We start from the raw sequence: 53622 nt of genomic DNA on the forward strand, positions 1-53622 counted from the left end.
TCGAAATTCCTTCAATTTATTATTCACTTCATCACTTCCTCATTTGATAAATTCAGTATATATGTAAAGGTTGCTTAACGTCAAGCATACTTTACACAAATGGTTTACATATGAGGGATTATCGGAAGCAGAACCACCTATTAATGAAACCAAGTGATTCACTAAAGCTCCAAAAGAAAAGGGACTCCGGTCTTTTCGATACTTAATTAAAAAACATTACTTTCATGGTTTCGACAAAAAACGCCCAACCAGCTAACTGGATGGGCGTTTATATGTTGATGATAGTTGGTAAAAAGTCGCTGTCGATTATTTTTTTCAAGCTATCAATGGTTTCTTCATAAGACACGTCTTCTGCCAGGAACGTTTTTGTATTGCGGTTGTAGTCCTGCTTATAGAAATCGGTACGAATAATTTCGTTCATTGTCTTTTTTAGTTCATAGCCAGGCTGACAGGAAGCCGTATCCCGACCACCTCTTCGAATCTCAATCACTTCAGAAATTAGCATTTTCAATCCTTCTGCATCGACGAACCCACTTCTCTCAATCATATGAAGATCATATAGGTGTCTCGAATAGCGAGTGCTTTCTTTTTTTTCGTAATAATCACAGATGGCAAAGATTTTATCAAGAAACGTCCGATCAATCGTCTGTACATTAGCCGCAAATGGTCTCATCCCGTATTCATTCATAAACCGTTCTTTTTCTGCTTTGTCGCCCTCTGCCGTTATGACAAACTTCGAGATGTAATTACTTACCTCAAGCTGTTCGAATGGAAATGGCTTATAAGCGACATTCGTTTCCACAAGGATGTGTGGGGACATCTCGCTGTCACCTTCAAATACTTTTCGATAGCCAATTTCATACTCATTAAATTCTCGTCCTGATCGAATTTTTTCTGGATTAAGCAATGAAAAGCCTAGGTCCTCAATCACAGATTCGATTGCCGCCTTCAGCTTCTTTTTTTCGCTTCTCGGCAGCTTATTGCTTTCTCCAAGCGGAACGCTGAGATCTAAATCCTCTGAGAAACGCTTGATGACATCGTAGCATTTCGAGAGGGAAGTCCCACCCTTAAATACAACGCCAGGGAAGCTGGAGACCAGTTTCTTCAGAAGCAACGATACGTAATAATCTTTCTCAACCTGAAAATTCTGTAGCCCATACGCTGCAGCTGCCGATCGGATCAACTCATTAAACAACTCGTTCTCTTCGTGCAATCGCATCAAATAACCCCAATTCATATACTCTCAGTTTTGTTTTTATCGGGTACACACTGAGATATTCCTTTACTTCTCGCTCATTCATTGAAACGTCCTCTAGATATGTCAGGATTTTCTCTTTTGCCGCTTCGAGCGGTTTTTCGCTGTACTGCTCGTAATTGTTCAATAGATCGAGCACTTGAAGAAGCTTGTAGTTGGATCGATTCACGTTCACTCTCGCTTTTCGGATGATAAACCTTTTTTTGTAGACGTTCACTTCTCGCTTTGCGGCGGAAGCATTATTTGTCACGATGGTCGCAACCGCTGCTGTTTGGGAAGTGAGACCCAAAGCATTGGCGAAATTGGTGCCTGACTTGTAACCAATGATACGATTCTGGTCCTCCAAGAATTTCTTTCGAACAACCTGATCCGTATCTAGCACAGCCGATCCAAACATTGGCTTCTTTTTTGGAATGAAATAGATGCCATTCTGGACTTTCGCAAGTAGCCCTTTGTCAGAAAGGCGCTTGATATACTGCCTAAGTGTACTTGGATTCAGCTTGAGCTCCTCTTTCAGTTGCTCCGTGAGAATGGGTTCGTCGTATCCGTATTCATCTAATAGGTATTGATAGAGTTCCACTGGTGCTCACCTCTTTCTTACATTGTAACATATTTATAAAATAACTTTCAAAAAACGTTACAATCGATATTGCTGGAACTAAAAGATGAACTTCTATTTTTAAAGTGATAAGATAGCGCGGTAATAAGGTAGAGGAAGAAGGAATATGTCTGATCAGAGTTGCATCTTTTCCTGAAAAGTTCGTAAAAGTGTACTTTTACGAACGCTTTGAACCAGAAGAACCTATGAAATATAAATGACTATTGTCTCACTATGCTTAGTTAAGATGGAATCTACATTTCATATACGAATCAGGGATGCATTGATATACTAAAAACTAGAAGAGAAGGAGTGAATTAGGATGAGGATTTCTTCAAAAGCTTTAATAGGAGCAATTGCTATCCATGGTATTTACTTCACTACTACTTTTGCAGTGGGATACGTAAAAATACTGAATTATAAACCAGATTGGGAAGAAGCCTGGGCAAATGTAGAAAATCTGCCAAGCGAAGTTGCTTTCGGCTATGCACCTTCTCCTTTTCTGTACGTAAGTTCGTTTTTGACGACGGTATTAGCGTGTGGAATCATTTTAAGTATGCATGATAAATTCTATTCTAATTCATCAGAAACAGGGATATCGTAAACCTTTTAATTTTAGCGAATGTGAATGTAACTTAAGTGCAGTTAAGTTACATTCGAAAATGACTTTATAAGGGGGCAAAGGAATGAAAAAGATTTCTTTATTGATTATCCTTTTACTTGGTTTAGATGGTTGTAGTAATGGCGGAATTTATGAATTTTCAGGGTCTGCCGATAATTGGGATGTTTTTTACATGGTGGATGTTGCTAACGATGATGAACAAGAAGCTACTGGAACTCTTAAGTACGTAGGAGATGGACCAATTCCAGAAACAGTTGATTATCAAATTGGAACCATATTGACCAAAATGGGACAAACAGGAACACCTTTAACAGATGGAACAGCCAATATTAATAATGGGTGTGGAGGCTGCGGAACTTTTCAAGAAGACGATGAGCTTGAAGCAGAAATTAAGTGGGATGGAAAGACGGAAAAATTAATACTGACGGATATAAAATAGTGGGTATCAGAGTATTTTTAAAGTTTGCTATCTTTTTCTCAATGTAACTTATTGTGAATTAAGTTACATTCAAAATTATGGTTCGAATTCATTTTGAATCTCTCACACAATCTATTTATTTTTCGATCAGTTCAATTAGTTGAGCTGTCATAGCTGGTGATAATGTATAAACCGTATGAGTATCATTCGGATTCATCAGCATACTCGGTTCTTGTTCATCGTCAATCCATAAATGCAGTCTTTGGACGCTCCCATCTTCGTTAGTTAATTTCAGATGAAATTCTGGGTCTGTCACATTAGCCGCACCTGGTTCTTTGGCTGCACTTAAGAATAAATCGTAAAAAGTGGCAAGAACATCAGTTTCTTCATATACCGCTGGGGCGACTCCTTTTGTTTTAGAAACTTCCACTTTTATGATTTCACCTTTTTCTACTAACTGATCATTTCCATTGCTTGCAGACTCATTCTTCGGGTTTTCGGCTTTAACAGTTTCATGCTCATTTTGGCAACCCAAAAGAATAGCAGATACTAAAGCTATAACTAATATCAAGGTAGTGTTCTTCACTTATCCCAACTCCTTTTTGTATTACATAAATATTCCATTTAGACGCAGACTACCCCTTTTGAGTTTCATCTTAAAAATTTAAATTAAGAACAGTCTTACTAGTTTACTAATTATAAGGCTGGCATAAATTAGTCGAAAATAAAAGTAGATGGGTGGGAAATCAAGAGTTATGTGGATCTTGAAAAGCAAGACTTCCCATCGATGCTTAGTTTATAAATCAGCAATTAAAGAAAGAGGGGAAACCAACTATTTGGTTTCTTTTTTTTTTATGAAAGAACCAATCCTAAATATTTCGTGATCTTTAAAATTGCATCAGAAAAGTTAAGGATTTATCAGCAACCCTAAACGTTAATGAGTGTTACCGTTGAGGAACTAGGTTTTCTTTATAATAAAATTAATATCAAGAATTTAAAACTATTTCTGTCAATGATACGAATATATAGATGAAATGACGAAAGCGATGTGAGGACAAGTGGATTTGGAAAAGCGATGGATTCGGCGTGTGCAGCGGTCAGCACATGAAGACAGCGCGAATCGATTAGTGAAGAACTACTACAAAGAGATATTTGCTTTCGTCTATAAGCAAGTAGTCGACGAACAGACAGCGCTCGATTTAACGCAGGAAGTGTTCATTCGCATGTTGCAGTCCATCGGTAATTATGATGGACGAAAAGCTTCTTTCCGCACATGGCTATACCGTGTTGCCACCAATCATTGCATTGATTATTTCCGTTCGAAAGGCTACAAGACAACCGCACAAACCGCCTACATAGAAGAACAGGATGTAGAAAGCGAAGAAAATGTTTTGCAGAAACTCATGCAAAAAGAACAGATACAAGAGTTGCAGGGATACTTAACACTTTGTGATCATACAGCACAACATATCGTCCGCTATAAATTGTTCCTGGATCAAACCTTTGCGGAAATTGCTGTCACGCTGCAGCTGCCGGAATCAACGGTGAAAACAACCTATTACAAGTCAATCCGTTTTATACGAAAGGAAATGGAGGGGAAACGTAATGACTAAGGAAAAACGGAATCTGCCGTTTCCGGATGATTTGGAAATAGATCGACAGGCTTCCTTGATTGTGCAGAAAGCCTTTCCTGCAAAACGCTATTTCCTAAAAGAGATGCGTGACTTCAAGAACCAAATGGGGTGGTTGTATTTGCTTCCGAACCGAGGAGAGACGATTTTCACCAGTCTCTTATTGATTCTCACCATCTTTTGTTTAGGGCTGATTGCTTCAGTGGAAAACTCAAGGTCTCCTTTCCTTTACGGATCTACTTTTCTTACGGCGCCGACGTCACTATTTTTCCTGACAGCTTATGCAATTTATGAAAAATGGGAGAAACAAACGTTTGAGCTTGAGATGACCATGAAGATCACAATTTTCCAAGTAATAGCGGTACGGATATTGGTATTCAGCGGCATTTCACTCTTCATTAACATGACAGCGGCGTTCGTTATGGCTGTTAATTTCGAAGTCGAATTTTTACGTATATGGCTGATTTCTCTTACCGGTCTATTTGCATTTGCGTCAGGATTGCTGTGGTTCGTTTCACGAGGCAATATTTGGCGCAGGACAGCGATTTATACAACGGGGTGGCTGGTTATAAATAGTGGCTGGTTGTTCCTGATGAAAGATGCTTATCTGCAGTTTGTCATCCACCTCCCGCTTGTGGTTTATACCGGTATATTGGTTATCTTGATAGGGTTCTTTTTCTACACTTTCAAAAAAGCATTTACTAGGAAACAGGAGGGATTATGGACATGCTGACAATCAGTGATGTGGGCAAAGAGTATGGGGATTTTACAGCGTTACAGAACATGAACCTTCAATTGGAAAATGGCATCTATGGGTTGCTGGCGCCAAATGGAGCTGGGAAAACAACACTCATTAAAATGTTGGTCACCTTGATCAAACCGACAAGCGGCGAAATCCTTTACAACGGTAAACCGATCGAAGCACTCGGGGAATCCTACCGAGAACTGATTGGTTACCTGCCGCAGCACTTCGGATACTATAAGCATTACACACCACAAAAATACTTGCGCTATCTGGCGGCTTTAAAAGGGATGGAAAAGAACGTAGTGGAGCAACGCATCGATGAAGTATTAGAAATGGTAGCACTGAGTGATGTGAAGCATAAAAAGATGCGGAAGTTTTCTGGCGGGATGATTCAACGCGTCGGAATTGCTCAGGCGTTACTCGGGAATCCGAAGATTTTGATTTTGGATGAACCGACAGCGGGACTCGATCCCAAAGAGCGGGCCCGTTTCCGTCACCTGCTTTCCGATTTGGCACGTGAGCGCATTATCTTGATTTCCACGCACATCGTCTCGGATATTGAGTCCATCGCCAATGAAATCATCATGATTCGCAACCAAACCCTCTTATATAAAGGGGATGTCGCGACGATTTGCGAAAGTCTGCAAGGAAAGATTTATGAAGTCGCTATGCCTTATGAAACCTTTACGGATTTCCGAAAGCAGTACCTGACACTTAAAGAAAAGCAGGAACAAGGAAAAATGCTGGTGCGTTTTTTTGCATCCCAACCAAAAGAAGTTGGATGGAGACAGTCAACACCTGAACTGGAGGACGTTTTTTTAATTGAATACGCCAATGAAAGCAGCATCAGGTAACGCAATGCAGATTATTTGGTATGAGATGAAAAAAGCCGTCACTTCGCCGATCATTATCATGTTGCTGGTCATATTTATCGCATTTAACGCTTTTCAACTAATCAGCCAGTCCTATGTAAAAGACGAACTTAAAATCGTGAACAACATTATTTCTACATATGGCCATACCATTACCGAAAACAACTTGCAGCAAATGCAGGAAACTATTCAGGAAAATGTAAGTCAACTTGCAACAGACCAAGATGCCAAGACTTATTTAGAGGGAATGACGATTGAGAAATATAATTTGATGGATAGAAGTCAACAAGTGGCAACCGATCGCATCAGTTTAGAGTACAAATATTATGTGTTGGCGGAAGAGCTGGAATCACGCTATAAGGCCATCAATATGAATGAACTGAAAGAGGGGCTGTTCAAAACATCTCCGGTGCAAGGACGTCTAGCGGATTTTATGGACAGCCAATTTACAAAATGGGAAGGCCGCTATGAAGAAATTGTGAAAACAGAAGAATACAAGATATGGTTTTTTGCAGGCGAATACCGCATGCACAGCGAATTGTTCCGTTCTCTAGTGAAGAACATCGCGGTTCAATCTGTGTTGCTTGTTGTTTTAATCACGGCTCTCATCGCAAACTACGAAGTGGAGCATCGAACACAGTTTACGGTGTATACCACAAAAAAAGGGCGTTCCTTAATATGGCATAAATTCTCCGCAGCGATGGGTGTTAGTTTCCTGGCTTTCGTTCTGCTTGCTGCTTGTTCACTTGGCATCTTCTTTCTTACCTACGATTACTCGAGCGTTTGGCAAACACCTATTAGCAGTGGACTTAACTGGGAATACCAGCTTCCTTACATCACCTGGTGGCCGCTTACCGTATGGCAATACCTGCTTTTAACTCTCTTGACCGAACTGGTCGTTGTCCTGATTATGGCCATGCTGACATTCGCTATCAGTCTTTACGTAAAGAATAGTTACTTCACCTGGATTCTCAGTATCAGTCTGCTTGTGGCCGTATTTTTGCTGCCGTCCTTTTTGAATGCATTCCCAGTGCTGCAATTCATCACGAGTCTAAATATTGCATTGGTGCTGCTAAATCCTCATATGTACTTTACTGGGGGTACTACGTTCAGTATGATTCAGTACTTTGAACTGTGGACGATTCTGTTATGGTTGCTGATTGCCCTGCTTAGCAGCGGCTGGGGAATACGAAGATTTTTGATAAAGGATGTGTCATGACATGCGTTTATTTGGCATGGAAATGAAGAAGATTTTTTCATGGAAGCTATTGCTTCTCATTGGTGTGGTCAACGTTCTATTGTTTTATTCGTTCTTGGATTTTGAACTCGAGTATTTCCCAAACGGTCCGAATGCCACAAATCTCTTGGAGATTGAACAAAAGCTCATTCCGGAATACGGGGCCAGAATCGATGAAAATGAATTCGAAGAAATAAAAACCCTCTATGCAGATCGGGTAGAAGCGGCCGATAGCTTTTTTAAAAAAGAGGAACAAGCGCAGCAGCTCGGAATTACGAGCTACGAAGAGTTTCGGAGCGTAGAACTTACTGATCCTGAATCGGGAGATTACTCTGCAAATTTGATGTTTGAGAGCCGCGAAGATTTGCTTTGGGAACTGCAAGCCTGGGAATCGCTGATTGATAACTTTGGAACGGAAGCCATCTCTCTTGAAGCGAAAACAGAACAGACTACCGGTTCCCGACAGCAGCATTATGAACAACAGTTATCGGAAAAACAGTTTGCCTTTTACTCCAGCGTGGTTCTCGACAATTTTTATGCCTATAAGACGTACATGGCCATCATCATATTAATCAGTGTGGCCATGTTGATGTCCCCAGTGTTTCTACGGGATGGTCGTTCTGGAATGCTTTCGCTCCAGTATACTTCCAAACATGGAAGACGCGTGTACCGGACCAAATGGCTAGCCGGCATAAGCAGCACGGTCCTACTGACAATCGCTCTGTCAATGCTATATATGGGCTTGTATTGTACAAATGGAACAGCTTCCCACTTTGGACTGCCGTTATCATCCTTTCGCTTTTTTGACTACTGGTATGATATGACGTTCCTTCATTACATTGGTTTATCCATCGCAGCCATCTTTTTTGTCGCAGTCTTGCTCGCGGTTTTATCCATGGCCATTTCAACCGTCGTTCCGAATGCCATTATCTTGATTGGACTGCAAATTGTTGTCCTGTTCCTTATGATTGCAGGGGTTACCATGTACTTGATCCGCGATATTATCATCATCTATCTTCCGCAAATGCTCGTCCCTACCGGTTATGTTGTCTTGTTTTTGGTTATTTTTATGACTTCTTGGTGGATATGGAAACGTGAACTGCGGAGAGACTTAGTCTGACAAGCAGCAACGCCAGTTTATAACCATTAAGATTTTTTAGAACTTCATAAGTTGCTCAATCTCCGGAAGTGAAATTCAGTAAAAATGAAAAGGCAGGTGAGGCTTCAATGAGAACGAATTATTCAAAAAGAAGCAGCACGCTGTCCCAAAAGGAGACACTGCTGATAAGGGAACACAAAACCGAGCTATTAAAATTGATGAGTAAAACAGGTGTCTTGGATCGAGATATTCTTGTGAGGAAGTTTTTTCAGGATATGCCGAATGAAGAGATAGCTAAGGATATGGGATTGATAAAACAGGTTGTGGATGATCGAATTTGTACCGCCTTAAAGCAACTGATCGCAACTACAGAACCCAAAAGTAACTAACGGCTAAGAAAAAGTAGAAAATAGATAATGTCTTTAGAAGTTGCTTACATACAAAGGGAGAGAATAGGCTGATCAAAGAACAGGACTGCATCCCATTTTCTCTTTGTTTCTGCTTTCTGTAAAAGAGTACTTTTACAACGTTGTTATCTAGGATGAAAACTTTAAAATACTTAAAATGTGAATTTTACCATTCATAATATAATAAACTATAATTCATAGATTAAGGAGGAATCAAATGAAAAATTCAAATATCTTACTTCTCTCTTTTTTTGCTCTCACACTTTTACTAGGCGGATGTATGAATGCTAGTACTTCGCAAACTTTTATGATTAACAGCCCAGAAGGTTATGAAGGAGTATTGGTTTCTGGTGCGTATTCAATAGTTGAAACGAGTGGTTATGAAGAGATGTTAATTAGTGGGAAAGACAAAGCAAATGATTTAATTGCTTTACTAAATGGAAAAAAACTTGTTGAAGCTAATGAGAAGGAACTTCAAGAAAGAACGGATGAACTCGAAGTCCCTGGAAACTACCGAATGTTGCTTTACAATAAACCCAGCGTTGACAGTTCAAGCGAAGACCTTTATCTCCTTCTTTTTTATAAAGATGGTACGATTCAAGTAAATCAAGATGGGATTTCCTACTTCATCGTTGAACCTCCGAAGAATTTGCTTACTCAATTAAAGGCAGAATGGAATATCACTTTTTAAAAATAAAAAAACCTGAATTCATAAAGAGAAAATGCTGCACTTTTGTTATTAGACATTCATTTAATAATGGGTGTACAGTATTTTTTGAAGAATTTAAAAGGAGTTTGACATTAAAATTACTTCAATTGTTTACTAGCTTTGTAGAGAGAGATTCCATTTTACTATCTTAAAATGCTGAATGTCTTTCGAAATGGTAATCTGACACACAATAGACTTGGATTACAGTTTGAAAATAATGGTATTATTGGTATGATTGTTTCCATTTATCTCATTAAATTTTTAGGAGTGTAACTATGTCCTTAGAATCTTTAATTTCGCTAAGCAGTTCGTCTTTGTTCTTTTCTTTTATCATTTTACTAATTGCGATTATGCCATTTGGAATTGCAGTAAAATCCCGCAAGCAGGTCGCTGTTAAAATTGCCTTGACCTTGACAGTCATCGGCTTTTTAGCGCAATTGAATTATTTCATCCTTCGTTGGGTAACTTCTGGTCATGCACCCGTCAGCAATCTCAATGAATTCTTGACTTTCTTTGGTATTATGCTGATCGGCAGCTTTTTGGTGTTTTACTACTTGTACCGTCAGCCTGTCGTCGGTCTATTTCTGTTGCCGATAGCTATCCTGATCATCGCCTATGCCAGTATGTTTGCTACCGAAGTGTCACCGCTTATTCCAGCACTTCAAAGCCATTGGCTTACCATCCATGTCATTACGGTAGCGACTGCCAGTGCAGTGCTATCTGTGTCGTTTGTCACGGGACTGATTTATTTGTTGAAGCATGTGGACACATCTCAAAAAGGAAAACGGTCGTTCTTTTTAGAACTGATTTTGTATTTCTTGGTTGTCGTTGTCGGTTTCATTCTCGTGACGTCTGCGTTTCGGATGACCGATTACAACGCAAGCTACCAATTTGAAAACCAGCAGGGGGAAATTCAGGTTTACAACTATTCCATGCCAGCCATCGTTGTGCCGATTGATGCACAACCGGTCGCTGGAACTGCCGGAAGCTACGAGCCAGCGAATCATTATACCGGTCTTCTCGAAATTCCAAATAGCATCGAAACTGCAAAGTTAAACTCAGTTCTTTGGTCTTTCCTAATAGGTTCTGTCTTGTATTTACTGATCCGCCTGATGACACGCAAGAAAATTGCACAGCTGCTGCAGCCGTTTACGAGCAAAGTCAATTTGACGCTCATGGATGAGATTTCTTACCGCTCAGTGGTCATTGGATTTCCGTTATTTGCGCTTGGCGGTTTGTTCTTCGCGATGATCTGGGCACAAATTGCCTGGAGCCGTTTATGGGGCTGGGATCCGAAAGAAGTCTGGGCGTTGATTACATTCCTCTTCTATGCGGCTTTTCTTCATTTACGGATTGGCAAAGAATGGACGGGTGAAAAGACTGCTTGGCTGGCCATCATCGGTTTTGGAACCATCATTTTCAATCAGATTTTTGTGAACTTAGTGATTGCGGGACTTCATTCGTACGCTTAACCCGTTTAAGCTCAAAAGAGAAAGTAGAAGCTATTAAAATACGAAGGGATAGAAGATGTGATTTGATTAGCATCTTCTATCCCTTTTCGTTTGATAAAGTGTACTTTTACGAATGCTTTCATTTCCAAAATTATGTAGATATTATTATAAGTTCTGAGTATATTAAACGTAAGAGTTTCGATTCTGATAATAAGAGAGAAAAGAGAACTAAGGAGGACCTATGGAAAAAAGTAACTTACGCATTAGAAACGACGAGGATGGCATCACCGTATTAATTGGCAAATACAATGTACAAGAATCTATCCAATACATTCAAACAAACCAGATTAAAAGTGTACAGATTACCTATTACTATGAAGAATCACAAATCGATTTCTTGAGTGAATGTCCAAGTATTGAATCTTTGTCGCTGCAAGGGCTGAATGCGAAGAATTTAAGCGGTCTCTATCACTTGAAGTCGCTTAAAGATTTGTCCATCGATGATGCTGTCCCTTCTTTGACAATTGATTTTCGCCAATTGACCACGTTGGAAGGGATTTACGGCACACTGCCGCCAAAAGCCGTTGCCATCGGCAGCCTAATCAACTTGAAGAAAATGCAGATTTGGGGCTATAAATCAAAAGAGAAAAACTTGAAGGAGTTCACAAACCTGGAAGCGCTTGAAGATCTCGAGCTCATCAGCTCCAACATCACGTCCCTGGAAGGGATCCAAGGATTGAAGAAGTTGCGGCGCCTGGGCCTGTTCAGAATGAGGAGCTTGATGGACATCAGCGCGGTACAGCATCTGTCGGGAAAGTTGAAGGATCTCGAAATAGAGGCTGCGAAAAAAATAGAGGATTTTTCTCCTATAGGCAAGGTTTGGTCGCTTGAAGATTTAGCTTTGAATAACTGTGGAACGATTCCATCCATCCGTTTCATAAAACACCTCCCTCATTTAAAAAGCATGAAATTTTGGGATTCCACTGTATTAGATGGGGACGTCTCACTGTGCCTCGAGCTGGAATACGTTTATTTCACGAATAAGAAACATTATTCTCACAAGCTGCTAGAGGGGGATAGTCGCAGTGGCCGCCCTCTTTTTATAGAAAAATCATTGCCGCAAGACGCTGAATTGGTCCAGCAAAACGAAAATCAGTTGGAGCAGCCTTCATCACCTACGCAAGCTTGGAAAATTCGGATGGACGAAGGAGACGACCTGTTTACAGAAGAAAATCTAACAGCAACAGAGAAAGTGCTCCAAGAGTATAGTGAAGGTATTTCTCATCTTCAAAACCCGAGTGACGAAGAAATCCTCCGGAAGGTACAGGAAACAATCCTTCGTTTAAATGCATTAAATGAGAAATATAATTTTTTCATCGAGACACTTGAACGGGAAGAACTTTGTGATTTCATCATAGAAAAAGCACAAAACACTGGTTTAGAGACAGAAGAAGATATTACTGAGGAATGGCGGGAATGGTAGAGGAAAGTTTACTAGATGTTTATGAGCTAAGGTAGAAAACAGATGAAAGGCGCTATCTTAGCGAAATCGAATGTAACTTAAGTGCAGTTAAGTTACATTCAAAATTCAATTTCAGTAATATTTATTTTAGTTAAATAGTCGATCATATTACTACAGTACAAGAATACTGTAGAGATTCTTAGTTATCCAGACGGGGTTAAAAATTTCAGTAGGGAAGGTGGAACTTTTGGCGAGGGAAAGTCTAAAGATGTTTACTACTATTTCGTTCTATATAGCACTGTTCACGATAATTGTTTTCCCCATCTCTATATTTTTATCATTGAGTACTTCGAATGAGAATGTACAATCTCTGCTAGCTGGAGGAATATTTATTTCGTCAATAGCTTCTTTGTTTGCCCTTCCCCTAAGCATTGTTTCAATGTTTAGCAAAGAAAATTTGATCAAAAGGATTTTTACTCTAATAGCGAATTTTACACCAGCCGGTATTATTGCTTACGGAATTACGATAGAGCTTATGAACGGCTTCTTCCAAACTCCTCCTTAAATTGAAAAACGTAAAAAATATAAAGGTAGTTAAGTGGTATTTAGTCTGAACTATTCATTTGTAATAGGTCTAGAAGTTGAAGAGAAAGTTATTCGGATGAAAGGAAGCTTATAGAATCATTATATTTTCAATATCTGAATGTAACTTATTGTGAATTATGTTACATTCACTCTCAAGTATGAACCGACTTTTGAAAGCAGAGATTCAAATCCGTTTAAGAATTTGAATCTCTGCTTTTTTTATCATTTTTAGTCCTGTTTATAAGCCAGTTAAAAATACGAAATAAGATAACAAAGCTCAAAGATTGCCAGATATTTTCTACCCACATAATAGTTCCGGATCTAAGATAATCCCAAAATATAAAATTGATAAATAATACCGAAAACATCAGAATTGAATTTGAAATCGTACTCATAGATACCCCTTTCCTCTCTTATTGAAATCACCATGGTTACTATACCAATTAATTTCCAGTAAAGTTTCATTTCTTAAAAAAGAGGAATTTAGAAAAAATTTTTATGGAATATGAATGTAACTTATTATCAATTAAGTTACATTCAAAAGACCTCCATTGCTGGAGGTCTTACAACTTTTATATTAATTCTTTTTCTTGAATATTTTTCTAAATAAAAGGATTAATCCAATCAAAACGACAACAGTAATAATCATTCCTGGTACTCCAACATTAGTTAACATATAGTCCCTCCTTTTCGTATCTGCCGTTTATATTTCCAGTTAAAAATTTAAGTAGAATCCACTTCATCAAAAATTACTCAGATAAACATACCCATTTATTTCCATTAAGGTTTCGTTTTTCTTAAATTAATAAATTTTAAGAGATTTTCTATTGGTTTCGAATGTAACTTATTCCTAATTAAGTTACATTCGAAAAGGCCAGGAAAAAGGGGAATCTTTTGCCTGGTCTTTATCGCTATTTTGTATTATTTTCAAACTCCAATTTGTTCAGCCCGCACTTTTTTGCTTGGATTTTTTATTCTCCAAAGGTAAAAAATAGTTAATATAATATAAAATACTGTAGCTGAAATAATAAAGATTCTATCTTGAGGATAGGAAAAAACACCGTTAGTAAATGTTAGAAAGTAAATAATCCAAATAAGGATAATCTTAATCAACTGATTTGTGGGATTTGATTTAAACATGTCATCGTCCCTTTCACTAGACCCTTTTTAATAGTATATACCATTTTTCTCCAGTAAAGGTTTCGTTTTTTGAAATGAAATTTTACAGGTTTTGAATGTAACATAAGTCTAATTAAGTTACATTCAGAATCGTGATTCCAATAAATTTCGAAGAGCAAGAAAAGAACTTGGATTTGCTAGAAAAAATGATAAATTCAATAAGCTGCTCAGTAACTTTTAAAAGCAGAATTTCGAATGGATACCAGTTAACATATCATCAGATTATCAAAAGTTAGATAAAAAAAAGATTTCTAAAAGGCCGAACCGAAGAATAGTATTCATTTTTGCCATTTTTATCATTCACTAGAGTTGTTCAAACCCATATTTTCGGATATGAAAAATAAGGTCGCATAAAATATTGGTGTTATCCTAATACCATTCTATTGGAAGCGGTTTAACAAAAATGATTTGGCATGTGTTTGTCGAATTTTAGATTTTGTGCGTAAATGCATTTGAAAACTGGGGAAGTTCGGAAATTGGTTTAATTATTTTGAGACGATCTTTATAGGGAGGTAAGAGGTGATGGAACATGAATACTAACTGGAAACTTCATTCATGGAACTAGTGGAATATACTTAAGCCCGTTAAATGATCCACTGAAGTCTTGACAATAAATTCAGATAAATCTATACTATGGATAACTACTCGGCAATACAAGGTAGTTCGTTTTTTTGTGCCACTATCTTGTTATACCAAGTACTAGGAGAGGTGAACGCGTTGGCGCTTAGTAGCCAATTGTTAAAAGGGGTCTTGGAGGCCTGTGTCATGGCAGTTGTAGAGGAAGAAGCGATATATGGTTATGAATTATCGCAAAAGCTTCAGAATATAGGATTGCCGGACATTAGTGACGGAACAATTTATCCAGTACTTGTGCGATTGCAAAAGAATGGTTTTATTCGCGGAGAAATGAAGCCTTCAGCATCAGGTCCAAATCGGAAATATTATTTTTTGACGGACAGCGGCAAAGAGGAGCTGCAGAAAATTTCCGCCGAATGGAAAGAAATCGCAGTGCCGGTAAGCGAATTACTGAAAAGGAGTGAAGAGGCATGAGATCAGCCGAAGTACTAATTGAAGAAAACAACCAAAAGCGGGAATTTTTAAATAAGGAAAACCTTAAACTTTATGAAGAGTTTCTGCTTTATATCCGGACAGATCTCCGTGTTGATGAACAGGCAGGGGAAGAAGTGCTGATGGATTTGCTGGACCATTTGCTCGAGGCGCAGGAAGAGGATAGAGAGGCTTCCGATTTGTTCGGTGAATCTCCCCAAGCATATGCGAATGAGGTGATTGAAGCATTGCCGAAGGAGAAAAAGCGTAATGCTGCTTTATTTATCTTCTCGCAGGTGCTGTCTCTCGCAGGATGGTTCAGTATTATGTTTGGAGTTGTCACATTAATCATGTCATTCTTCCAGGAAGTGGATTCGTCAATTCCACTTGGAAACATGCTTGTGATTTTCGGATCCGTAGTAGTGTTTTCGCTTTCAGCTGTGTCAGTAGTTTTCAAAATCGTCCGCACAACTTTGTTCGGTCCAAAGAAAAAAAGGGTTTTGGGTTACGTAAAAGCCGGTTTGTTCGGCGGGGGTGCCGTTGGATTGATTATCCTTCTGTCCTGGATTGTTCCCGATTTTGGTCCGGTGATACGGCTGGAGTGGTGGGCGTATGTCCTGGGTGGTCTGGTGTTATTGGTGGTATACAAATTAATGGTTCGAATGAAACTATATTGATATGAATCTGGTCTCGGCAGGTAAGATTCTGCTGGGGTCTTTTTTTAAAAATATCCCTGATTCCCATCTATCTTTCAGAAGCCGCAGCGAAGATAAATATAATGAAACTGATTTATGAATTACATCCTAGACTGGCTGCTAATCACATTTGGGAAGATCGTTCTGTTTTCAAAAAAAAGTTTATTACCGACTTCCTGGATAACCGACGTTTCTAAAATCGTTCGCTTCGTGCTTATATCCTAAACTGGATAATGGAACACAAACACGGTCACGCGACGCCGGGCGTGGTATACATACTGGATACCTTCGACTTTGAAGGGAATCGCCTGAACTTTGACTTGGATTTCAGTGGAAGAGAAGAGCAGATCGTCTTTTCGTTGATTGAATACATGCGGACTGAATACCGGGATCTCCATAGAAGAAGAGCAGGGGGCGAATAACAAGAAAGTGAGCCCTTGACTTTTCCTTCTATATGTTCGCAAAATACTTATTTAACGAACATATAGAGTAGGCATGTGTTAAAATTAGTATAATAGTTTAATTCAACCGAATCTTTGAGGCTTAGGCTGAATTCTTAGTTCGCTCAGATGATAGGATTGGTTTTCTTTTTGAATTATTAAAGTCATTAATGAAGTATATATTCTTGAAATTACATAGAATGAAGGTGTGGTTGTATGATTACCAGAGGATTTCCCAACCATTTAAAGGATGACGTTACTAAAGTTGTTAAGTTGTTGTCTACTAAATTTTTCTTAACCTTCACTCTTAAAGTCTCTCCGGATACTATTAAATATTATCAAAACAATCATGTAATTAATTTTCCTAATCGCATCTACTGCGATGACAACTCGAACAAGTTTATAGATAGTTTAACCGAAAGACAAAAGATGATTCTGCATTGCATACTTTCTAGAAGTAGTAACGGATATATTCGCCAAAAGCATATTCGTTCGCTGCTTCAGATGGATTACGAAGATTGGACTATTCCTTACATTGTAAAAATATGCGATGAATATGTCGTAGAAATTGTAGAAATGACTTATGAGTTTTTGAAAGAACGGGATACAGTACGTATTAAAGATTTCTGTAGTGAAAATAAAGAGGAATTTTGTAAAAGCTACAGTAGAATGATTAGCTATTGGAATGAATATCACAGACATAAATACGTCGACTTTCACCAATACATTGGTAGAAAACTATTTAGAGAATGTTTTGGTTACTCTCGATCAATGGAATTTAAGAAATAAGTTAATAATTGCAGATTCAAGCTAAAGAAATGACATTAAATTATACGATTATTTCTTGGATTCCTTATATGAAGTTGAAGATAATCAATAGAAGAATCTATTCTTCGATAGTCACCAGCTCTCCTTGAATATTTAAAGCATAAATTCTTTCAATCCTTGAAAAGCAGGTGCTAGTAAATGAACGATTTTAATCGCATTAACGAATTGAAAAAGGAATTGGACCAACATAGACCGCTTCCAGTAGCTGCTGTGAAGAACCTGCGCGACGTTTATCGTGTGGAATGGACGTACAATTCGAATGCGATCGAAGGCAATACCTTATCACTGATCGAAACCAAAGTCGTCATGGAAGATGGCTTAACGATTGGCGGCAAGCGGCTGCAGGAGCATTTCGAAGTCATTAACCATGCAGAGGCCATCAGCTTTATTGAGGAGCAGGTCACTCAAACTGAGCCGCTGGATGAGCGCACGTTAAAGACAATTCATCACTTGATTTTAAAGAACATCGACGATGAAAATGCCGGCAGGTATCGTTCCATCAATGTGCGGATCTCCGGTAGCCAGCATGAACCGCCGCACTTCCTACAGGTGGCGAATGAAATGCAAGAGCTGTTCACCTGGTATGACCAAGAAAAGGATCAAATGCATCCTGTGGAGCTGGCCGCATTGCTTCATTTTAAGTTCGTTTATATTCACCCATTCGCAGATGGCAATGGCCGGACTGCAAGGTTGCTGATGAACTTAATTCTAATGGGCTATGGCTTCCCTCCTGCTATCGTCAAAGCTGAAGACGCACAGCGCTTAACGTATTATGAAACGTTGGAAACAGCAAGCATACAAGGCAATACGCAGCCTTTCATCGAGTTAATTGCACAGTGCGTGGAAGAAGGTTTAACGACATATTTAAAAGCGATTTTATAAGATTCATTTCTTTAACTATTTGATTTTCTAGAAAAAGTACCTATCACCTTATATGTTCGCTTAAATTATATTTTGCGAACAATTGAACGCAACTACCAAAAGGAGACTAACTTATATGGCCTTGACACCCGAAGAACTGCAAATTCTCCAGCGAATCGAGAAACAACTGAAGGATATGCCCTACTATGTCGTCGAATATGTCCGTTCCAAAAAGCGCGCTGGGCTTTCAGCAGACACTTTGTTGCAGTATCTCTATCGCTACCAGCACTTTTTCCAGTGGACACTCCGGGAAGGGCTGACAGATGCCCTGGATACTTCCTCTATTCCTTATTCTTTCTTAGCTGAACTGAAAAAGCAGGACGTGGAACACTACATTGAATTTCTGAAGGAAGAATCCCTCACCCATGAGAACAATACCGTGAAAAAGCGTGGCCAGGCAGTCGTTTCCCTTTCTGTCAATGCGTTAAAATCGCTCTTTAACTACTTAACAAAAGAGACCGAGAATGAGCACGGAGAATCGTACTTCTATCGAAACGTGATGAGCAAAATCGTACTGCACACAAAAAAAGAGACGGCCAGCCGTCGCGCACAGAAAATCAGTTCGGTCATTCTGAATGAACATGAAATTAATGATTTCCTGAATTTCATTGAACACGGATATGAAGGAACACTGCAGAGTGGCCTTGCCCGCCAACGTTTTAATCGGGATAAGGAGCGGGATTTGGCGATTCTTTCTCTTTTCCTCGGCAGCGGAATCCGTCTTGGCGAAACAGCACGCATTTTAGCAAAGAAAGTGAACCTTAAAAAACAATTGATCGACATCAAGCGGAAAGGTGCGAAAGAAGATACCGTCCAGGTTATGGATGAGGCGATTCAACACTTAAGAGGCTACTTGGCTGTTCGGGAAACTCGGTATTCGGGGTCGAAAGAAATCCCCTTCTTGTTTGTCACACTTTATGGTGGAACAGCCCGTCCTCTTTCCCGTCGTGCCATTGAGAACTTGGTGACTAAATACACCGCTGCATTTGCGCAAGGAGAAGGCATAAGCCCTCATAAACTTCGACACAGCTTTGCGGCTGACTTTATACGAAATGGTGGCAATATTGTCCTTCTTCGAGATCAACTGGGACATAGCAATATTGAAACCACTTCCCTTTACACGAATCTATCCAACCAGGACAATCAAAAGGTGTTGACTCGTATGGAAATTAATCGGGCAAAGAACAAATGACTTAAGAAAGTCATTTCAAAAAGGCAAAGGAGATGTTAAATTCATCTCCTGTGCCTTCTTTTATCAACTAGTTGATTGCTTTTATCTACTCCATGCATTTATTTAGAAGAGATGGGCAACATGTCGTTCAAATCGGAAATTTCCTGAACGGATAGTTTAATATCATCTTCTAAATACCAGGCACGTTTATGATCTTTTACCGTTTTGAGAAACACCCTACTTGTTGAAAGGGATCTTTTTTTAAAGGAAACCAGTAGGTGAATTTCACGTAGTTCATAGAAAGTTAGCGTGTCTGACATGGTTTTTCCTCCGTTCATTACTTATAATATATCTATAACCTATGGTATACCCTTTCTATATAAAAATACTCTTTTTGTTGTAAAATAATAAAAAAATGACTTTGAAATAACTTTTAGTCACTATAAGAATTTAAATTTTTAAGTATTCGACCTTATATTTCCTAAAGAGCTGAACGGAGCAATCTCAGAAATGTCTATTCGTGGTAGAACCTAAAAACAACATATTTTTTATCCAATGTCTTTTTTAGACTCTCTACAAATAACAGCACTATTATAAAAGTTTCTTTGTTCTCCTTTTAACTGATAAAGAGGATATCGAATATATATACTAATTGGTAGAAAGGCGCCTAGCTTGAGATTAGCTAAGAGATTTCGTTTTTCTATTTTATTTGAAATAAAAATACAATTTACCGCCTTCTTCTCTCATCTATTAGTCTTCTGCAGATTAAAAACAGAACTTTCTCTCTCACTCCTTAAAAATTTACCTACCCCACGAATAAATAATGATCTGTTAAGAGATATCAATGCTAAATCCCATGATCCTATTAAACGAATTGGCATCTTGTGTATAGCCTATTTTTCTATGAAAAGTCTTTAAAGCTCTTCTCATGTAAAAAACTGAAAATAGTATTCCATACTTCATGAACGATAGGGATGTGCGTGTAATATCTTTACTTACTCACAAAAAATTGGTATGGTCAATGTAATTGGAAAACAATAGTGTTTCCAACTTCGATGACCGAATGAGTATAACTTTAATATCAAATATAGTAATTTCAGTTGGTAATCTGTCGCAGACAAATAGTGCTGAGACAAAGCCGAAAAGCAGGGATACATGTGCTTTTCGGCTTTTTTACGTTTTTAAGAAGAGGAGGAGGATTTTAAATCACTTATTTTGAGGACCACTTAAAAAAACGAATTCATCGTCAGCAATTTGCGGGCGACTCCTGTGGGTTTTTGTCTACACCTGTAAAAAAGAGAGAATTTACATCCTCTCAAACATATATCCAGCAGTTGAAACAGAAAGAATTTTATGAGGAATGTCCTTATTGTCAATCAGTTCAAATACTAATCAAAAAGGAACGAAAATCGGATAGCCGTACCGGTTGATGACTCAATAGACTCAAATAGTATGTGTGAAGCTAGGTATGACAAACTGTTTTCAATTTGCCTAGTGAAACTACGAGTAGGTTGTACTCTTTCTCTGGTAGATTGCCATCAACTGCTCTTTTTTCTCTAGTCGCTTCCTTTACTAGATCAGCAGTTATAATGCAAACTACTAATCATACTTCGCTTCAAATCTTGTTAAATAAACATTTTGTGAAAAGATAAATCACGTGGCAAAAACCCTTTAATTGCAAACTATTTATCGATAGTGACCCTTAAAGTTATAATTTATCTATGCAGCTAACTGGCTGGCATGCGTCCGGTATTGCACCAGGCTCATGCTGGCCAATTTTTGTTTGATGCGTTGGTTGTTGTAGTAGGAGATGTAACGCTCAATCCGCTTTTTTAATTCTTCGTAGGACACCAACATTTCTCTAGAATACATTTCCTGCTTTAGGAGGCCGAAGAAGTTTGCCATGGTTGCGTTGTCGGCGCAGGTCTCTTTTGGGGGCTAGGGGCGAAATCAACGATCGACCGTTTTGCCGTATTCCTTTCAATGATTTCATCGTTATAAAGATTCATGACCGGAATCAACTACAACTTCTTTTCATCCGTAGAGTGGAATTTGGTTACATCAGTCGTCAGTTTCTGCAGGGTATACATTGTATAAAACCTTCGGTTCAACTGAGTTTTCGCGACGGTTCCGACTTTGCCCTATGATCTGTAATGGGATTTCTGGATGAACTTCACACATGTTAAGTTCAGTTCCCACCCTCCATAATACCTCTTCTCCAAATTCCTGATATGCATGTGCTCAACGTTTAAATATGATTAGGCATTCGACAGGCTATACCCAAAATCGCTTTCCGAGTATTTCTTCACCAATCGCAGTTTGAAAAACTCACTGTACTTTGTCAGATAAAAACCCCCCAAAAGTTAGATTTGAACTCTAACTTTTGGGGAGCGCTACGATCTCTGAAAAGGAATAAGCTTTTTTATTCGATTTCCATAAATTAGGAGGTGAAAGTTCCATAACTACCCATGCGGCGCTTTACTTGAATGAAAGATGCAGCTTCAGCAATCTCATGCTGATTAAGTGGCTGATCATCCAAAATTAGATTGTAATCATCTAAAAAACTAATATTTTGAATATTTAAGTTAAGTATCTGTTTATTGCGGTCTAGTAAACTATCGACTGACACCTCAAAGTAATCGGCCAATCTTTTAAGGTGCTCTACTGAGACTTGTTTCTTTCCACTTTCATAAGCCCATACCGTACTTTTAGCAAGACCCATATTCTGTGCTAATTCCTCAGAAGATATTCCCTTAGCCTCTCTTAAGTCCCTCAATCGGTTGCTGAGTTTTTTCATTTATATTCTCTCCTTTAAAATTCTAATTATTTTTAATATATTGCATTTTGTCTTCTTCCGCAAATATATTTGACTAAATAAGCAGAAAATTATTTTTTAATTCTGCAATACAGTTAAATAATACTTATTAAAGTATTTGTAGTTTTTACGAAATTTAGTTTTATAAAACTTCAATTCAACCATAGCTTATTGTGGTAATTCATTGACCTTGAAGTTTGAAGACTGACTTAATCACAGATTAATCTGACGGTCTTTCTTTTTAGATACCTCTTGACAGTTACACCAGCAAACGACTCCAACTGACTGGTTCAGAACTTTCCCTTTGTGTATCAGCACTAACTCAGGAGGATCACTTTCCATTTTTGAACTATTGAACTGTTGAAAACCTCCAATTATTAGAAGAATGATTAACCCGGTAATCAGTAATAGAATCTTTTTACTCATCACCTCTCCCTCCTTTCTCCGTCCGTAATAACATGATCGTTTTCGATGTTGGATGTACAAGTTTCTGCTTCTACTCTTGTCTCGAATGTTGCGACGCCCGCTGACCTTCCGCTGGTTTTTTTGAAGATTTTAAGTAAATGGTTATGATATTCCTTAGCTGTCTCAGCTCTAGTACTTCGTCGTCGATTAGATGAATAAGAGATTAAATGTTCGTTGAAATAATAAAGTCAACATTAATAAGTAGAGAAATTTGTCTACTTATTTTATATGGAATGATTTTAAATTGAAGGTACATTACTCATTAACTATTTTAAAATCACAATTCATACCGTTCTTAAAAGGACACTTTTTAGATGAAAAGAAAATTCGGATTCTTATTTACCAATAAGCGTTCATATGTCAAACTTACATGCTTTTATAATTCCTTCTATAACCATGTAATCAAGAAACTTTTTGCTTTCTCTATGAGGATAGGTCTTACGAAAAATAAAATCTAAATTTTATAGTATTTGAACATAAAAATTTATCTAGTTATTTAAACTTATTTAATCAGTGTCCAACATCAACTAAAGTCATTCATTAAAGTCATTTTTTTATTTTTATATTATATTTTTTATTTATGGTAACGAAAAAAGTAGAAAAATCTCTTTTTAATCCTTAAAAGGAGAATATTAAAGCCAATTAATTGAGCTTAAATACTTATTTACGAATTAGTTAAATAGACTTGATAATAGGTACATAGACATTTTTTCTAGTTTTTTTCCTGGACAATGGACGTTTTATCATTATTTATTTATATTAGCGGAGGATGAATATATTTATACTTTAGTATTTTCCTTCTATATTTGAACCAAATTGGGATGTGTTAAGTACTTTTATTAGTAAAGCGATTGAAATCATGTTGCTTTCACAAGAAGGAAGCATCTATTCCATTCGGAAATACGATTTGGTATTGGCTTTTTGATGGAAAACATATTGAAGGATCTATCTTTCAATTATCGACTTTCCCCTTATTAAAAAATGACTTCTGCACCTTTATAAAAGAATTTTCCATCTTTTTAGGGAGCGTGTGAATGAGTATTTTTGAAGTAGAAGCCACTTCTTCAAACCGCTACAAGTGTATCTGGAAAGACAGATGATTTCTTTAGCAGCTTTGGAATTCTAGCAGTCGAATTTACCTTCGTATAGTCTTTGATTATTTTCAATTCAATCGATTTTCTCTGAAAAGTTTCCATCAAATCTTGACGTCTGGCTATTGGAAGATATGAAAGCTCACGAGGAGGAGATAGATAATGAAAGCTGAACAAATACAAGCGTGGATGAACACAATGGATGAGTATTTGATTGCGATAGATGGCAGTGGAGCAATCGTACGAGTTAATCAAGCATGGAGCAATTTTTGCGAGGAAAATGGGGTGGGAATGACTTTTTGCGAGGTCGGTACTGATTACTTCCAGCAATTAGCCGAACGTGATAAACACAGAGAGATCCGAGTTATTAAAAATGTCATTAATGACACGTTGACGGAACACAACCAACTCTACCCATTCGTTTTAAAAAATGGTGAGACTCAATGGTTGTCTGTTAAAGTCCAAAGGATCCAGCTATTTTCATCAGATTCATATGGAGCGCTCATCTGGCATAAACCCGTCAACCATCACGAAATTGAACCCATTACTGTAAAAAGCGTGTTAGAAAGCATGAACGAAGGCTTTGCATTGCTGAATAATCAACTTCAATTCAACTACATAAACGAAGTTGCCGAACAGTTACTTGAAGTAAAACGCGAAGATATCATTGGAACCGGGCTGCTCGATTTCTTTCCCGAAGTGATAGGGTCTCCTTTCCATCAAGCTTATGAACAGGCTTTAAAAGAACAAATCATCGTTGAATTTGTGGAGTATTATTCTCCTCTGCACGTCTGGTTCGAAGTCAAAGTCTGTCCTTTGAAGAAGGGAGGAATTGCCTTGTATTTCCAAGATGTCAGTAAGTTGAAGAAGATTGAGGAACAATTGTCGACGTCTGCTCACTACGATTATTTGACAGACCTGCCAAATCGGAGACTGTTGACAGCCAAGGCGCACTCATTAACAGAACAAAAGAAGAAATTCACTGTTTTTTACCTAAATGTTGATAAGCTCAAAATTGTCAATTCGATGTACAGTCACGAAGCTGGAGATAGTGTGTTAAAGATAATTGCCGAAAAATTAAAGGTCTTCATAAATGACCGATGTGAAGTTTTTCGGTTAGACGGGGACGAATTCACCATTATCTATGAAGTAAAAAATGGTGAAAATTTGGATGTTTTCGTCAAAAAAATTACAAGTTTATTCGAGCAGCCTTTTACCATCAACCATCTCCATACACTATTTATCAGTGTCAGTGTGGGAATCTCTTGTTACCCTTACGATTCCCCTTTATTTAGCGATGTCATTTCCTATGCAGAAACGGCAATGTACGAAGCTAAAAAAATCCACGGCTCTTCGTACATGTTTTTCCGGCCTATCATGCACATCAAGCGTTCTCGAAGATCTACGATCGAAGAAAGTTTAACCACAGCCTTGAAAAATGTTGGAATTTATTATTTGATTCAACCACAAATTGATGGAAATTCAGGTGATGTTGCAGGGGTTGAAGTATTGGCTCGCTGGAATCATTCAGAACTTGGAGAAATCTCCCCGTTGGAATTTATTGAAGTGGCTGAAGCAACTGGCATGATTGTTCCTTTAACGCTTTACTTAATTGAACATGTGTTTATCCAAATGAAGGATTGGACCCAACGTCTGGGCAAGAGTCCGCGTACAGCCATCAACATGACGCCATCACTTCTGGCTAACCCTGTATTCTTTGATCATTTTTTCACTTTGATTGAACAATATCAAATTGAACCTCAACTTGTTGAGGTTGAAATCACTGAGCAAGCAGAATTAACATATTCAGATCGAACTTTAGAACATTTGTTGCTGTGCAAGTCTAAAGGAATCTCCATTGCAATTGATGACTTTGGAACAGGATTCTCTATGATTTCATATTTGACCCACTTCCCTATTACGAAAATCAAGATAGACCGCTCTTTTGTACAGAAAATCGGGCAAGACCGCAAATCGGAAGCAGTACTCAAATCGCTGATTCATCTAGCGAAGAGCATTGAATGTGAATTAGTTGCTGAAGGTGTCGAACGACTCGAAGAAGTAGAATTTCTTCAGGCAAATGACTGTGTTGTTTTTCAAGGATACTTGTATGATAAGCCCATGAAACCAAGTGATTTTGAGACTAAATATTTACAAAACCAAGTGGTTTTTTCACTAAGCAAACCACCGGGTAAAAATCTACCTGATAATTGACTGCTGATGTATCTCAAAACAGGAGTCAATGGAGAAAGGACATGCAACCGTGGAGACAATTAAAGCACTTCTCTTTGACAAAGTTTTATTCACTGCTATAAAAGATATGGTCTTTATTGTATATAACGAAAACGACTTAGTTCTGAGATACGCATATTTTAACCAAATCATACTTGATAAAACAAACCTGACACTAGCGGATATAGGAAAAACTTTTTTGGAAGTGCATGACAAGCCACTGGCAGATTTATTGATCAACAAATACAGAGAGGTACTGACTACGAAAGAAGAAGTCATCTTTGAAGATTCTTATACTTCATTGACTGGTGAATGCCACTACTCTGAATCTACTTTAACTCCACTCTTTGATGAAGGTGGAAATTGCACTCATATCATCGGGATTGTAAAAGATAAGACTCCCGAACGAGTCGCAAAGATGGAAAGCAAAGAGGCCTGGAAACGAATTGAGGAAAGCAGGTCACGGTACCGATCGTTGTATGAAAACAATGCAGATTCTATTTTTTGCTTGGATACAAATGGAAAAATTTTATCAGGAAACCCGACTGTAGAAGAATTGACTGGCTATCCGGTAGAAGCTTTGATTGGCATGGAATTCTATACACTCATTTCTCCAACCGATAGAGAATTACTACAGAATCATTATCACCCAGCATTGACTGGAATTTCTCAAAAGTGTCAAATAAAAATCACCAACAAAGCAAAACTTTCAATTGGTGTTGCTATGCACCTTGTACCTATCGAGGTGAAAAATCAAGTGGTAGGAATATATGCAATTTTAAAAGACATAAGAGAAATCAATCAATTGCTTAACCAATACGCTGAAAGTGAAAACCGTTTTCGAATTATTGCAGAAAACGCCCATGATGTCATTGTGTTAATGGATTATCAAGGAGAAATTTTATATGTTTCTCCTTCTATTAAAGGCGTTTATGGCTTTGATGCCGAAGAATATCTTGAAAATCCCCCTTTTCATAACGTCCATTCTGAAGATATTTCGCTTGTGAAGGACATTTATTCACAAGCAGTCAAAGAAGCGAAGAACTATGTAATTGAACTGCGGATTGAACATAAGACAAAAGGCTGGCTCTGGTCAGAATTGCAAGGTACGCCAATATTTAATGAACATGATCAGTTTATTCATATGTTGACGATTACACGGGATATCTCGTTGCAAAAAGAACACGAAATCAAACTGCACTATTATGCCTATCACGATTCGCTGACGGGCTTGCCCAATCGACGTTTCATCAAACAACGACTTTCCGAAGAAATTGCTGCTCTGCAGGAAAACAATGGAACATTGGCCGTAGCTCTACTCGACATTGATCACTTTAAAGAAATCAATGATCAACTGGGACATGAAGTAGGTGATGCCGTCATTGAGGAGTTTGGCAAGCGATTGAGCCAGAATCTTGGCGAGCGAGATGTTGCAGGGCGTCTAGGTGGAGATGAATTTGTACTGCTGTTGCCTAGCGTTAAAACAAAAGAACAAGCAGAAGAGATGGCACAGAATCTCCAAATATCCATTGGTACTTCATGGGAAATTATGGAACATGAATTAAACATCAATGCGAGCATGGGAATGGTTTTCGTTCCTTTGGCAGACGAAACGCCTTCTTCCCTATTGAAACGTGCCGATCTTGCCATGTATGAAGCCAAACAAGCCGGGAGAGGTACGTACCGCTTTCAACTCCTTTAATTAGTTCTATGACTTTGTGTGCTGATTGTCTTTCACGCAACTTCTTAAATACTCATTGTCTTATTCTAGAAATGTTTCAATTCAGGCGATGAGAATACTTGATGTCCTCACAACTTCAATTTATAATGTCAAACGGTCATTAATGGAAGCTTTTCAGAAGGCCAATCAAGAAAATTCTGGCGTGTATGTCTTCAATCGTGAAAAGATTGTCGGTGTGATGGTTACCCAAAAACAATATGAGTCCTTGAACAAAGAAATAGAAGAACTTTACGATCAGCTGGCTGATTTAATGGCTGAAAAACGGCTACTTACAAAAAATGGATCTACTTTTTTAGATGTGGAAGTTCGTGGTGCGATAAAAACTAAATTCCCTGTTGTTGATGAAGAAGACGGATGGGAATAACCATTGTATAAACCTGAATGGACACAGTATTCAAAGGAAGATTATGAACAACTTGATGGCAGTCTAAAGATTTTTTTATTAAAACGCTGTACCGAATCAAATTGAGAGAAATAGAAGCGGGTCAATCCCTTCTTGGTAATTTGGCGCTATGCAATAATCTAAAAATAAGAAGATGGGTCTTCGGATTATTTTCAGAGAAGCCGAGGGAACCATCCAAGTAATTTAAATTGCAGCCATTCGGAAACGCGATACAGAAAAGATTTATAAGATGGCTGAAGAGTGATTAAGCTAAATGAAATGAAGAACAGGTTTTTTTCCAACCTAAAAGAGCCTGGCATACCGGCACTTCCAAAGTGCTCGCTTTGCCGGACTCTTTTAGATTGAACCAGTTTACTCTTTTATTTGATGTCGGGACTTCTAATAATTCCTCATATGTTAGCTGGATGCTTACGCTAATCTTCTTCAATTCTTATAGAAAGGAGATACCCGATTTCCCATTCCTTCTAGTTTTTCTGAGTAACCCTTTTTCAATGATAGGAATGGTCTTCTTTAGATGAATCGCAAGTAAACTCTTCATCAATTATCCATTGCTTAACTGAACCCGAAGAAGATTGAGGGCATTTCATGATATAAACGGGATAGCATTTAACATCGATATAACAATGCCGTTCCTTAAGTTGCAATAGACTCTCCAATTGTTTCATACAGGCTAAATCGCATGAAGCAAAGACTGGATCATAACGCAACAAGACTTTTTTTAAAAACCCATTTTAATTCCTCCTTATCTTTAAGGAAAAATCTTAAGAGCAACTGGATAACTTGAAATAAACATATCTTTTTCTCTAGAATGTAAATAGTTAATCTTGGGCTTTCTTGAGGTTCAGTTTACTAACTGACTTTATCAGCACTTATTTTAATTTTCTATATTGGTAATTTTAAATCTATTTTCTATCTCGAAGCATTTTATTGACGATTTTGAAACTCTTGTAGCAATCAGTTCGATAACGTCCTTCCAAAAAACCTAAAAGCGCGTCTTCTCCAATAGAAAATTGGCGTTCTAATGTTTCCAACGATTTGCCCTTGTTATGGTATAGATAAAGCATCGTGTAGACGTCATCATCTTTGAAACTGGCCAAATATTTACTGGAAGACATCAGGGTTTTCCTCATCTGCATTAACTTCACACTTTTTCTTGAATTCCTTATATAATTTGTATCCGGAAAGATATTCCCGGTACTTACAACCCTCACATTTAGAACGGTCTGTAGCTTTTACAGGCTGATTTTTACTCATAATCTATTCCTCCTTGTATCGAGTATGGATGAAATAAGCTTTTAAATATCATCGTTTCGATTTGTAGCTTCTTATCGTCGTTCTTTTTCAGACGCTTTCCAGGCATCATCCAATTCTTGGCAAGTAAGAAACATTTCTCGATTAGCTTTCAGGTAAACTGGGATGAGAATTTGCAGTTCATTTGGACAACTTTCAGATAGCTTAAGTAAATGCTGAAAAACCGGTTCTGATATTTCGTATTTTTCTATACAATTTGGCAATTCCTTCACTTTTTCTGTTAAGTAGGCCATTCGAATATCGTTGATTTGAACCCAGAATGTTTCAACTTGAATCTGAATCTTCCTTCCAGTGAACGAAGTGATTTGACGTGTCAATCTAGCAAATAACGTAACAGAAATTAATCCATCTTCGATGTACTCATCCTTTGACTTCAGAAAAAAATAAGAGACGGACTTCTCAGGAATTAACCGCTTATATGCCATTATCTGTTTTCTCCTTTTGTTTGCTTTTCTTCGAAGAATCTAATGGAATTTCATCATTTTGAATAAACTTTTAGAAAGTTAAAATCATCCTTCCCCACAACTATAGTTACCTCCAGTTCAAAGTGACATTCTTTTAGAATTTCCCACGATAAGGATATCTCCAATATTTTAAAATTATTTTTATATAGTTCATTAAGCCAATCCAGAAGTTCTTGAGATTACTTGAACTTGTTTTTTCAGAATACTAAGCGCTCGTAACAAGCGCTTAACAAAGTGGTACACATGTTCAAAAGATTCAATATCTATGAGTCAGATTCCATGTCCCATGGTCATTTCCTGCAAGTAGGTAGGGGTAAATAAGAGTGTGTTTTGCCGGAATGCTTCAGTAAAAATGGAAACTTCTTCACCCAGTAGAAAAACTTCTGCCATATTTACTGAAGGTCCCTTCTCTTGAAGTTCATAAAAGGAGACAACCATATCTAATGAACAGCAATATCCCGATGTACTGTTCTCCAAATTAACTTTTCTCTTTATGGTAAAACTCCATATTCCCGATGTTTCCTTCACTTCAGCATTGATCAATCTACTGATTTTGTTTGCTGTGTATGCCAATGAATCTTCAACTGCCGTAAAGAACAATAATGGACAACTTCCCCTTATTTTTTCTAGTCTATTCCGATTAGAATTTTATAGCTGTAACTTTTCTCACTTAAATAATTTTAAAAATTCAGTAAATTAAAAACATGAATAAGTCATATAGATATGTCTCTTGATAATCAATTTTCGATACACAATGTTCATCGTTTATACTCATTGACGACGACAGTTACTCTTTTTCTATAGCGCAAACTAGTATATGTACAAAGACGAAGGACGATTTCGCAAACGCATCAAGCATGTACTTCAGTATATTAGTGAAAGTTATCACTTTGAAGAAACATTGAGATTACCTTTTTATAGTTGAACTTTTGCTTGAATTCAAAGTCCAGCTCGTAAATTTTTTCATTTAGTATTTTTTTGTAGTTCAAACTTACTGCAATCCTATACCTATGAAGAAAGAAAGTAAAGGTTGAGCAATGTATAATTTTTAAAAGTAACCTTTCGATTGTATACATTCTCAAAATATCTTCAATTAGGGGGTATCTATTTAGCTTCTTACTTCACTTGATTTTAAAGAATAGTTATGCGGGAGTGTTCTTATGTGTTGAAAGACTAAACTATAAAATTGATTTTGTAATCAGAAGGTAAAAGGAACTCTTGCACGGTTATTGTTAATAATAGCTGATATTTCAAAAGCGAAATACTTAAACCATAAAAGAGAGTGGGGAGGAAAGGAGAAAAAGAAAGAAGAAATTTTCCCTACTCCTTTTCTACTTCTAATAGTCATCTATTGATCAATATAAACTTTTTTGTTTATTAAACTTGTGGGTATCATTGAATAATTATGGTTGTTCTTTTTTTACGATTTTCAAATGTTTGTTGTTATACATGTTTTTATCTGCTTTTTTGAAAATCTCTTCAATTTTACATTTTTCATCGTACTTAGTTTCGTAGCCAAAAGAAATGGAAATACCAATTGCCCCTACTTTTTCTAGTAATAACAAAAAGCTAGCCGATTAAGGCTAGCTTTTCATTAGCGTCCACAAATCTTACTGTTTGCGTGTGTGAACAGCTACTACAGTCGTAAGAGCTGCAAGCATTAAGCCAGCCAGTACCCACATGAATGGGAACGATCCTGTATCTGCTGTGCCGCCCATACCTGTTGCAGGCATTTCAGATGGCATTTCTGTTGCACCGAATTCTTCTGGGAATTGGTCAACGATTGCCGCTGATAATCCAGCTGCAGGCATTGTCATATGTGCATAAGCTTCACGGATCGAGCTGTATGCTGTTTCATAATCACCCGCTACGTACGAATCAAATGCTACTAGCAATTGGTCTACGTGTGCTGTCAATCCTTCTTCTAATGCATCCGCAGGAACGCGTCCTTCTGTTGCTGCGTCAAGCAATGCTGCTTGTTCCACGATGTAGCTATCCAAATCAGCTTTTGCTTGGTCCTGTGCTTCTGTATTTTCTTCACCAGTTGCCACGACATAATCCACAAAGTAGCCGATGTGAGAGTTCCAGATTTCAGAGAATTGTGCCCCAGCTTCTTCGCCGTAGACAGATCCAACTGCTGCAGACAAATCATCCGCATTGGCTAAAAGTGCAGCTGATGCTTGGTCAAAGCTTTCTGCGCCGTCAGCACCGTCTTGCATCGCCATTGCGGCAAGTCCAGCGTGCTCAGTGAAGATTGCATTCAATGACGCGCGCAAATCTACTGCCGGTGTATCCGGGTTCGTGTTTTCGAACTTCTCTGGGAATTGCGTAGTGATCGCAATCGACAAGCTTTCTGCGAACATGCTCATGTGGTGAATCGATTCGCGTTCGTCTGTGTAAGCTTTTTCAAAGTCGCCTGCTACATACGCATCAAAAGCTGAAATCAGCTGATCCACGTGCACATCCAGTCCTTCTTGAACCGCTGCTGCTGGCAGAAGTCCTTCTGTTGCTGTATCGAAGAATGCCGATTGTTCAACTTTGTATTCTTCTAAAGCAGCTAACGCCTGGTCTTTCGCTTCTTGGTTATCTTCACCAGTTGCCACGACATAATCCACGAAATAGCCGATATGAGAATTCCAAACTTCAAGGAATGCTGCTCCGCCTTCTTCACCGTAGACTGAAGTCACGGCTGCTGCCAGGTCATCGGAGTTCGCTAGAAGAGCTGCAGAAGCTTGATCAAAATCTTCCGCTCCATCTGCGCCTTTGCGCATGGTTTCAACCGCTAAAAATGCGTGTTCCGTTAATACCGTATCAAGGGCAATGCGTAATTCCGCTGCCGGTGTCGCCGTGCTTGACTCCATCGCCGTTTCGCTTGCTGGAGTTGAATGGCCATGGCTGTCTGCCAATGCCGCCGTTGGTACCAATAAGGCTAATGATAGTGGAAGTGCTAAAAGACATTTGTTTAATTTCATAAGTAATCGCTCCCTTTTTCTTTTTGTTATACAGTCATAACGTAGAAACAATTCACTTAGATCACTTTATTTAGAATTAAAATATTTTTTCCAATTTTTAAGAAAAATAATCCAGCATTCCCCTACTGTATTTTTTTTATTTATCGTGAGTAGGTAGATAAGAACCGTTTCCGTTTCTTTTAAAAGAATGATTTGTAGAAAGTAATCTAATTTAACGCTGCATACGTTCTATTAGAAAGGATTAAAAAAGGAGGAGAAAATCAATGGTCAACAAAAAGTTCGGATTAGTACTTGCCGCTGGAATTCTGTCGCTGGCAGCTTGTGGAGAAGAGCAGTCGACAGCCAATGAGAATACTGAAGAAGAAGTTGCAGAACAGGAAAGCACTGCTGAGGAAGAAACAAGTACTGAAGAAGAAACAACTTCAGAGGAAACGGAAGAAGAAACGGAAGAGGAGCCTGTGGAAGAAAGTGCACCTGAAGCTGAAAGCGGTGCTGCCTCTGCTTTATTGTCCAATAGTGAGATGACCAGTTTCGTGTTTAATGAAGCGGGTGAGTTTTCAATCTTTTGCGAGCCCCATCCGGTCATGAAAATGACTGTCATTGTGGAAGAAGGCGCAGAACAAACAGGTGAAGTTGCCGTAGATATTGCCGATTATGAATTTGGGGAAGAAACCATCACTGTTGCCGCAGGCACAACGATCGTGTGGACCAATCAGGACCAGGTTCAGCATAATGTGGCGATTAAATAAGCAACTATCCTAAATAAAACAAAAGCAGCTCGGTATATTGAAATTGAACTGAGCCCTGTTTAATGGACAGGTTAATAAAAGCACCCTGCAGCTAGACTGTGATCAGATGACTACCGCACAATACCGGAGTCATCTTTTTTAGATTCCATTAATTGCATGTTCCGTTGTAATCCCCCATGTACTTATCCAATAGCTTCTTTAATTCGGTAAGGATAGTTGCTTGTTTGAAATCAACATCATCTTTAAAGTGACAAAAAACGATTCAATACAATTGCTCCAGTAGGACATCGACTAGGTCAATTCCATTTCCTTCACGCGTTGCTAGTATTCGGAATTAGTATAGCGGAAGCCTTGATCGGAATGAATCATCGCTTCTGGTGAAGATTTCCATCCAACGATTCCATCAGTTTCTTTAACGTGAAGTAAACAGTCTTCATCGTAAGCGTTTTTGTGACTTCATAGGCGACGATTTCACGGGTAGCGCCATCTTTCACGGCGGAGAGATACGCTATTTGTCCTGATTGATTTAGCAGGTAGGTGATATCGGTCACGAATACCTTATCAGATTCATCTTGTTTAAACTTGCGGTTTAATAGTTTTGGCCAGATAGTGTATTCTCGTGTAGCTTTAGCATTAGATTGCCAGATTTTAGCCAAGAGACTAGGCGAAGAGAATGTAAGAGAAACAAGTCGCATTGTGTTTGAAAATGCGATTTAATTTGCAGTTCTTGTCTTCTATGCTTGGAAAGTTCGTTTAATACATGATAATACACAAGAAATTATTGCGCACCCATTAGTAAATACATAAATTTCCTAAAGACAGCTGGACCTTCTACAGTAGAAGGTCCAGCTGTCTTTAAAATATTCGTCCTTCTTTAAAATGCTATTCATCAAATTAATATAAAAGTTATATTGTCCAAAAATACTCCAACATTAAGTTATGTATATAAAACCCTTCGTAAAAGCATAATTTTACCAATGGCTAAATAAATGCTAAAGATGTTTATCAGTAGAAATTTTTCGATAAAGGGTAATTCCTTCTTTATTTTCTTGTTCCCATTTCGAACTAATTTGTATAGGAATATCATAAGTCATTTCTATTTCACTCAATAGGTTTACTAACATGAGTTTTTTCCGGCCTTCAGGATAAATCCCGTATATCATCACTTTATAACACTTAGAATAGTAATCTTACAAAGTTTTATACTCCTAAACCGGGAAATTGATCATACTATTTCCCATTATTGTATGTGCAGTCTTAGCAGATTCAGAAACTTACTCCTAAATCAAAGTAGTTGTAAGTTAATAAAGAAAAAACACTTCTATATATATTCATAATATTCAAAATTAAAAAGCAAAAAAAGCTAGTCTAGGGAATATTTTCTCAGCTTAGATTGCTTCGTCTTTTCCATTTTTATATTTAAAAATAAAGATTCTCTACCTTCTATCCTAAAATCTTCATTTAAGTCCGTATATAAGTGGATGAAAATTTCAAGAGAGGCTGTGTTTTACTCTAGAGAAATATTTATTTACTTAAAAAATATTTTAAAAATTCATTTAGTTTTTCTCTCAGGCGCATCATAAATAGCTAGAATATCCTTTTGGATTTAACAGTATAAAAATTACCAAAATAATATATCTTTACAGATTTTGGCTTATCAGTGCGCATCCGAAAAAACTTATAGTATAATAGCATCATCTAAATACTTATTAAAGAAGGTGAATGATATTGTCAACAACAAACTATAAAGTAATGCTTGCTAATCGAATGAATCAAGATTTCTCTAAATGGGAAGAGCAAGAGTTAATTCCAGAATATGAAATTTATCGTTTCTTACATACAATGAAAGGAACCGCAGGAACAATTGGAATGATGGAATTGTCGAAGTTTTGCGGTACTCAACTAGATTTTTTTACAGAAAATAGTACTACTTTACTGCCCAAAGATTCGCTGGAAATCTTCATTTCTGAATTGAAGACGTTTTTTATATCAGAGGCTCCCAGCACAGATATATCAGAAAGGTCAGAGCAGAGTGTTACATTAAAAGAGGCATTTGTCTTGGTTATTGATGCGGATATGGGGTTTGCATCTTCGATAAAAGAAACACTGGAGGAGCAAGGCATCCCTGTAGTTATTGCGCTTAACGGAAAAAAAGGAATGGAATTTTTCTACACCTTGCAACCGCAAATGATTATTATAGATTTACATTTACCGGATGTTGAAGGATTTGATTTAGTTTCTCGAATTTCAGATGTAGCTAAAAATAGTTATCTTCCGATTGCCGTCATTAGTGCAGATGATCGAATTGAAAATCAAATTCGTACGATGGAAATTGGAGCAACCGATTTTCTTGCTAAACCTTTAAACATACCTTTCTTTATTCCCTATGTAACGAATCGGTTAAGAAATCAAAAAGCAATTTCGCAAGGAATACTTTATGATGAACTAACTGGAGCCGGCAATCGAAAATACTTTAATAATGTTTTAGATCAAATGACATCTTTAGCAGAAAGAACAAAAAAGCCTTTCACGCTAGTGTTGCTTGATTTAGACCACTTTAAAAATGTGAATGATAAGTATGGACACTCTGCAGGTGATGAAGTTCTACGAACGTTCAGTAAACTACTGCTAGAGATGAAACGCGGTTCAGATCATTTCTTTAGATATGGTGGCGAAGAATTTGCATTAGTTCTTCCAGATACAAGAGCTGATTTCTCTATAATTTTAATTGAAAGAATTCGTGCAGCTTTGACTGAAGTTACTTTTACTATTGACACCTTCGATCCATTTCATGTTACTTTTTCGGCTGGAATCGGTGAATACCGTTTAAAAGAAGATAATTTGGTAAACAAGGCTGATCAGGCTTTGTATCAAGCAAAAAAAAGTGGTCGAAATCAATCCGTTATATACAAGCATGCTAATAATGAGATAAGACGCCACCTTACTATCATTATTATTGATGACGATTCACTAGTAAGAAAGCTAGTTGCAAAGCAGTTCTCCAATTGGAAACCAAAAGATTTTGACATCTATATTACGGAATATTCAGATGGTGCAAGTTTTGTAGAATCCCAATGGTATAAACCTGGTGAGAACTATATGATCCTGCTCGATGGCATTATGCCCAAAATGGATGGTTTGGAAGTTTTACATTATGTCAGAAACAACTACCCTCATGAAAGTATTGTCATTTCCATGCTGACATCACGCAACAATGAATCAGATGTGGTTTTAGCTTTAAAGAGTGGCGCTGATGATTATATTGTTAAACCTTTTTATGCACAAGAAATTGTAGCTCGCGTTCAAAGGCTTACTATGAGGATGTTCAATTGAATATTTCTTTTTTTTGGATGTTAAATGCAGGTCTATTTCTTGGCCAACTATCTCTTTTATTGATTTTGGCATGGCGCAAAAGAAATTTAGCTATTAAAGAACGGACGATCAATGAACAGTATGATGCATTAACTGATTCATTTAGTTCATATATGGTGAACTCATCTGAAGAAGACTTTGTCCATGAAATTCGTAGCATATCACAACGAGAAGTTGTGTTAGAACGTTTACTAAATGACTATGTATCATTTAGTAAAAGCACTGACAGCTCCACTTTGATCACAAAACTATCGGAAGATTTTTTAACGAAGAGATATACCGAACAACTCTTATGGAAAAGCTGGGCCATTCGCATGAATACTATGTATTTTGTAGAAGATTTCCAGATGGAGTCTCTGACACCTTTATTAAAAGAAAGACTTCACAAAATGTCGCGATTGGATCAAGAAACTCAACAGCTTATTCGTACTCTTGCCTCTTTAAATGAAGTGGTAACAATTTCCATTCTAACAACTTATTCAGATGCCTCTCCCCGTCTATACATTGATGTGTTCAAACGTCTTAAAGAACAGACAATGCTTAAAGAAATAGAGAGCGCTTTAGAAAACAAAGGTGGAAATGAAACTCTAAAACGCGCTGCCATTTCTTATATCGGTATAGCAGGATTATCTGTATTTCTTCCACAAGTTGAGAGTGAATTAAAAAGTGAAGACAGTGAAATACGGATTCAAGCACTAAAATCTATTTTATATTTACAGTTTATAACTGATCCCGGTTTATTAATGCCATTTTTTCGCTCTATATCATGGCAAGAAAGAATGTTTGCCTCTCGAATTGCCGGCAAACTTCAATTATCTCGATATAAAGAAGTACTGAGTGAACTACTCGGTGATTCTCATTGGTGGGTCCGCTATTCATCTGCTGAAGCTTTAACTCAATTTTCAGATGGGGATATTTTGATTACTCACCTTTCGTCGAATCATCCAGATCAATTTGCCAGAGATATGGCAAACCAATGGAGATCATCGTTATTAGGAAGTGAAGACTGATGAATTTATTTTTTGAGATTTCTTCTTATATTATTATCGCTTATATGCTTTTTTCAAGCTTAAGCTATTTGGGTCTTTTTTTACTGGCGTTTCGCAAAGTAAAAAAAGAGGATAAACTTGATCGAAGAGAATCAACAGAAGACTTCCTGAGAAACCAAAATACGTATCCCGTTTCTATTTTGGTTCCGGCTTATAACGAAGAAGTTGGTATTGTCAGCACGGTCCGATCACTACTAGCACTCGAATACCCAGAAAAAGAAGTAATTGTTATTGATGACGGTTCAAAAGATGAAACAGCTCAACGTATGATTGAGGCATTTACCATGGTTCGTATTCCATTTGCCGTCCGAACCCATATAGAAACGGCAGAAGTCGAAGCCATTTATCAGTCCACCATCTTTCCTTATATTCGTTTAATAAAAAAAGCAAATGGAGGAAAAGCTGACGCACTGAATGCAGGAGTCAATTTAGCTTCTTATCCGTACTTTTGTGCGATTGATGGAGATTCAATTTTGGAAAATGATGGCCTTTTGAAGACTATGAAGCCAATAATCGAGTCTGATGGTCAAATCATCGTAACAGGAGGGTCTGTCCGAATAGCTAATGGTTCAACTATTTCTAGGAGTAAAGTAGAAGAAATAGGGCTGCCTCGCAATCCCCTCGTGATTATGCAAGTTGTTGAGTACTTTCGAGCATTTTTAATTGGACGGATGGCACTGAGTCATTTAAATATTTTATTAATTGTGTCAGGTGCTTTTGGTGTTTTTAACAAGGAGCGTGTAATCCAAACGGGAGGTTACAACAAGGATACGGTTGGAGAAGATATGGAATTAGTTGTAAGGTTACATCGACTTTTAAAAGAAGAAAAGTCCAAGCAACGTATCGAATATATTCCTGATCCTGTTTGTTGGACAGAGGCACCGGAAACACTTGGCGTTTTAAGGTCCCAGCGAATTCGCTGGCAGCGTGGATTATTTGAAACTCTCTGGTCGCACAGAAAAATGATGCTGAACCCCAAGTACGGAGCCATTGGAATGTTTTCAATGCCCTATTTTCTATTTATTGAACTATTGGGCGCCGTATTCGAATTTTTTGGTTATTTCCTTATCTTTGGTGGTTTTTTCTTCTCTATTGTTGATCCGAATATCGTTGGGGTTCTGTTTCTAGTAACGATATTTTATGGTTCACTCATCTCGGCATTGGCTGTATTATTAGAAGAACTGACACTCCATAAATACCCCAAGGTATCGCATCTAATGAAGCTTTATTTTTGGGCTTTAACGGAGGCCTTTTGGTACCGACCGCTCATGGTCCTATGGAGAGTTCAAGGTATTTTTGCGGCCTTTCAGAAAAAATCAGATTGGGGAGATATGAAACGCAAAGGAATTTCAACATGAATTGGAGGTATCTATATGAAAAAAATATTAGTGGCGGATGACGAGGACATTTTGCGTATCCTAATTGTTGATACACTTGAGGATGAATTTGAAATTGACGAAGCAGAAGATGGAAAAGAAGCATTACAAAAAATAAGAAACAATGACTATGACTTGATTATATTGGATTATATGATGCCTTATTTGACTGGTCTCGAAGTTTTAGAAGAAATAAGAAAAGATCAAAATTCTACACGTGTCTTAATGTTGACAGCTAAAGCACAGGATGCTGATCGCGAACAAGCAATATTAAAAGGAGCAGATTATTTCGTGTCTAAGCCATTCAGCCCCATCGAGCTGCTAACACTTGTAGAAAAAATAGTAGTCTCGTAATAAATAACGAACAGCCCTTTTTTAAAGAGCTGTTCGTTTTTACTTATCTATTAATAGTTTTTCTCTAATGAGAACATGTCAGAAGAAAACAGAAATATCGACTTCTTATTCAAATTCTTTCTATTCAGTCCCTTTTAAAGGGTAAAAAATCACTCCATCATGTTTCTTATCATCTAACAGGTTTTTCATCACTTTAGATAAGTCAGTTGGCGCGTAAGGTTTTGTTAAGTAATGGTTAATTTTTGTTATTTTATTCAAATTTGCCACTGGATCTAAGGCAGAGGAAATCACAATGGGAATATCTTTTGTTAAAATGTCTTCTTTCATCATATCGACAAGATCCCAACCACTCAAGTCTTCTCCGAGCATGATATCGACAACGGCTCCAACTAGTGGTGTACGTTTAGCCTCATTAAATGCTTCTTTGGGACAAGTGTGAAAAATCACCTTAAATCCACTCTGCTTTAATTCTTCCGATAGTAGAAGTGCAAGACTCATATCATCTTCCACAATCATTACAGGCGGATTCTCTCCAACCTCTTCTTGGTTTGTGTAAGTTTGTGTTTCAGATAAGAGGGACAGTTCAAAATGAAGAACCGAACCATGTCCTTCTTGAGACTCTATCCAAATCTTCCCGTCATGTTTAAGGATTATTTCTTGACATATGGCGAGTCCCAACCCAGTTCCACCGATTTTTCTCCGCGAACTATTGTCAATTCGTTGGAATTTCGAAAATAATTTTGGAATATCCTCAGCTGGTATACCAATCCCTTCATCTCTTACGGAAACATGTAAATTATTTAAATCGTTTTGTAGCGAAATAGTTACATTTCCGCCCATTGGCGAAAACTTAATAGCATTTCCTATCAAGTTTGTTAGCACCTGTGTGAGACGTTCTCTATCTCCTTCGATCATGACATCTGAAGCGTTGTCAATAAAGATAATGGTATGCAGACTTTGTGTACGAAACTTCTCAGTCGTTTCAATGATTAATTCACTCATTGAAATTTTTGCCATGCGATATATTTGGTTTCCTGACTCCATGCGCTGAAGATCTAAAAAGTCATTAATTAAGTTTGTTAATCGCTTCGCTTCTTTATAAATTGTTTTCAAATAACGCTCTTGCTTTTCCGGTTTCAGCTGTTTGTTTAGCAGCAACTCGGTAAATCCAAGAACACTCGATAGAGGGGTTCTCAATTCATGGCTAACTGTGCTGACAAGTTCAGATTTCATCTTGTCAACTTCATGCTCTCTCGTCACATCACGATGGACAAAGATGGTCCCAGTTTTCTCTTTATCAACTACTACTGAGGTGCTGTATACGTCAATTACTCGTTCATATGGTTCTTTCACGGTATATTGGAATGTATTGGATGAAATATCATTCTCATCAATACATTTCCGCAAAAATTTCTCCATTAGCTCTGGCATCGTTGTCTGTTCAGACATAGATTGAATCCACTGTTCTGGACTGACAACAGAGTCAAGTGGTACATTTCCGCAATTCAACATCGAACACATAGTTTCATTGTGCTGGACCATATCACCATTCTTCGAGATAAATTGAATTCCTTCATTGATGTTATTGATTATGCGTTCATTCAGTGTTCGTTCGTGTACAGCTACATCATATAGTTGAATCCGGTCAATTGCTAAGTGAATTCGATTCAGTAGACCAGTAATGTCTTGTTCTTCTTCTCTTGAGAAAGGCCTACCAACTCGGGACAAACTAATGATTACCACGTAATCTGTATTTTCATTTTTAACTGTGGCATATAAATCATAAATATAGACTGTATCTACAGTAATGCCTTTTTCATAAATTGATTCTCGTTTGGTTGTAAATGACTCACGAGTTCTTAAACGCTCCATAAGATAAGGAATTTGAACTTCCTGAAATTGCGTAAACATGCTTTCAGTAAATCCTTCTAAAGCAAACTCTCCAGATTTAGGAATCCAAATCAAACCTTTATCAATCTTATAAGTGTTATGAAAGAACTGGAGCGTCGCATCTGCTAGTTTTTGTTTATCAAGTGTAAAAGACAGGATATGGTTTAAGTCGTTGAATCGCATCAGGCGATCTTTTGTTTCTCCAGTTTCTTCGAGAGATTCTTCAAGTTTCGCTTGTTTTTCTTGTAAATCATTTTTATTTTTCATTAAAGCATGGTTTTGACTAGTAAGCTCTTCCTGTGTTTTTTTAATGGTGTTTATCATACTGTAAAAAGTCATAGATAGAACACCTAATTCATCTGACCGCTGAAGCGGCTTATATGACACTTGTTCGCCTTTGACAAATCCTTCTATTGATTTCCGCATTTTCTCTATCGGTTTTACAATGTCGTTTAAAGCCCGTAATATAATGAGGGCAATAATAATAAACAAAAGAATAAATAAAATTACCAGTGTAAATGCAAATCTCTCTGACTGTTTCAAAATATCTTCATTCAATTGTTGCAAGGTATTTTCAGAAGTTGTTTCGTACTCATTTGCATAGGTAACAAATTCATTAACTGTCGTATTGGTGCCATTTCTTGAAAGTTCACGCAACCTATTGTAATCATCTGCACGCACGGCTGCAATCGAATTAGGAAACACTTCTTCTTCATAAGAGACAATAAAGTCACTTAAACTACTAATTGAACTTTCTTCCTCCGGAGTTAAAGACAAGTCATTGATTCGATCAATTGTAGTTTTTAAATCTTCGAGTTCAACATAAGCAAGCTCCAGTTCGTTCTCATTTTGAAAAGAATAGAATCCCCTTGCTCGAAAAAATAGCTGGTTCAAGGACTGGGATAGTTCTTTGAGTGTACTCTGTTTTTCAGCCAACTCAGTATATTTGGTTATTTGTTGCTGCTGTTGAGTACTCATATAGTAGTAAATACCTGAAATTAACAATGAAAAAATAAATAGTGAAGAAATTGTCAATTTTAAATACTTGTATCTTATTCCTTTCTCTGATGAGTTCCACATTTTTTTCCCCCCTAGATCCGATTTCCTTTGAGTGATCGTAGAGCTGAAAAAGCTGACTATTGCTATCATGTTTCTATCACACAATAATTCTGTAATCGTCTTGCTTTCTCTTTCCTTATTCAGTTCTATAATCTCTACTAGCTATATTGTAATTCAATTTTTATTTATGTGCTTTTAAATTTAGATTTATATTTTGCTTCTGGAAAATGAGAATAAGACAATTTAAATTTGAGTCACTTAATTATTTTCTCGCCTTTAGTTGATAGATTCAAGTAGGTTTTAAACATAGAGCTCCTTATAAAGTAGTAGCAACGGTTTATATGCGAATAAGCTTTATGCGTAATCCTTCAAATAAAGCTTATGATTTGAGTCTGTTTGAAAAAAGGAGTGGCTTCACTCTTTAAACGAAAACCATTCTCTTTATCTTTTTACTAGCAAAACAGTCGATACTTCCGATAAAGTACTGATATGTAAACTAAATTATTTTAATGATTCATTTCTTTCTAAACAAAGCTGTCCATAAAGCCGAAACACCAAAAACCTCTTCTATTTCTTCAGCTTCTATCATTTTTCGAATTTCAATTTCCTCTAAGCTTTCAAAAATGGTACGCAACTTTTCTTCTGTAAAACCTAATCCACCATTAAGGCTTTTCTGCCTGTAAACTTCCCAATCTGTAATATCCGATCCACCCAGCTCACCACCTTCTACAAAACAAGTAAGGGCAAAGTAACCTCCTGGTCTTAAGGCTTTCAATACCAGTTCAATGTAGTTGCTTCTCCGGTGAGGTGCAATATGATGAAAACATCCAGAATCATAGACAATGTCGTATGATCCTTCACTTATTTGAACATTGAAGATATTGTTGTGTATGAAATTTACTTCTAGTCCTCGCTCGTTCGCTCTCTCTTTTGCCCATTCAATTGATTCTTCGGATAAATCGACCGCATCAACACGGCAGCTCTTATCAGCGAAATAAATGGCATTCCTACCTGGCCCACTTCCTAGTTCCAAGACGTTTCCGGGCTTCATTAACCCTTTGTTAAAATAATCCACTAAATTCTCGTCTGGTTTGTTTACAAAAAACGGAATCCCTTTTTCCCGGTCGGAATAGAACGCATTCCAAAACTCAGTTGGCTCTCTTAATAATGAATCCAACATATCCAAAATGTCTTCGTTCGTGCGAATCGTCTCTCTCAACTACACCCCTTCTTTCTATCTTTTTTCTTATTACTTAATCATACTAATAATTCCAGATAATTAAGTTTCTGGCAGGTTACATTTTCATTAATTCACTCTTTAATTATGGGTGTCTTCCTACCTGTTTTAAAGCGTTACACGGCTTTTACAGCACCTTTAACTGTACTTACGCTCCTTTACAACCCTATACTCATACAGATCATTCTGTCGCTTAAAAGCATAATACTTGTGGTATAGTAATGGCCCCTAAATATAATTCCAATACTACTATTACAATTGTTACAAATGGGATTCTTTTTTTCCTTACCACTTAAGCGTAAAAGAATGAACAAGTCTTCAATGCATTCGTAAAAGTATACTTTCTCAAACGTAAAGAAAGAGAGAAAGCTTATGTAGCTTTTTCCCTTCCGATAACACTATGGAACTATCGTATGAATGTATCATTTCTTCTGATGAAAATAGTTTGGTTAGGTTTTTTAATGAAGCGATTAGAATACTTGATCTGAATGTAACTTACTTAGAGATATGTTACATTCAAAATGAGTAGAAAAATCCCTTTGAAGTTCTTTTTTTAAGAAAAGCGAAACTTTTATGGAGAAAAATGGTATATACAATATCAAGTAAATTATTAATATTTTCTAGTGAAGGAGATCATGAAATGTTTAAATCTAATCTCATGAATCAGCTGATTAAAATTATCCTGATTTGGATTATTTACATTCAAATATTTACGGATGGCGACTTTTCCTATCCTCAAGATAAAATCTTTATTATTTTAACTACAATATTATATATTTTTCTAACGATTTGTTGCCTTTGGAGAATAAAAAACCCAAGTAAAAAAGTGCCATCTGAACAAAGTAGAATTGAAGAGTAATGCAGAATAACGATAAAGGCCAGGTAAGGGATTCCTTTTTTTCCTGGCCTTTTTGAATGTAACTTAATAGCAATTAAGTTACATTCAGATTCGATGAAAAAGTATGCTAGGAATTTTTATTAAACTACAGGAGGGGAAGTAAGAGATGGTCTGGGTAAAATTTATTGGATTTTTTTTATTCGTAATTCTTATAGTTTCTCTCGTTAATCTAGTGTTAAGAAAAATATTTAAGATCAAGAGTGAAGGAAACGGGCTCTTTTCATTCAATTATGTAAATAAATTGCATCTGAAAATTGATTTATCTATCAATGCAATAGCAGCTATTGCATACATAATTTGCTTTTATCTTTTAGTTTCTAAAGGATACTCGATGAACGTTCTTTTAGTTTCGATAATTATATTTACGATATTGGACCACTCGGTACAGGCAGTTTTTGAATGGAAATACTCACCGAATCCGAAGAAAATCATCTTAACTATCAGTGAAATGTTTTTAATCGTAATAGCTTTAATCTTAACGATTCAATTTGATTTATTTAATTCCTTAATATCTTAAAATCGAATGTAACTTAATATGAATTAAGTTACATTCAAGTAAAGTAAAAAAGAAAGCATTTCAACCCTTAAGGACCGTAAAATGAAACTAATCTGGTCCTTCTACGCCCAATAATAAAAGGAGGTCACTACATCGTGGAGAAAAAATTTCTATATTTGGTATTGGGATTTTTCTTGGTTATTTTATTAGTCGGTTGCGAAAGTTCAAATGCAGATAGTCAAAGCGAAGTGGATGATTATAACAAGGCAAGAGAAGCTGCTTGGATCTTCATTGACGAGAACGGTTGGAACGATACAGCCAAAAAAGAAAACTGGCAGAATGCTAAAGTCACAACAGTGACTGCAAATGGCGACTACGAATTACTTGGTTCGTCTTATGAAGGAGAAGAAGCGTTGGCCGTTGTCTTCGAGGAAATAGAAAATGCTGTAGTTGCTCCTCCTAAAATATTGGTGGATGCTGAGACAAGCAAGGTTGTTGGATATATGCCAAGCGAATAGGAAGTACAGCATACGAATATTGGCAGAAGTTATGAAACTGAATGTAACTTATCTGCACTTATCTTACATTCACTTTCAATAGATAAAACCTTGAAACGTATGATTTAAAGAAAAATAAAACCCTAGTGGGAATGAATGGATATAGTTCAAAGAAGAAATTTACGGTTAGGGGTGAAGGCAATAAAAACTACAATCGAAAAAGCAAAAGACATCTTAGATGGCATTGAGATAGGGTACTTTGATACGGGCAAAAATTGGGATCCAGATAATTATGCTGATTATTACCGCTACTTTTCACATCCAGATAGTGAAATAAGAAAATATTCGCTCCTTGTCTTTGCGGCAGCTTTGGGAAATTGGTGGATGAAATCAGCTTTTGTATTTCTTCCACTCGAAGAACTTAGCAGAGAATCGAGCTCTCCAGAATCCCAAGGCAAAGTATACTTATTTGAGGATTATGCAAAGGCTTTTTTGAGAGACAGAGAAGCTATTCAGCAAGAGTTCCCGTTTTTATACAAAGCGATCTTAGTTAATTTAATCCAATTAGATAATGAGAATCGTTTTGAAAATACATTCCCTTCAAGCGACAATCACTTATTTTTTGAGCTCAGGAAAACTTTAAAGAATTCCGAAATCGATGAAAATTATCAGTACTCCTTCAACGATCTGTTACGAGAAGTTGGATTGCCTACTTTCTTTAAATTCTAATTATTTTCCTATCTGGACGATTTACAGCCGGTTCTTCCGGTTGTAAATCGTCCTTTCTTTTGATTGAATTTTAAGAGATAAAAGTATATATTTAAGAAAGTAAGAAAGTTGGATTTAGTTAAATGATACAAAATGAAAGGTGGTTTATCGGATGCCAAAACTTCAGGAACGTTCACAGGATAACGGGGTGACCAAGCATGTCCGTTTGCGGAACAAAGGCCAGGTAACGATTCCTAACGAAATATTGGAACAGTTGGAGTTAACCGCGAATACCAATTTGAAAGTGACCGTGGTAGACGGACGAATCGTTTTGATTCCCATGATCGAAATCGCTAAAGACCAAGCCTGGTACTGGACCGAAACGTGGCAGCAAGACGAAAAAGAAGCCCAACAGGAGATCGACAAGGGGAAAACCAGTGGACCATTGGCCGTAGAAGATGCGCTAGCCTGGTTGGACGAAGAGGAATGAAGGTAATCGTTGCTTGTTTGAATTAGAGATTACGAATAAATTCAAGAAATCCTATAAAAAATTTCACAAAAACGAACAAAAAGCCGTCAGTGAGGCCATTAAGCTCTTGGCAGCTGCACCTCCCTTTCAACCTTCCCTGAGAACCAAGCGCATTGAAGGGATGAAAGCCATTTTTGAAGCAAGTGCCAATATGGATATCCGGATTTCGTGGGAATATAGCCAGACAGCAGAACAAACGCTGATTTTGCGAAATTGTGGGCACCACGATGATTTACTAAGAAACCCTTAAAAGAATAACTCATGAAGAAAGCCCTCCAGCAATGGAGGGCTTTTGAACGCAACATAATTGGTAATAAGTTACATTCACATTTGAAAAAACTCAATTATTCGGCTAGTGTATTGCGTAAATTTCCTTATTTGATCGGTATAGTGGTTTCAGTCTCTTGTTTGGAAATTACGGCATCTTCGAAAGGACCTGCTTCTTTGGTTACTTCTATGACAAATGTTCTTGGCGTTGCATCTAATGTACATTCCTCTTTTTCACTGTTGGTAAGAGAAATTTTAACTTCCAATTTTTTAGTAGTCAAATTTACTTGTAGATTTTCTTCCTTTAATTCATACGGGCAGCTACCCGATTCCTCAAGACTAAAGAACATCACACTTTTTACGTCCAGATCAACTTCCGGTGCTGCCTCCTGAAGACGGAAATATGTCCATAGTTCCTCATATTGCTCTTGTTCAGTTGCCTGAGTCATCAAATAGGTATCGCTAGGAGACTCTTCTCGGTGAAAACCTATTTTGTGAAAATCAGCGGGGAATCTTTTTTCTGTTGCAATGACCTGAGCTATGTTTTCTGTTGTTTGCTCATTGTCATCCATTTCTGCTTTCCCGGCCACCGACTCTGCGCTACACCCGGCGATTAGGGCAAGGATTCCTATAAAATAGGCGATTTTTTTCATCTCTTTACTCCTCCTCTGTTTGAATAGACGTTTTTTCATTAGGGCAGTCACAGCAGATAAGTACGGATTTCTTAGTGCATTGCTTTTGAAAGTGAAAGGTGAATGTAACTTAATTAGTATTAAGTTACATTAGTTTTATAATATAGAATTACTCGATTTCCAATTAATGTAACTATGAAGTCTTTTTTCGTCTACAATAAAGAATAAGGTAACTCATGATGTGTACAGAGAAAAGGAGAAATAATAGTATGAAAAAAGTTGGGTTTTTTATATTCGTTTTATTATTAAGTGGATGTCGAGAACAAGAAGAAAATACTGAAAAACTGGAAGCAACTTATGATGTGAGTGGAACCATAACGGAAATTTATCCAGATAAAATACTTTTGGAATTATCACATGGGCTAGAAGAAAATGAGAACGAAATATGGCTTATGGTGAGCGATGAGACCAGCATTCAAAACCCTTAAGAAAATCCATTAAATCGTGATAGCTTGCGCGTACAAGACAAGGTAAGTGGAAACTTAGAAGATTTGTACTTCGATACTGAACCAAGGACTTATTATGCAAAAGAACTATTTTTAGATAAAGAAAATTGAGGTTTAATGTACCTTTGAATGTAACTTAATTCACAAAAAGTTACATTCAGATTATTTTTAATCGAGAAGGGACAAAGTAGTTGAAACAGACATGTCGTACTCAACTTCATTTGTTATATCTGCCCCCACACCAAAGTCCGCTACCGCTTCTATTTCAAATTCACCAGGTTTAAATTCTGCTAATTCACTCTCATCGAAATCTATTACTAATGGTTCGTTTCGTATAAGAGTAGCCTTGCTTCTCATATCGATTCTTGTCCCCGTGGTCAATATTTCACCGTCTTTATAATATTTGAAGTAGATGACGTGACTTCCACCATGGTACACATCGATTTCTTTTTTTTCTCCGGTGTAAGTAATTGAAGCATTAATGTTCTCAGCGTCATTTTCAGCATTAAAAATTTCGAGACGAAAGTTTTCTTTTTGATTAACGGATTCATTATTTTTTGGCCCTTCTACTTCAGCAGCTCCAGAGTCACATCCACTCAAACCAAAAATCAACAAAGAAATAAAGATTCTATTTTTAAAAGGACCTAATTTCATTAGTATTTGCTCCCTTCTACGTTTTATAGTGAAAAGATAGACAAGAAACAGGGAAAAGTGACTGTAGCCGCCCCTTTCGAATTAGTAGAAAACAAAATGGTCAAATCGCTTTTCATGTAATTTTACTTTACTGTTTTTCTAATAAGTCAATATAATTATGGTTTTGAATGTAACATAATTACCATTAAGTTACATTCAGATATGGAAAAATACCCTTACAACTTTCTATCTTCCGGAATGTTCAATTACCTCATTCCTTTTCTCTAACTTAACTAAAGAACGGTAGAATCTTGAGGGTTATAAAAATAAGGACCACAGTCTTCTTCGTGAGTCAGAACATAAGTCCAGGTGAAATGTTCATCGACGATATAGAGATCACTGCCTATATGAATGATATCTTTCGCTTTGAATCGAGTGGCCTTTGAGATAAATATTGCTTCTTCACTAGATGTGCAAATAAGATAACATCCTGCTTTTCTCTGCAAATCAAATGCTTTTATCGCCTGTTGCTCTTTTAAACACGCGATTTTCTCCCAACTGAAGACATTCCACATGCATTTCTTAAAAGCCATCTTCCTCTTTTGGGATTGGCTGATATCCTTGGTGAAAGCTTCTTCCCATTGTTGTTCTAACTCATTCTCTTTGTTTGGCACTATTGTAAAGCTAATATTCATGTCCTGTAATCGATTTGTTTGCCCATGTAAAAATTCATCCAATTTGTTAACCCCCTTCTAAATGATCCGTATCGCCACTTACTATTGTTCCAACTGAATGTAACTTAACTGTACTTAAGTTACATTCGTTGACGATAGAGTTAAAGAAAGTAAAAAGTAATTGGGGAAAATCAATGTTTATTATTTCTTGTAATTTTTACTGGTCAATTGGCCAGCAATCAAAGCTAATAAAATATTAGTGATGATAAGGGCACTAAGAGGCGTATTTGAAACTATAAGAATTAAAGTCAATATACCTGCGACCCCGGCAAATAGAAAAGCGTTGTAATTCATTAAGCTCATCTCCTCAATTCATTTTTATAACTGTTACTTAAACTTAATAACTCGGCGTGTAAATCCTGCCAGTATCAGTATCTATGACAAAATCAACTTCAATATCCGCCGAATAGGGAATTTTCTCAAAGTTATGAAGCCGACAAAATACGTCAGGAAAGTCGAAGTATTCATAAGTTAATTTATCTGCCTGAAGATACATCTGTTTTAATTGCTGTTTCGTACGCTTTTTCCCCGTTAACAAAACCTGGATCAAGTATCCTTCAATTTCAATAATCATCAAAATCACACTACTTGGCGCTAACCAGTTATATAGCTTAGATTTTCATTACTTTTCTTTTTCAATGTTACTAGAATTAAGATAGATCAAGTACTCCGAATATAGCTTAATTCACATTAAGTTACATTCAACTTCAAATAGACTCTTAGCTAATTTAGTTTAGTTAGCTGAGTCATACGAGACTGCAATGGCCATTCTAAATAACAGATTGGCTTTACAATTTTTAAATAGGGAACGCGTTTACTACGCCTATGATTTAATACTACAGGCATATTGTTGATTCAATTCCCTTATTTGATGGGTACAGTCGTTTCCGTTCCCAGCTCATAAATCGACGCATGTTTGAAAGGAGCTACTTCTTTGGTTACTTCAAAGACAAATGTTCTAGGTGTCGCATCTGTAGTACATGCCTCTTCTTCACTGTTGGCAAGAGAAACTTCAAATTCCAACGTTTTTGTAGTCGGATTTAGTTGTATATCTTCTCCCTTTAATTCAAACGGACAAGTACCCGATTCCTGAAGACTAAAGAACATCACACTTTTTACGTCCAGATCGACTTCCGGCGCTTCCTCCTGAAGACGGAAATATGTCCATAGTTCCTCGTATTGCTTTTGATCAGTCGCCTCTTTAACTAGATAGATATAGCCGGGAGGTTCCTCTCGGTGAAATCCTGTTTCATGAAAATCAGCGGGAACCGTCTTTTCAGTAGCAATTTCCTTTGCTATGTTTTTTATTGTTTGTTCATTGTTCTGCATTCCTGCTTTCTCAACATTCGTCTCTGGGCTACACCCTGCCAATATGGTAAGAAGCCCTATTAAACATACGATTTTTTTCATTCAAACTCCTCCTCTATTTGAATAAACGTTTTTTATAAGGGTCAGTTACAGCAATTAGGTATGTGATTTTAAATACAGTAATTTGAAGGAGAGATTTGTCCCAAAATTTCCACTTGGATTTTGCTGGGGCTTTTTTCAATTCGTCCAGATCGCTCTGTAACTGCTGGACGATAGTCAAAAGTTGTTCTTCATGTTCCTGACTCTTTTTTAGTTCGTTTTTCATGTCTGTAAGAACTTCCGTGTAGTCTGCGGGATTCGGCAATTGATTTTTCGGCTGCTGTTCCATCAATTGTTGCAGGTTATAGATTTTCTGGTTTTGCCCATCAACAGCTCAACGACTTGTTGGATAGATTGCGGAGAAACTTGAAGATCGGTATTCATAGGCTTTACCTCTCCCCCGAACCGTTCAAGCAGCCGTACTTCTACTTCTTCCAGATGGGTGCGCTTAATCCTTTTTGCTCGCTGGGCTTGAATGGTCTCAGCAATCTATTGAATGCGTTTCACTTGTTCCTCTATGTAAACGCGTTGGTTGTTCTGCACAGGGTCTTTTAGGACTTCACCAAGCCAATCACGCTTCTCCTTTAAAGCTAAAAGAGAAGTAAAAACGTATACTTTGTTCGAGAATGTTATAATTTTATAAATTCAAAAAGTTACCCATCAATTATAAATACGAAGTCGTACTAATTTAGGAGGAGTTGAATGAGTAAAGGAAATCTTTTGGTAAGAGAGTTTATTAAACAAGCTCTGATTATGAAAAAAACTCAACTCTCCGGCGATTATAAAAAGAGGAATAGGTCTCATGGAGTACATCTTACTATCCGGGATCAATTAAAGAAAGATCCGAAACTAGCAAAAGAAGTCTTTGATGAATTGCTTTTGAATGATGACCCACACGTTTTATATGCCAGCAGTGTTTATGCAATTGTATTAAGGTATCGTACAAATGATCCTATTGAGACGTAAAAAAAATAGCAAGTATGGACAATATCTTAACTAGCTTTCACGCAGAAACAACTCTCGAATTGTATGAATCAGGAGAACTTTTTGAATTACATGGTAAAAATAATTTGAAATAGTTTACATATCACAAGTTATCGGAAGGGAGAAAAATGTTGGAAGACAAATATAAAGACCTCATAGTGAAATTTCTTACGGGTGAACTATCGGCCGATGAATTTCAAACAGTGTATATGAAAAAGTTTACTGAGTGGGATGACCGAATGACGGAAGCTCAATTTGAGATTTTAAATGCAGTCTTTGAAGCTGCAGATTGCTACTGGCATGAATGCCTTCCGGGACAAGAAACGACCTTTGAAATTTCCGAGCAACAACTTCGAAAAGAAGTTACGGAAGCCTTAAAGAAATTAAATCAATTGGTGGCCGATCAATAGGCTATCAACAAAAAAGAAGGTGCTTGTTATGAGCATCTTCTTTTTTATATAGCTGCCGATAATTCGGGATATGTAAACTAGTTAACTAGAGAACTGACATTTATTTTAGTATAGATTGTCCTTAATAGGCTTCAAAGAGCTTTGGATTTACAAGGAATTGAATAAAGAGATGCTTTTCAGCGAATGCCACTTTATTCATTTTTCTCAAACCAACTTCTTAACTGGTTTGCATAGATTTTTCTATCCTCAGGCGAGCTCAATTTTCCATCAGTTCGATAAAGATCATCTTCAAAATAACGTGGGTAAACATGCAGATGATAATGCCAGACATCCTGACTTCCCCCAGGTTCATTATGTTGACGGGTCGATATTCCTTCACATTTATAGCACTCCTTTAAAGCGTGAGATATCTTCTTTGCCAACTGATGAATTCGAGTTGCATATTCTATGGGTAGATCAAAAATGTTTTCAAAATGCTTGTTTGGAACAATGATTACATGTGCTTTATTATTGGGCCACCATAAGGTCGCAATCAAAGCCGTTGCATAATCATCTTTGTAGACGATGTCGTGCTGCTTAGATTGGACCTTTTTATCTTGCTCATCTTCAATCCCTTTTACTAGTAAGCAAAACGGACAAGTATAATCGTGGGGCATATGTCTGTATTGAACCATGTTAACCCTCCATTATATATAATATTAGAATATTCATACTTATTTTACCATTAATTCCTCTTTTACTTTTCGAGGTTTAATATTTATAAAATTATTCAAAGTGACCGTTCGTAAAAGTACACTTCTATGAACGAAAAAAGGAAGAGACTCTCTATGAAGTCGCTTCCCTACCGATAATCCCTCATATGTAAACCATTTGTGTAAAGTATGCTTGACGTTAAGCAACCTTTACATATATACTGAATTTATCAAATGAGGAAGTGATGAAGTGAATAATAAATTGAAGGAATTTCGA

55 protein-coding genes are annotated in these 53622 nt (G+C 37.2%); 33 read left to right on the forward strand and 22 right to left on the reverse strand.

Going from position 1 to position 53622, the window contains the following annotated elements; all coding sequences use genetic code 11:
- Nucleotides 1-268: 268 nt before the first annotated feature.
- Entirely contained in the window at nucleotides 269-1219 is a 951-nt protein-coding gene (locus AC4EHK_RS18265; protein ID WP_490980160.1) for a nucleotidyl transferase AbiEii/AbiGii toxin family protein, read from the reverse strand.
- The gene (locus AC4EHK_RS18270) at nucleotides 1188-1835 is read right to left on the reverse strand and encodes a DUF6088 family protein (RefSeq protein ID WP_490980161.1); all 648 of its coding nucleotides are present in this window, start codon (nucleotides 1833-1835) and stop codon (nucleotides 1188-1190) included. The genes AC4EHK_RS18265 and AC4EHK_RS18270 overlap by 32 nt, the downstream gene beginning before the upstream one ends.
- A 340-nt stretch (nucleotides 1836-2175) precedes the next feature.
- On the opposite strand from AC4EHK_RS18270, the gene AC4EHK_RS18275 reads away from it, so the two are divergent.
- Together AC4EHK_RS18275 and AC4EHK_RS18280 are read left to right on the forward strand one after the other, a co-directional pair.
- Nucleotides 2176-2457 carry a hypothetical protein gene (locus AC4EHK_RS18275; RefSeq protein WP_490980162.1) on the forward strand — a complete coding sequence of 94 codons (282 nt, stop codon included), beginning with the start codon at nucleotides 2176-2178 and terminating at the stop codon, nucleotides 2455-2457.
- An 82-nt stretch (nucleotides 2458-2539) separates the two neighbouring features.
- Nucleotides 2540-2914 (forward strand): hypothetical protein, encoded by a 375-nt coding sequence (locus tag AC4EHK_RS18280; RefSeq protein ID WP_490980163.1) that lies wholly within the window; start codon nucleotides 2540-2542, stop codon nucleotides 2912-2914.
- A gap of 115 nt (nucleotides 2915-3029) precedes the next feature.
- On the opposite strand, the gene AC4EHK_RS18285 is transcribed toward AC4EHK_RS18280, so the two are convergent.
- Nucleotides 3030-3479, reverse strand: a complete 450-nt coding sequence (locus AC4EHK_RS18285) for a YhfM domain-containing protein (protein WP_490980164.1) — start codon at nucleotides 3477-3479, stop codon at nucleotides 3030-3032.
- Nucleotides 3480-3957: 478 nt separating this feature from the next.
- Between AC4EHK_RS18285 and AC4EHK_RS18290 the strand changes: the two genes are divergently transcribed.
- The 15 genes from AC4EHK_RS18290 to xerS all read left to right on the forward strand — a co-directional run bounded on the left by AC4EHK_RS18290 (nucleotide 3958) and on the right by xerS (nucleotide 19393).
- Nucleotides 3958-4506: an RNA polymerase sigma factor gene (locus AC4EHK_RS18290; protein WP_490980165.1), complete on the forward strand. Its 549-nt coding sequence runs from the start codon at nucleotides 3958-3960 to the stop codon at nucleotides 4504-4506.
- Nucleotides 4499-5257, forward strand: coding sequence for a hypothetical protein (locus AC4EHK_RS18295; RefSeq protein WP_490980166.1), 759 nt, complete (start codon nucleotides 4499-4501; stop codon nucleotides 5255-5257). The genes AC4EHK_RS18290 and AC4EHK_RS18295 overlap by 8 nt, the downstream gene beginning before the upstream one ends.
- A complete protein-coding gene (locus AC4EHK_RS18300) occupies nucleotides 5251-6123 on the forward strand; it encodes an ABC transporter ATP-binding protein (protein WP_490980167.1) in 873 nt (290 codons plus the stop codon). The genes AC4EHK_RS18295 and AC4EHK_RS18300 overlap by 7 nt, the downstream gene beginning before the upstream one ends.
- Nucleotides 6092-7360 carry a hypothetical protein gene (locus tag AC4EHK_RS18305; RefSeq protein ID WP_490980168.1) on the forward strand — a complete coding sequence of 423 codons (1269 nt, stop codon included), beginning with the start codon at nucleotides 6092-6094 and terminating at the stop codon, nucleotides 7358-7360. Before AC4EHK_RS18300 ends, AC4EHK_RS18305 begins: the two co-directional genes overlap by 32 nt.
- Nucleotide 7361: 1 nt before the next feature.
- Entirely contained in the window at nucleotides 7362-8498 is a 1137-nt protein-coding gene (locus AC4EHK_RS18310) for a hypothetical protein (protein ID WP_490980169.1), read from the forward strand.
- Between the two features lie 107 nt (nucleotides 8499-8605).
- On the forward strand, nucleotides 8606-8866 hold the full coding sequence (locus AC4EHK_RS18315) for a hypothetical protein (RefSeq protein ID WP_490980170.1): 261 nt from the start codon (nucleotides 8606-8608) through the stop codon (nucleotides 8864-8866).
- A gap of 235 nt (nucleotides 8867-9101) precedes the next feature.
- Complete coding sequence (locus AC4EHK_RS18320) at nucleotides 9102-9575, forward strand: hypothetical protein (RefSeq protein WP_490980171.1); 474 nt, start codon at nucleotides 9102-9104, stop codon at nucleotides 9573-9575.
- A gap of 293 nt (nucleotides 9576-9868) precedes the next feature.
- A complete protein-coding gene (ccsB, locus tag AC4EHK_RS18325; RefSeq protein WP_490980172.1) occupies nucleotides 9869-11065 on the forward strand; it encodes a c-type cytochrome biogenesis protein CcsB in 1197 nt (398 codons plus the stop codon).
- A gap of 220 nt (nucleotides 11066-11285) precedes the next feature.
- Nucleotides 11286-12527 (forward strand): leucine-rich repeat domain-containing protein, encoded by a 1242-nt coding sequence (locus AC4EHK_RS18330; protein WP_490980173.1) that lies wholly within the window; start codon nucleotides 11286-11288, stop codon nucleotides 12525-12527.
- Between the two features lie 2460 nt (nucleotides 12528-14987).
- A complete protein-coding gene (locus tag AC4EHK_RS18335; RefSeq protein ID WP_490980174.1) occupies nucleotides 14988-15320 on the forward strand; it encodes a PadR family transcriptional regulator in 333 nt (110 codons plus the stop codon).
- Entirely contained in the window at nucleotides 15317-15994 is a 678-nt protein-coding gene (locus tag AC4EHK_RS18340) for a DUF1129 family protein (protein ID WP_490980175.1), read from the forward strand. Before AC4EHK_RS18335 ends, AC4EHK_RS18340 begins: the two co-directional genes overlap by 4 nt.
- 251 nt (nucleotides 15995-16245) lie before the next feature.
- Entirely contained in the window at nucleotides 16246-16434 is a 189-nt protein-coding gene (locus AC4EHK_RS18345) for a hypothetical protein (protein WP_490980176.1), read from the forward strand.
- A 234-nt stretch (nucleotides 16435-16668) separates the two neighbouring features.
- Nucleotides 16669-17241 (forward strand): hypothetical protein, encoded by a 573-nt coding sequence (locus AC4EHK_RS18350; RefSeq protein ID WP_490980177.1) that lies wholly within the window; start codon nucleotides 16669-16671, stop codon nucleotides 17239-17241.
- A gap of 177 nt (nucleotides 17242-17418) precedes the next feature.
- A complete protein-coding gene (locus AC4EHK_RS18355) occupies nucleotides 17419-18162 on the forward strand; it encodes a Fic family protein (RefSeq protein WP_490980178.1) in 744 nt (247 codons plus the stop codon).
- 115 nt (nucleotides 18163-18277) lie between these two features.
- Complete coding sequence (gene xerS / locus AC4EHK_RS18360; protein WP_490980179.1) at nucleotides 18278-19393, forward strand: tyrosine recombinase XerS; 1116 nt, start codon at nucleotides 18278-18280, stop codon at nucleotides 19391-19393.
- A gap of 98 nt (nucleotides 19394-19491) precedes the next feature.
- On the opposite strand, the gene AC4EHK_RS18365 is transcribed toward xerS, so the two are convergent.
- The 4 genes from AC4EHK_RS18365 to AC4EHK_RS18380 all read right to left on the reverse strand — a co-directional run bounded on the left by AC4EHK_RS18365 (nucleotide 19492) and on the right by AC4EHK_RS18380 (nucleotide 22613).
- On the reverse strand, nucleotides 19492-19692 hold the full coding sequence (locus tag AC4EHK_RS18365) for a hypothetical protein (protein WP_490980180.1): 201 nt from the start codon (nucleotides 19690-19692) through the stop codon (nucleotides 19492-19494).
- Between the two features lie 1399 nt (nucleotides 19693-21091).
- A complete protein-coding gene (locus AC4EHK_RS18370; protein WP_490980181.1) occupies nucleotides 21092-21277 on the reverse strand; it encodes an IS3 family transposase in 186 nt (61 codons plus the stop codon).
- A gap of 535 nt (nucleotides 21278-21812) precedes the next feature.
- The gene (locus AC4EHK_RS18375; protein WP_490980182.1) at nucleotides 21813-22169 is read right to left on the reverse strand and encodes a helix-turn-helix domain-containing protein; all 357 of its coding nucleotides are present in this window, start codon (nucleotides 22167-22169) and stop codon (nucleotides 21813-21815) included.
- A 231-nt stretch (nucleotides 22170-22400) separates the two neighbouring features.
- On the reverse strand, nucleotides 22401-22613 hold the full coding sequence (locus AC4EHK_RS18380) for a hypothetical protein (protein ID WP_490980183.1): 213 nt from the start codon (nucleotides 22611-22613) through the stop codon (nucleotides 22401-22403).
- Nucleotides 22614-23905: 1292 nt separating this feature from the next.
- On the opposite strand from AC4EHK_RS18380, the gene AC4EHK_RS18385 reads away from it, so the two are divergent.
- The 3 genes from AC4EHK_RS18385 to AC4EHK_RS18395 all read left to right on the forward strand — a co-directional run bounded on the left by AC4EHK_RS18385 (nucleotide 23906) and on the right by AC4EHK_RS18395 (nucleotide 28080).
- The gene (locus tag AC4EHK_RS18385) at nucleotides 23906-25957 is read left to right on the forward strand and encodes a sensor domain-containing protein (protein WP_490980184.1); all 2052 of its coding nucleotides are present in this window, start codon (nucleotides 23906-23908) and stop codon (nucleotides 25955-25957) included.
- A 28-nt stretch (nucleotides 25958-25985) separates the two neighbouring features.
- A complete protein-coding gene (locus tag AC4EHK_RS18390) occupies nucleotides 25986-27677 on the forward strand; it encodes a sensor domain-containing protein (RefSeq protein WP_490980185.1) in 1692 nt (563 codons plus the stop codon).
- A gap of 142 nt (nucleotides 27678-27819) precedes the next feature.
- Nucleotides 27820-28080, forward strand: coding sequence for a hypothetical protein (locus AC4EHK_RS18395; protein WP_490980186.1), 261 nt, complete (start codon nucleotides 27820-27822; stop codon nucleotides 28078-28080).
- Nucleotides 28081-29021: 941 nt separating this feature from the next.
- Here AC4EHK_RS18395 and AC4EHK_RS18400 read toward each other — a convergent pair.
- The 5 genes from AC4EHK_RS18400 to AC4EHK_RS18420 all read right to left on the reverse strand — a co-directional run bounded on the left by AC4EHK_RS18400 (nucleotide 29022) and on the right by AC4EHK_RS18420 (nucleotide 32866).
- Nucleotides 29022-29234, reverse strand: a complete 213-nt coding sequence (locus tag AC4EHK_RS18400; protein ID WP_490980187.1) for a hypothetical protein — start codon at nucleotides 29232-29234, stop codon at nucleotides 29022-29024.
- Nucleotides 29221-29373, reverse strand: coding sequence for a hypothetical protein (locus AC4EHK_RS18405; protein ID WP_490980188.1), 153 nt, complete (start codon nucleotides 29371-29373; stop codon nucleotides 29221-29223). The genes AC4EHK_RS18400 and AC4EHK_RS18405 overlap by 14 nt, the downstream gene beginning before the upstream one ends.
- Before the next feature lie 71 nt (nucleotides 29374-29444).
- On the reverse strand, nucleotides 29445-29855 hold the full coding sequence (locus AC4EHK_RS18410) for a hypothetical protein (protein WP_490980189.1): 411 nt from the start codon (nucleotides 29853-29855) through the stop codon (nucleotides 29445-29447).
- A gap of 309 nt (nucleotides 29856-30164) precedes the next feature.
- Nucleotides 30165-30371 (reverse strand): hypothetical protein, encoded by a 207-nt coding sequence (locus tag AC4EHK_RS18415; protein ID WP_490980190.1) that lies wholly within the window; start codon nucleotides 30369-30371, stop codon nucleotides 30165-30167.
- A 1133-nt stretch (nucleotides 30372-31504) separates the two neighbouring features.
- Entirely contained in the window at nucleotides 31505-32866 is a 1362-nt protein-coding gene (locus tag AC4EHK_RS18420; RefSeq protein WP_490980191.1) for a copper amine oxidase, read from the reverse strand.
- A 263-nt stretch (nucleotides 32867-33129) separates the two neighbouring features.
- Between AC4EHK_RS18420 and AC4EHK_RS18425 the strand changes: the two genes are divergently transcribed.
- The 5 genes from AC4EHK_RS18425 to AC4EHK_RS18445 all read left to right on the forward strand — a co-directional run bounded on the left by AC4EHK_RS18425 (nucleotide 33130) and on the right by AC4EHK_RS18445 (nucleotide 39766).
- Nucleotides 33130-33615, forward strand: a complete 486-nt coding sequence (locus AC4EHK_RS18425) for a plastocyanin/azurin family copper-binding protein (RefSeq protein ID WP_490980192.1) — start codon at nucleotides 33130-33132, stop codon at nucleotides 33613-33615.
- A 1728-nt stretch (nucleotides 33616-35343) separates the two neighbouring features.
- A complete protein-coding gene (locus AC4EHK_RS18430; RefSeq protein WP_490980193.1) occupies nucleotides 35344-36948 on the forward strand; it encodes a diguanylate cyclase in 1605 nt (534 codons plus the stop codon).
- Entirely contained in the window at nucleotides 36945-37997 is a 1053-nt protein-coding gene (locus tag AC4EHK_RS18435) for a HEAT repeat domain-containing protein (RefSeq protein ID WP_490980194.1), read from the forward strand. Before AC4EHK_RS18430 ends, AC4EHK_RS18435 begins: the two co-directional genes overlap by 4 nt.
- Nucleotides 37997-39394: a glycosyltransferase family 2 protein gene (locus tag AC4EHK_RS18440; RefSeq protein ID WP_490980195.1), complete on the forward strand. Its 1398-nt coding sequence runs from the start codon at nucleotides 37997-37999 to the stop codon at nucleotides 39392-39394. Before AC4EHK_RS18435 ends, AC4EHK_RS18440 begins: the two co-directional genes overlap by 1 nt.
- Nucleotides 39395-39409: 15 nt before the next feature.
- The gene (locus AC4EHK_RS18445; protein ID WP_490980196.1) at nucleotides 39410-39766 is read left to right on the forward strand and encodes a response regulator transcription factor; all 357 of its coding nucleotides are present in this window, start codon (nucleotides 39410-39412) and stop codon (nucleotides 39764-39766) included.
- 120 nt (nucleotides 39767-39886) lie between these two features.
- Here AC4EHK_RS18445 and AC4EHK_RS18450 read toward each other — a convergent pair whose 3' ends face one another.
- Together AC4EHK_RS18450 and AC4EHK_RS18455 are read right to left on the reverse strand one after the other, a co-directional pair.
- Nucleotides 39887-42736, reverse strand: a complete 2850-nt coding sequence (locus AC4EHK_RS18450) for an ATP-binding protein (RefSeq protein ID WP_490980197.1) — start codon at nucleotides 42734-42736, stop codon at nucleotides 39887-39889.
- A gap of 493 nt (nucleotides 42737-43229) precedes the next feature.
- Nucleotides 43230-43934, reverse strand: a complete 705-nt coding sequence (locus AC4EHK_RS18455) for a class I SAM-dependent methyltransferase (protein ID WP_490980198.1) — start codon at nucleotides 43932-43934, stop codon at nucleotides 43230-43232.
- Nucleotides 43935-44956: 1022 nt separating this feature from the next.
- On the opposite strand from AC4EHK_RS18455, the gene AC4EHK_RS18460 reads away from it, so the two are divergent.
- From AC4EHK_RS18460 to AC4EHK_RS18480, 5 genes are all read left to right on the forward strand, one after another.
- Entirely contained in the window at nucleotides 44957-45367 is a 411-nt protein-coding gene (locus AC4EHK_RS18460) for a DUF4181 domain-containing protein (protein ID WP_490980199.1), read from the forward strand.
- Nucleotides 45368-45501: 134 nt separating this feature from the next.
- Nucleotides 45502-45864, forward strand: a complete 363-nt coding sequence (locus AC4EHK_RS18465) for a hypothetical protein (protein WP_490980200.1) — start codon at nucleotides 45502-45504, stop codon at nucleotides 45862-45864.
- A 135-nt stretch (nucleotides 45865-45999) separates the two neighbouring features.
- Nucleotides 46000-46572: a hypothetical protein gene (locus AC4EHK_RS18470; RefSeq protein ID WP_490980201.1), complete on the forward strand. Its 573-nt coding sequence runs from the start codon at nucleotides 46000-46002 to the stop codon at nucleotides 46570-46572.
- A gap of 151 nt (nucleotides 46573-46723) precedes the next feature.
- Nucleotides 46724-47041 carry an AbrB/MazE/SpoVT family DNA-binding domain-containing protein gene (locus AC4EHK_RS18475; RefSeq protein ID WP_490980202.1) on the forward strand — a complete coding sequence of 106 codons (318 nt, stop codon included), beginning with the start codon at nucleotides 46724-46726 and terminating at the stop codon, nucleotides 47039-47041.
- A 13-nt stretch (nucleotides 47042-47054) separates the two neighbouring features.
- Nucleotides 47055-47330 (forward strand): type II toxin-antitoxin system RelE/ParE family toxin, encoded by a 276-nt coding sequence (locus AC4EHK_RS18480; protein ID WP_490980203.1) that lies wholly within the window; start codon nucleotides 47055-47057, stop codon nucleotides 47328-47330.
- A gap of 124 nt (nucleotides 47331-47454) precedes the next feature.
- Here the strand turns inward: AC4EHK_RS18480 and AC4EHK_RS18485 are convergent, their stop codons facing one another.
- Nucleotides 47455-48000: a hypothetical protein gene (locus tag AC4EHK_RS18485; protein WP_490980204.1), complete on the reverse strand. Its 546-nt coding sequence runs from the start codon at nucleotides 47998-48000 to the stop codon at nucleotides 47455-47457.
- Between the two features lie 248 nt (nucleotides 48001-48248).
- Here AC4EHK_RS18485 and AC4EHK_RS18490 point away from each other — a divergent pair, with 248 nt between their 5' ends.
- Entirely contained in the window at nucleotides 48249-48467 is a 219-nt protein-coding gene (locus AC4EHK_RS18490) for a hypothetical protein (protein WP_490980205.1), read from the forward strand.
- A 186-nt stretch (nucleotides 48468-48653) separates the two neighbouring features.
- Here AC4EHK_RS18490 and AC4EHK_RS18495 read toward each other — a convergent pair whose 3' ends face one another.
- The 6 genes from AC4EHK_RS18495 to AC4EHK_RS18520 form a co-directional block, all read right to left on the reverse strand.
- Nucleotides 48654-49139 (reverse strand): hypothetical protein, encoded by a 486-nt coding sequence (locus AC4EHK_RS18495; RefSeq protein ID WP_490980206.1) that lies wholly within the window; start codon nucleotides 49137-49139, stop codon nucleotides 48654-48656.
- Nucleotides 49140-49411: 272 nt separating this feature from the next.
- On the reverse strand, nucleotides 49412-49855 hold the full coding sequence (locus tag AC4EHK_RS18500; RefSeq protein WP_490980207.1) for a DUF4275 family protein: 444 nt from the start codon (nucleotides 49853-49855) through the stop codon (nucleotides 49412-49414).
- Nucleotides 49856-49993: 138 nt separating this feature from the next.
- Nucleotides 49994-50146, reverse strand: a complete 153-nt coding sequence (locus AC4EHK_RS18505; RefSeq protein ID WP_490980208.1) for a hypothetical protein — start codon at nucleotides 50144-50146, stop codon at nucleotides 49994-49996.
- A 43-nt stretch (nucleotides 50147-50189) separates the two neighbouring features.
- A complete protein-coding gene (locus AC4EHK_RS18510; RefSeq protein ID WP_490980209.1) occupies nucleotides 50190-50426 on the reverse strand; it encodes a hypothetical protein in 237 nt (78 codons plus the stop codon).
- Between the two features lie 290 nt (nucleotides 50427-50716).
- Complete coding sequence (locus AC4EHK_RS18515) at nucleotides 50717-51262, reverse strand: membrane lipoprotein lipid attachment site-containing protein (RefSeq protein ID WP_490980210.1); 546 nt, start codon at nucleotides 51260-51262, stop codon at nucleotides 50717-50719.
- Nucleotides 51263-51275: 13 nt separating this feature from the next.
- Entirely contained in the window at nucleotides 51276-51485 is a 210-nt protein-coding gene (locus tag AC4EHK_RS18520; protein ID WP_490980211.1) for a hypothetical protein, read from the reverse strand.
- Nucleotides 51486-51961: 476 nt separating this feature from the next.
- Here AC4EHK_RS18520 and AC4EHK_RS18525 point away from each other — a divergent pair, with 476 nt between their 5' ends.
- Both AC4EHK_RS18525 and AC4EHK_RS18530 read left to right on the forward strand, forming a co-directional pair.
- A complete protein-coding gene (locus AC4EHK_RS18525) occupies nucleotides 51962-52225 on the forward strand; it encodes a hypothetical protein (RefSeq protein WP_490980212.1) in 264 nt (87 codons plus the stop codon).
- Between the two features lie 146 nt (nucleotides 52226-52371).
- The gene (locus AC4EHK_RS18530; protein ID WP_490980213.1) at nucleotides 52372-52653 is read left to right on the forward strand and encodes a colicin immunity domain-containing protein; all 282 of its coding nucleotides are present in this window, start codon (nucleotides 52372-52374) and stop codon (nucleotides 52651-52653) included.
- Between the two features lie 191 nt (nucleotides 52654-52844).
- Here AC4EHK_RS18530 and AC4EHK_RS18535 read toward each other — a convergent pair whose 3' ends face one another.
- On the reverse strand, nucleotides 52845-53327 hold the full coding sequence (locus AC4EHK_RS18535) for an HIT family protein (RefSeq protein ID WP_490980214.1): 483 nt from the start codon (nucleotides 53325-53327) through the stop codon (nucleotides 52845-52847).
- Nucleotides 53328-53622: the final 295 nt, after the last annotated feature.

Source organism: Planococcus sp. TJ-307, from assembly GCF_058268435.1.

Excerpts from the sequence above, each read along its gene's own strand:
- AC4EHK_RS18265 (WP_490980160.1), bottom strand. The coding sequence starts at position 1,219 with ATGCGATTGCACGAAGAGAACGAGTTGTTTAATGAGTTGATCCGATCG.
- AC4EHK_RS18275 (WP_490980162.1), top strand. The coding sequence starts at position 2,176 with ATGAGGATTTCTTCAAAAGCTTTAATAGGAGCAATTGCTATCCATGGT.
- AC4EHK_RS18280 (WP_490980163.1), top strand. The coding sequence starts at position 2,540 with ATGAAAAAGATTTCTTTATTGATTATCCTTTTACTTGGTTTAGATGGT.
- AC4EHK_RS18295 (WP_490980166.1), top strand. The coding sequence starts at position 4,499 with ATGACTAAGGAAAAACGGAATCTGCCGTTTCCGGATGATTTGGAAATA.
- AC4EHK_RS18300 (WP_490980167.1), top strand. The coding sequence starts at position 5,251 with ATGCTGACAATCAGTGATGTGGGCAAAGAGTATGGGGATTTTACAGCG.
- AC4EHK_RS18310 (WP_490980169.1), top strand. The coding sequence starts at position 7,362 with ATGCGTTTATTTGGCATGGAAATGAAGAAGATTTTTTCATGGAAGCTA.
- AC4EHK_RS18315 (WP_490980170.1), top strand. The coding sequence starts at position 8,606 with ATGAGAACGAATTATTCAAAAAGAAGCAGCACGCTGTCCCAAAAGGAG.
- AC4EHK_RS18320 (WP_490980171.1), top strand. The coding sequence starts at position 9,102 with ATGAAAAATTCAAATATCTTACTTCTCTCTTTTTTTGCTCTCACACTT.
- ccsB (WP_490980172.1), top strand. The coding sequence starts at position 9,869 with ATGTCCTTAGAATCTTTAATTTCGCTAAGCAGTTCGTCTTTGTTCTTT.
- AC4EHK_RS18330 (WP_490980173.1), top strand. The coding sequence starts at position 11,286 with ATGGAAAAAAGTAACTTACGCATTAGAAACGACGAGGATGGCATCACC.
- AC4EHK_RS18340 (WP_490980175.1), top strand. The coding sequence starts at position 15,317 with ATGAGATCAGCCGAAGTACTAATTGAAGAAAACAACCAAAAGCGGGAA.
- AC4EHK_RS18345 (WP_490980176.1), top strand. The coding sequence starts at position 16,246 with ATGGAACACAAACACGGTCACGCGACGCCGGGCGTGGTATACATACTG.
- AC4EHK_RS18350 (WP_490980177.1), top strand. The coding sequence starts at position 16,669 with ATGATTACCAGAGGATTTCCCAACCATTTAAAGGATGACGTTACTAAA.
- AC4EHK_RS18355 (WP_490980178.1), top strand. The coding sequence starts at position 17,419 with ATGAACGATTTTAATCGCATTAACGAATTGAAAAAGGAATTGGACCAA.
- xerS (WP_490980179.1), top strand. The coding sequence starts at position 18,278 with ATGGCCTTGACACCCGAAGAACTGCAAATTCTCCAGCGAATCGAGAAA.
- AC4EHK_RS18365 (WP_490980180.1), bottom strand. The coding sequence starts at position 19,692 with ATGTCAGACACGCTAACTTTCTATGAACTACGTGAAATTCACCTACTG.
- AC4EHK_RS18370 (WP_490980181.1), bottom strand. The coding sequence starts at position 21,277 with ATGGCAAACTTCTTCGGCCTCCTAAAGCAGGAAATGTATTCTAGAGAA.
- AC4EHK_RS18375 (WP_490980182.1), bottom strand. The coding sequence starts at position 22,169 with ATGAAAAAACTCAGCAACCGATTGAGGGACTTAAGAGAGGCTAAGGGA.
- AC4EHK_RS18380 (WP_490980183.1), bottom strand. The coding sequence starts at position 22,613 with ATGAGTAAAAAGATTCTATTACTGATTACCGGGTTAATCATTCTTCTA.
- AC4EHK_RS18385 (WP_490980184.1), top strand. The coding sequence starts at position 23,906 with ATGAAAGCTGAACAAATACAAGCGTGGATGAACACAATGGATGAGTAT.
- AC4EHK_RS18390 (WP_490980185.1), top strand. The coding sequence starts at position 25,986 with ATGGAGAAAGGACATGCAACCGTGGAGACAATTAAAGCACTTCTCTTT.
- AC4EHK_RS18395 (WP_490980186.1), top strand. The coding sequence starts at position 27,820 with ATGGAAGCTTTTCAGAAGGCCAATCAAGAAAATTCTGGCGTGTATGTC.
- AC4EHK_RS18400 (WP_490980187.1), bottom strand. The coding sequence starts at position 29,234 with ATGTCTTCCAGTAAATATTTGGCCAGTTTCAAAGATGATGACGTCTAC.
- AC4EHK_RS18405 (WP_490980188.1), bottom strand. The coding sequence starts at position 29,373 with ATGAGTAAAAATCAGCCTGTAAAAGCTACAGACCGTTCTAAATGTGAG.
- AC4EHK_RS18410 (WP_490980189.1), bottom strand. The coding sequence starts at position 29,855 with ATGGCATATAAGCGGTTAATTCCTGAGAAGTCCGTCTCTTATTTTTTT.
- AC4EHK_RS18420 (WP_490980191.1), bottom strand. The coding sequence starts at position 32,866 with ATGAAATTAAACAAATGTCTTTTAGCACTTCCACTATCATTAGCCTTA.
- AC4EHK_RS18425 (WP_490980192.1), top strand. The coding sequence starts at position 33,130 with ATGGTCAACAAAAAGTTCGGATTAGTACTTGCCGCTGGAATTCTGTCG.
- AC4EHK_RS18440 (WP_490980195.1), top strand. The coding sequence starts at position 37,997 with ATGAATTTATTTTTTGAGATTTCTTCTTATATTATTATCGCTTATATG.
- AC4EHK_RS18445 (WP_490980196.1), top strand. The coding sequence starts at position 39,410 with ATGAAAAAAATATTAGTGGCGGATGACGAGGACATTTTGCGTATCCTA.
- AC4EHK_RS18450 (WP_490980197.1), bottom strand. The coding sequence starts at position 42,736 with ATGTGGAACTCATCAGAGAAAGGAATAAGATACAAGTATTTAAAATTG.
- AC4EHK_RS18460 (WP_490980199.1), top strand. The coding sequence starts at position 44,957 with ATGGTCTGGGTAAAATTTATTGGATTTTTTTTATTCGTAATTCTTATA.
- AC4EHK_RS18470 (WP_490980201.1), top strand. The coding sequence starts at position 46,000 with ATGGATATAGTTCAAAGAAGAAATTTACGGTTAGGGGTGAAGGCAATA.
- AC4EHK_RS18475 (WP_490980202.1), top strand. The coding sequence starts at position 46,724 with ATGCCAAAACTTCAGGAACGTTCACAGGATAACGGGGTGACCAAGCAT.
- AC4EHK_RS18485 (WP_490980204.1), bottom strand. The coding sequence starts at position 48,000 with ATGAAAAAAATCGCCTATTTTATAGGAATCCTTGCCCTAATCGCCGGG.
- AC4EHK_RS18490 (WP_490980205.1), top strand. The coding sequence starts at position 48,249 with ATGAAAAAAGTTGGGTTTTTTATATTCGTTTTATTATTAAGTGGATGT.
- AC4EHK_RS18495 (WP_490980206.1), bottom strand. The coding sequence starts at position 49,139 with ATGAAATTAGGTCCTTTTAAAAATAGAATCTTTATTTCTTTGTTGATT.
- AC4EHK_RS18505 (WP_490980208.1), bottom strand. The coding sequence starts at position 50,146 with ATGAATTACAACGCTTTTCTATTTGCCGGGGTCGCAGGTATATTGACT.
- AC4EHK_RS18510 (WP_490980209.1), bottom strand. The coding sequence starts at position 50,426 with ATGATTATTGAAATTGAAGGATACTTGATCCAGGTTTTGTTAACGGGG.
- AC4EHK_RS18515 (WP_490980210.1), bottom strand. The coding sequence starts at position 51,262 with ATGAAAAAAATCGTATGTTTAATAGGGCTTCTTACCATATTGGCAGGG.
- AC4EHK_RS18520 (WP_490980211.1), bottom strand. The coding sequence starts at position 51,485 with ATGAAAAACGAACTAAAAAAGAGTCAGGAACATGAAGAACAACTTTTG.
- AC4EHK_RS18525 (WP_490980212.1), top strand. The coding sequence starts at position 51,962 with ATGAGTAAAGGAAATCTTTTGGTAAGAGAGTTTATTAAACAAGCTCTG.
- AC4EHK_RS18530 (WP_490980213.1), top strand. The coding sequence starts at position 52,372 with ATGTTGGAAGACAAATATAAAGACCTCATAGTGAAATTTCTTACGGGT.
- AC4EHK_RS18535 (WP_490980214.1), bottom strand. The coding sequence starts at position 53,327 with ATGGTTCAATACAGACATATGCCCCACGATTATACTTGTCCGTTTTGC.